We start from the raw sequence: 57,671 nt of genomic DNA, 5'->3' as shown, positions 1-57,671 counted from the left end.
TTGTCATCTCGAACAAACGGCATGAAACCTTTTGATTTCGAGGTCGTTGTCGGGCGTATGTCCGAGGCGAGACCCAAATCCGAACCGGCCGATGGCATCAAACCGCGCGGCGCCTTGAAGCCGGGTCGGGGAAAGCCACGACGCCAAAAGCCGCGTGACGACAAGACGCGCGAAGAGAAGCCGCGCGAAAAAGAGCCACGTGACAAGAAGGTGTCTACCGCCGAAGCGGCGTCCGAGGTTGTCGGCGTCGCCGCGCCCCCACCGCCGGATGCCGTCGAACCCGATCCGGAACTGACGCCCGAGGAGGCGGCTCAGGCGCGCAAGAAATACCTGCTAAGGCGTTTCTGGATCAGCGGGCGCGGCTATTGGGGACGGCATGGCGACAGGCTCGCCTGGCCGCTGACGATCGGCCTGCTGGTCCTGATCGGCACCAATGTCGGCTTCCAATACGGGATCAATGTCTGGAACCGCGCCATCTTTGACGCCATCGAGCAGCGCCAGGCCCGTACGGTGTACTTTCTCAGCGCCATTTTCCTGCCGCTCGTGGCCGGCAGCATCGGCCTTGTCGTCGCGCAGGTCTATCTGCGCATGACGATGCAGCGCCGCTGGCGCTCCTGGCTGACCACCTCGGTCATCGCGCGCTGGCTGGATCACGGCCGCTACTACCAGCTCAACCTCGTCAAGGGCGACCACCAGAACCCCGAGGCCCGCCTGTCGGAGGATCTGCGCGTCGCAACCGAGTCGCCCGTCGATTTCGTCGCCGGGGTCACTTCCGCCTTCCTGTCAGCCTCGACCTTCATCGTGGTGCTGTGGACGATCGGCGGGGCGCTGAGCTTTCCGCTTGGCGGCTCGACCATCACCGTGCCCGGCTTCCTCGTCATCACCGCCGTGGTTTACGCAGCGATCACCTCCACCTCGATGTTCATCATCGGCCGCAATTTCGTGCGGCTTTCGGAGGACAAGAATCAGGCCGAAGCCGAATTCCGCTATGTGCTGACGCGTGTGCGCGAGAACGGCGAGAGCATCGCCTTGCTGGGAGGCGAGGAAGAGGAGAACAGCGGCATAGACAAGACCTTCGCCGGCGTGCTGAAGCGATGGGCGCGGCTGACCGGTCAGCATATGCGCACCGCACTGGTCTCGCAGGGCTCGAGCCTGTTCGCCCCTGTCGTGCCGGTGCTGCTGTGCGCGCCAAAATTCCTCGAAGGCTCAATGTCGCTCGGGCAGGTGATGCAGGCGGCTTCCGCCTTCGCCATCGTGCAGGGCGCCTTCGGATGGCTGGTCGACAACTACCCGCGGCTTGCCGACTGGAATGCCTCGGCCCACCGCATCGCCTCGCTGATGATGTCGCTCGACGGGCTCGAGCGCGCCGAGCAGAACGATAAACTGGGGCGCATCAAGCACGGCAACACCAAGGGCGATGCGATGCTCAGCCTCGACAATCTCTGCGTGACGCTCGACGATGGCACCTCGGTGGTCAAGGAAACCGAAGTGGTGGTCGAACCGGGCGAGCGGGTGCTGGTGTCCGGCGAATCCGGCTCGGGCAAGTCGACGCTGGTGCGGGCGATCGCCGGCCTGTGGCCATGGGGCAGCGGCAGCGTCAATTTCCACCCCGACCGGCGGCTGTTCATGCTGCCGCAGCGCCCCTACATCCCGACCGGTACGCTGCGCCGCGCGGTCGCCTATCCCGCCGCCGCCGACAACTGGGCGGCAAAGCAGATCAAGGCCGCCCTCGACAAGGTTGGCCTGGGCTACCTTGCCGAACGGCTCGAAGAAGAAGCCCCATGGGACCAGACCCTGTCTGGCGGTGAAAGGCAGCGGGTCGCCTTCGCGCGCCTCTTGCTGCACAGGCCCGATATCGTCGTGCTGGACGAGGCGACCTCGGCGCTGGACGAAAAGAGCCAGGACCAGATGATGAAGACGGTGATCCACGAATTGCCCGATGTCACCATCATCAGCGTGGCGCACCGCGCCGAGCTCGAAGCTTTCCACACCCGCAAGATCACCCTGGAACGGCGAAAGGATGGCGCAAAACTGGTCAGCGACATCGACCTTGCGCCGCGCAATCGCAAACGCAGCCTGTTCCAGCGTGCCTTGTGGGGTTCCGGTGCTCGGAACCACAAGCCACAGAAGTAGGTGGCGCCGTCGGAGAGCAATTCCAGGAAAGTGTGAGGCGGGTTCCGTCCAGAATTGCGTCAACCGCTCCCTAGCATGCGTAGAGATCCCTATAGGCGTCGCGTAAAAGATTCTTTTGTACCTTGCCCATCGTATTGCGCGGCAATTCGTCGACGAAGATCACCCGCTTCGGGTGCTTGTATTTTGCCAGGCGCCCGGCGATGGCGCCAAGGATTTCGGCCCCGGTGATCCGCGACCCCGGCGTCCGGACCACGACTGCGGTGACGCCTTCGCCGAAGTCGGGATGGGCAACGCCGATGACCGCGCTTTCCGCGACCCCGTCGAGCGCGTCGATCTCGCTCTCGAGCTCCTTCGGGTAGATGTTGTAGCCGCCCGAAATGATCAGGTCCTTGCCGCGGCCGACAATGTGGACATAGCCGTCGGCATCGACCATGCCGAGATCGCCGGTGATGAAGAAACCGTCGGCGCGGAATTCCGCCTTGGTCTTCTCCGGCATGCGCCAGTAGCCGGAAAACACGTTCGGACCCTTCACCTCGATCATGCCGACCTCGCCCTGGGCAAGCGGCCTGGCGGTGTCGGGATCGGCTATACGAAGCGCGGTGCCAGGCAAGGGGAAGCCGACCGTGCCGGCGCGCCGTTCGCCGTCGTAAGGGTTGGAGGTGTTCATGTTGGTCTCGGTCATGCCGTAACGCTCGAGGATGGCGTGGCCGGTGCGCTCGCGCCAGGCCCTGTGCGTCTCGGCAAGCAGCGGCGCCGAGCCGGACACGAACAGGCGGATATTCTTCGCTGCCTGGCGGTCCAGCCGGTCCTGCTGCAGCAGCCTGGTGTAGAAGGTCGGCACGCCCATCAGCGCCGTGGCGCGCGGCAGCAGCGAGACGATGCGGGCCGGATCGAATTTCTGTTCGAACAGCATCGAGGCGCCGGCCATCAGGATGACGTTGGTGGCGACGAACAGGCCGTGGGTATGGAAGATCGGCAGCGCGTGGATCAGCACATCGCCTGATGTGAACCGCCATTGCTCGACCAGCACCCGTGCGTTCGAGGCGAGATTCCCGTGGCTGAGCATGGCGCCTTTCGAACGGCCGGTCGTTCCGGATGTGTAGAGGATCGCCGCGAGATCGTCCTTGCCGCGCTCGACGTCATGGAAATCGGTCGATTGCCGCGATGCCTGGTCCGTCAGCGATCCCTGGCCGTTGCGGTTGAGCGTGACGACGACGGCACCGGATGGCTCGACCATGCGCGCGATGTCAGCCGATTTCGCCGGATCGCAGACAATGACCCGCGGCGCGGCATCCTCGAAGAAATAGCCGAGCTCGGTCAGCGTGTAGGCGGTGTTGAGCGGCAGGAAGACCGCTCCGGCGCGCACACAGGCGAGATAAAGCAGCACCGCCTCCGGGCTCTTCTCGACCTGCACGGCGACGCGGTCGCCGGGCTCGACATCCAGTTGCAGGAGCGCATGCGCGAGCTGTGCCGACCGCGCCAGCATGTCGCCATAGGTCAGCGATCGCCCATCGTCGGTTTCCATCAACAAACGATCGGGCGTCGGCATCCGGGACCGGAACGCGTCGAACAGATGATTGCTCATGACGTCTTCCTGCAGCGAGGGCAATGGCGCCTGGCATCCCCATGGGAAGGCATGCGCCGACGGCAAAGAGTTCGCGTTTCCCGGCCACGCCGTCAAGACCGCAAACGCGGGTCCAGCAAACTGGATCGCGGCAAAGGTCGCGGGCGGTGAGCAGTGAGACGCCGAAAGAACCCGGCCGCTACCGTCGGGTGCTTTGGGTCGGGGTGGCGGCCTTTGAATCCCCGGCTTGCTTGAAGCGTTCCATGCACAGGGCCGTGGTCAGCTGGTAGTGATCGATCAGGGCCTGAACGGCACCGTCGGCATTGCCGTCCAGTGCGCATTCGGCGATCAGCCGGTGTTTGGCGAAGTCGTCGCGCTGAACGCCCTCGCCACCATTGGCCATTTGCCGATAGCGGTAGGCGTGATCGGAAAGCTGATCGCAGAAGCTCAACAGCCAGTGCGACCGGCAGGCCGAGATCAGCACCCGGTGGAAGGTTCGGTGCAACTTCTCCCAATCCGGATCGAGCGAGGAGAGATTTTGCGGCGAAAGACGCGACGCCCGCCCCAGGCGATGCAGCGCCAGCACCAGCTGTTCTTCCCATTCGGCGGTGCGATGGGCAATGGATTCACGAAGCGCCCGTTCCTCGAGCCAGCAGCGGGTGCGCGTCAGCTCCTCGAGCTCCGCTGCGCTGATCGGCATGATGAAGAAACCGCGCTGGTCATGGCGGCCGAGCAGCCCCTCGGAGGCAAGGCGATTTAGGGCCTCACGGACCGGAGAGGCACCGGCACCATATTTGGAAACAACCCACTCGACCCGTAGCTTGCTTTCGGTATCCAGGTTGCCGGCGAGAAGATCGTCACGAAGTTGATGATAGACCGTGCTGGCAAGCGTGCTCTTGGATCCTGTGCTGTCGTCGTGCAGATTGGCAGCGCCGTATGTCAAAAGCGACTCCCTGTCCCCCAACTCTTGTCTTGGGCAATTCGAGTCCGAAAAACATTTCCCCTTCCGTACATGTACCACATAGCGCCGGCCTCTGGGCGCTCAAGCAGAGGATGGCGCCATTGTACTTAAGAACGAAGAAATATGCCCCCGACCGCTGCTGATCACGCGAATTTGTGCGGCTCTGCAACCAGTATGCATGCGGAATCATCTGTTGCTTGTGTGCCCATGCGATCATCTTTTCTGCCGCGCGCAAAGGACATCGACAATGTAGCCGAATCCGGCCTCCCGTCCGGCCCAGCGATTCGGCAGCAGGCCCTCGACCCATCGTGCCCCGCGCGCGAGCCCTTGGCGCCGGTTCCGCGTCTGATGGAACGCGTCAACCCGTTCGAAGCCTTGTTGCCGCGCAATTCCGGACGGAAAACCGCCATGCATTTTTCCTGGAATTGCCTTCGCCGGCCTGCCGGAATGGAAACGGCGCAACCCGTGACGTGTCAGCCGGCGGCTTTGTCGGCCGCTGTCCTGATCGCCTCGATGTTGGCGCGATAGGCTTCGACGCTGCCGCCCTTGAAGACGGCGGCGCCAGCCACCAGCACATCGGCGCCGGCGGCGGTGACCAAGGGAGCCGTTTCGGCTGAAACGCCGCCGTCGATCTCGATGCGGATCGGCCGATCGCCGATCAGCGCCTTGACCCGTCTCACCTTGTCGACGATCCCCGGGATGAAAGCCTGGCCACCGAAACCCGGATTGACGGTCATGATCAGGATCAGGTCGAGCCGGTCGAGTACATATTCGACGGCACTTTCCGGCGTTGCCGGATTGAGCGACACACCGGCCTTCTTGCCGAGGTTCCTGATGGTCTGCAGGGAGCGGTCGAGATGCGGCCCGGCCTCGGCATGCACCGTCATCCCGTCACAGCCGGCCTCGGCGAAGGCGGCGAGATAAGGATCGGCCGGCGCGATCATCAGGTGGCAGTCGAAGAAGGCCTTGGTGCGGTTGCGGATCGCCTTGATCACCGGCGGGCCGAAGGTGATGTTGGGGACAAAATGGCCGTCCATGACATCGAGATGGATCCAGTCGGCGCCGGCCGCCGCCACGGCCTCGACCTCGTCACCGAGCTTGGAGAAATCCGATGCCAGCACCGAGGGTGCGATCAGGGTTTTTTTGCTCATCTCGCGGCCTTTCCGGGCGCCCTTTTCATCCGGTCGCTCCGAAACGACTGCCTAAAGCGCTCCAGGTGACTTGTCGAGGGCGCAAGCACAGCAGGCCACAGGCCAGAGGGCGGTCTTGCAGCCATTTTTCGCCCCATGGGTCATAAAGAAAGAAACCCGCCAGATTGCTCGGGCGGGTTTCTGGTCTGTGCCGCGCAGCGGTTACTGCTGCTGGAGTTTCAGGATCCTGTTTGGAGCAGGATCCTGTTGCTGGTCGGTCTGCAGGCCGCGCCTCGGCAGGACCTGCTGCAGCAGGAGGCCCGGGTTGAGCTCCAGGGGAGCCTGCTCACGTATGGGCCGGCAGTTCGGATACCGCCCGATAGTGCCTTCCGGGCAACGCCGCCTGATGATCGGCTGGCACTGGCCATTGATCATCTGCGAGCCCGGGGCGCATTCCACCTGCTGCCTGCGGCATGCGCCATTGATCACCTCGCTCCCGCGCGGGCAGACACACTCGCCGCGCTTGTTGTGGACCTGGCCGCGTATATCGCACTGCTCCAGTTGCGGCTGCTTGCGCCGGCAGGCATTGCCTTGCACCTCGGTACCCCGCGGGCAGACGCAATTGCCGTCGGCGTCGTGGACCTGACCACGGATCGTGCACTGGTCGGGCTCCGGCCGAACGGGGCGGCAGGCTCCGTTGCGCAGCTCGGTCCCTTGCGGACAAACGCAATCGCCATCGGCATTGCGTGTCTGGCCGGGGATGCGGCACTGCTGCGGCTTCGGCCGAACCGGACGGCAGGCGCCGCTACGCACCTCGGTTCCTTGCGGACAGATGCAATCGCCATCGGCGTCGTGGATCTGGCCACGGATGGTGCATTGCTCAGGCCTCGGCCTGTCGCGGACGCAGGCATTTGCCTTCCTGTCGAGATGCGTGCCATCGGGGCAGGAGCAGCCATTGCCGTCCGAGGCCGGCACGGAACCGGGTATCGTGCAGTCCGGCCTGCTTGTCTTGACGCAGACGGCATTCTCCAGCTCCGTGCCGCGCGGACAGACGCAGCGTCCGTCCCCGGTGCGGATCTGGCCTTCGAGCAGCACGCAGCGTGGCGGCGGAGGCACGGGAAGCGGCAGGAGCTTGGTGCCGCCGCCGGCGCACTGGCCGTTGCGGAAGGTGGTGCCTTCGGGGCAGACGCACCTGCCGGCATTGTTCATGACAAAGCCTGGCGAGCACTGGTTCTTCACCTCATGGGCGATGGTGAAGGGGTGGCACGCATAGGCTTTGCCGCGATCGCCTTGCAGGTTGGCCTGGTCGCCGGACAGCACGTCACCGCCGCCCTGCACCCGTGTGTCGGGGGAGAGAACGCCGACGCAGTTCTGGCCGTTGACGTTACCCTGCAGAGTGGCCAGACGCCCATCATCGGGAATGATCACGGTGACATGATGCGACTGGCTTTCGCCGGCGCCGAGCGTCAGGTTCGTTATGCAGGACGCGGGCAAGGTTGCCGGTTCGGGCGAGCAGCCGAAGGGCGGGTCGATCGAAGTGATCGCAACGCCTTCCAGCCGGCCAAGCCCTTCCACGCCGATCGCATCGCCGATGCGGACCGGACCCGAGAAGGGGCTCGTCCCATCGTTCGATATGGTGATGTCGAACGAGCAGGGCTGGCCGGGCCGGCACTCGCGGTCGCCGGTCTTTTCGACACGGATGGTCGAAGCGCCGCCGCCCTTGGCGCAGGCCTGGCCGATCGGATAGACGACGTCGTCGCCCTGCGCCGGACCGTAGGAGCCGCGCGCGCAGTTCTCGAATTCGCCATTGGCCGAAACCGTCACGTCGAAGTGCCTGGAGGTTCCGGGCGTCATGACGGCACCGGGAAGCTGGCACGACAGCGTGTTGGCCGGCACCGGACCGCACGCCCATTCCGCGCCGTCTGATGTGACGGTCTGGATTTGGACCGGCGCTCCGCCGGATACCAATGTAGCGGCGTCGTTGACCCGCACCGGACCGGTGGGGGCAGCCGTGCCGGCATTGGTGACGGTGATGCGGCAGGAGACGACTGCTGCGCCGGCCAACGAGCCGCTGCACACCTTGGTGATGCGCAGGCCAGGCTGGCCAGCGTTGGGATGGCGGGTGCGTTCCTTGGCGCAAGCCTTGTTGTTGGTGAGATCGGCCTCGCCGGGGATAGGCTTAACTTCGGCGCAGTTCTCGACCATGTCCGACCGGTAGCTGGCCGGCACCACCGCCTTGACGACGATCGGCGTCGAGGCGCCTGGAGGCAGCGAGATGCCGGGATTGTCGCAGCGGAACTGGCCAGGACCATTCGGACCGCAAGTCCAGGGCGGGCTCGGGCCGAAGGTCGAGGATGTAGGCGCGCCGTCGGGGTAATTGTCGATCACCGTCAGCGGCCCGTTATAGGTAGCGGAGCCATTGTTGATGATGTCGATGACGAAGCTGCAGACGCCATCGGCGGTGCAGATTTCGGAGCGGGCACGCTTCTTCAGGATCAGGTCGACCTTCTTCTCGACCGGCGGCTGGCAATCGCGGTCACGATCGCCACGGCGGCAGATCGGGATAGAAGCGCAGCCGCGGTCGTTGGCCTGGCTGCCGAACAGCGGCTTGCCGCTGGCCGCGTAGTTGTAGGCCGCGCAGTTGCGCAGGACGCTGCCTTGCCAGCCCGCGGCCGGCTTGAAGCCGAGCGTGAGGTCGACAAAAGCGCCCGGATTGAGCGTGGTCACCGGATAGGTGCACGTCATCGGAGTGGCGCCGGGCACGCAGACCCAGGGCGGATTGGGCCCTGAACTCAGCGTCGAGCCGGCCGGCAGCGTCACCTCGTCGAGCACGATCTTGCCGTTATAGGGCGCGGTGCCGACATTGGTGACCCGGATGGTGAAATCGCAGCCGCCGGCCATCGTGCAGCGCGGAACATCGGCATGTTTTTCCACCTTGAGGTCCGGCTCCTTGTCCCGTGGCGGGCATTTGAGATCGGGCGGAATGACGATGTCGATCGTTTGCGTGCAGCAGAGCCCCCAGCCCTCCTTCGGCCCGGCATAGGTGTTGATGCCGGTGACGATGATGTGGATGGTCTCGCCGGGTAAGGCGCCGACGATCTTCCAGTTAAGCACGCCGCCGCCCGCCGGCACCTGCTGGGTGTCGGGGATGATGGCGATGCCTGGCGTCGTCGTCGAAAGCTGTATCCACTTGCCGCCCATCTCGGAGCCGACCGGCATGTGGTAGATGAAGGCGCCGCCGCCGGGCACGCAGTCGACCGTGCCGCGCTCGACCTTGAGGCATTCATGATCGGTCGGGGGTGGAGGCGGCGGTTCGCATTTGGTGACGTCGATGCGGACAGAGGTCTTTTCGCCGGTCAGCAGGTTGCCGTCATCCGGCTTTCCCGGATCCTGCGACGGGATGGTGGTGCCCGGGCCGGTTCCGTTCGTGACCTTGATCAGGCCCTGATTGTCGACCACGGTTGGCGCGGGGAACGCCGCATGGTCGATCTTGGCCGTGATCCTGAAGGTGATGACGCGTTCGTTCAGCGCGCCCGAGCCATCGAGATCGGAAGCCGAAATCCGGAAATCGGAAACCGTTGCCGTATCGTTGGGACCGGCCGAATTGCTGATGACGGCACCCGGCAAGGGCCCGCCGGAGGCGTCCGTGCCATCGCCGGCGACCTGCACGTCGACGATCGAGAGGCCATGCGGAAGCTGGTCCTTGAATTCGAGTTTTGCCGCCTTCAACGCGGCCGCGAGGCGCGGGTTGGCAAAGCTCTGGGGATCGCCGCGCAGACCGAAGGTCAAGGTGTAGAAGACGTAGTCGCAGCTGCGTTGACCGCCCGTCTTGGTGAAGAAGGGCACCACGCGTCCGGGTTCAGGATTGATGATGCGCGGGTTGTCGAACTGCAGCGGCTGGACATCCGGGCTGGCGGCCTGGACGCCCTGGGCGGCGACAGCCGGCAGTGCGGGCGCGAGAGCGACCGCGATACCGGCCGCCATCAGCCAGCGCGCACCGCGCCTGGCATATGACAGGGGTTTCATGATCGTCTCCATGACAGTGTTTTGAGGATTCGCCGCGAGCGGGGAAGGAGCAAGAATGGTCATCTTTCCCTCCTCAACGTTCGCAGCTGATGGCTGGCGTGCGCAGCGGCAAGGTCATCTTGCAGCAAGGGTAGTAGCCACCCTTGTCCTTGTCGGACTTCCTGTAGAAACACAGCCCGACATCGACCCTGTCGCCCGGACTGTGGCCGGTGATGTCGATCGTGTACGGCCTGCCTGGCGCATGCGATATGGGTGTGGTCACCCCGACGCCTGGCGTCCTGGATTGGACCTTGATCGAATCGCCGCCGAAGCCGGCGTGGTCATGGAGATAGAGATCGGCCTCAAGGCCTGAAGGCGTGCAGAAATACTGCACATCGTCGACATCGAGACAGGGAGGCAGATTGCCGGGCGGTGGGAAGTCCGGCGGGTAGAAGGGGGGCAGATAGCCGCCCGGGATTTCTTCATAATAGCCGGCGCGGCCCTCGCAGGGATGCCAGATGGCGACGTCGCCGACATGGCCTTCCATTTCGGGATCCTCGAAATAGCCGTCGAAGTCGACGAACCAGGAGCCGAAGGGCGGCACATTCGCCGGCTTGACCAGGTCCTTGGGCGTGATCTGCACGCCATGCACAGGAAGCGGCCCGCCGGCGGCGAGTTGCCCGGCGAGTGCTGGATTGTCACGCAATCTGTCGCCGGTGTTGACCAGCGTCTGCGTGCAGACCGAGGTGTCGAGATTGCCGTCGGCGTCATAGCCATACTGCAGGTCGAGCCCGCCAGCCGATTGCCGATTGGCCTGCGGGAAGCCGACGGCATATTCCTGCGGCATGTGCACCCAGGCCGATTCCGTCGCCGGATCGTCGGGATTTTCGCGCCAGTAGCGGATCGCCTCGCCCTTGCCGGAATCGGCGAAGCGGCTGTAATCATAACGGTTTTCGACCGGGCCGCGCTGAGCGAGATACATGAAGCCGCTGTTGTCGAAGGCGATGTCGGTGACGGCATAGTCCTTGTCGGCCTTGACCGTCAGTTCCCAGCGCGGGTCGCCGGCGAAGGTGCCGTCGCGGGCAATGCCCACCGACCAGATCTCGGCCTTTTCGCCGACCGAATAGTAGAGCCGGCCGCCATGATAGGAGACGGCCCAGACGCGGCGCCCGTCCTGTGTGTAGCCCCAGGTCTCGGGGTCTTCGGTGTCAAAGGCCGCGCCCTGTATGTCCATCACCGCGCCATCGTCGGCGACCGGAGCCAGACCATGCGCCGGGCGACCGGCGACGCCATGGTCGAACGTGTCGATCAGCTTGCCATTGGCGTCGATGCGATGGATCAGGCCGGTATCGAGGTCCGAAGCGAAGAACTGACGGTGATTGGGATCGAAGGTGAGGTTGCCGATACCGGGACCGCTGTTGGTGTCGATCTCGGCGAATTTGGAGACCTGGCCGGTGATGCCGTCGATCTTCCAGATGGTGCCCGGTCCGCCACCGTTTTCGGTGCCGAACTGGCCGTCCATGAAAGTGGCGCCGGCCTTGCCGCGGCGCTGCCGCTCCGGCCTGCCGTCCTTGTCGGCGTCCGGCGTGACGATCGCGACGCCTTGCAGCGAGGTGGCGGCGGCGTAGAGGTTGGGAATGCCCGACGGAACGCCATCGCGCATACCGTCGTCGTAGGTGAGGCCGAACACCTGGCCGATCTGGCCCGCTGTCACCTCGAAAGGCGGCGGCGTGAAGACGAGCTGACCGGAAGCCGGCCCGCCAAGATGGGAGACGTCGAACACGCGCAAGGTGGCTTGGGTGGTGTCGATGAAGGTTTCATCCACGGGATCGACGCCGGGCGGCAAGCCCCCGCTTTCGGAATCGGGAGAGTCGAGATTGGGGATGATGGTGCCGGAAAATCCGGTGACCGCCATCGAGCCGGGATAAATGATCCGGGTCTGGCTGTCCTGCGCCTGGGCGCCGCCAAGCCACAGGCTGGCGGTGAATGCCAGCGCCAGCAATCCGCCGCCAACACGCGCCGCACCGCGCACGCCGCTGTTCAGAGAGGACACGAGCGTGCCGCGGACGCGAGACATGGCGCTACCCCCGTTAGCCACGGGAGAACCATGCGGATTGGCCGCGCAAACCAGGGCAAGGCGCGGCGTTCCGGCACGTTCTTCCCTGATCGAATTGTCTGCTTTCCTCATTTCCACGATACGCCTGCTCCTGGGCAGGGTCAACGGAATCAGCCGAAAGCCCAGCGCATCGACCCCGTCCCGAAGGCGGTGGCCGCGCCGAGTTCCTATTGTTCCCGGAGACCTTGGAGCCTCTGGATTGCTGGTCATTTGGCTTCCTTTCCGGGCCGCGCCATGCGGCACCTGGACGTCAGTCGCAGGCCGGAGTGGAAAGGTTCATGGGAGCCTTGCGCAGAATGCTTGCGCCCGATGCTGGCTGTTCTTATATACGCGCCAAGCCGTCCGGCGCCGGAACACCGGTTGCCGAACGGGATTTCTTTTGAACAGGGGCTTTCGTCGGAACGCCTTACGGGTCCTGAAAGCCTGCTTAGCGGAGAGACTAGAAAAATGGCAAAAGTAATCGGTATCGATCTCGGCACCACCAACTCGTGCATCGCCATCATGGACGGCAAGGAGCCGAAAGTGATCGAGAATGCTGAAGGCGCGCGCACGACGCCTTCCATCGTCGCCATTTCCAGCGACGGCGAACGTCTCGTCGGCCAGCCGGCCAAGCGCCAGGCGGTCACCAATCCTGAAAACACCATCTTCGCGGTCAAGCGCCTGATCGGCCGCCGCTATGACGATCCGGTGACGGAGAAGGACAAGAAACTTGTCCCCTACAAGATCGTCAAGGGCGACAATGGCGATGCCTGGGTCGAGGCCGGCGGCAAGAAGCAGTCGCCCTCGCAGATCTCGGCCATGATCCTGCAGAAGATGAAGGAAACGGCGGAAGCCTATCTCGGCGAGAAGGTCGAAAAGGCGGTCATCACCGTTCCGGCCTATTTCAACGACGCCCAGCGCCAGGCGACCAAGGATGCCGGCAAGATCGCCGGCCTTGAAGTGCTGCGCATCATCAACGAGCCGACCGCGGCAGCGCTCGCCTACGGCCTCGACAAGAAGGATGGCAAGACCATTGCCGTCTATGACCTTGGCGGCGGCACGTTCGACATTTCGGTGCTCGAAATCGGCGACGGCGTGTTCGAGGTGAAGTCGACCAATGGTGACACCTTCCTCGGCGGCGAAGACTTCGACATGCGCCTGGTCGAGTATCTGGCGGCCGAATTCAAGAAGGAACAGGGCATCGACCTGAGGGCCGACAAGCTCGCCCTGCAGCGCCTCAAGGAAGCGGCTGAAAAGGCCAAGATCGAGTTGTCGTCGACGACGCAGACCGAAATCAACCTGCCCTTCATCACCGCCGACGCGACCGGGCCGAAGCACCTGACGCTGAAGCTGACGCGCGCCAAGTTCGAAAGCCTGGTCGAAGACCTCGTTCAGCGCACCATCGACCCCTGCAAGGCGGCGCTCAAGGATGCCGGCCTCAAGGCTGGCGAGATCGACGAGGTGGTCCTGGTCGGCGGCATGACCCGCATGCCCAAGATCCAGGAGATCGTGAAGCAGTTCTTCGGCAAGGAGCCGCACAAGGGCGTCAACCCCGATGAGGTCGTCGCTCTGGGTGCCGCCATCCAGGCCGGCGTGCTGCAGGGCGACGTCAAGGACGTTCTGCTGCTCGACGTGACGCCGCTTTCGCTCGGCATCGAGACGCTGGGTGGCGTGTTCACCCGCCTGATCGAGCGCAACACGACGATCCCGACCAAGAAGAGCCAAGTGTTCTCGACCGCCGAGGATTCTCAGTCGGCCGTGACCATTCGCGTCTTCCAGGGTGAGCGTGAAATGGCCGCCGACAACAAGGCGCTTGGCCAGTTCGACCTGGTCGGCATTCCGCCGGCGCCGCGCGGGGTACCGCAGATCGAGGTCACCTTCGACATCGACGCCAACGGCATCGTCAACGTCTCGGCCAAGGACAAGGGCACCGGCAAGGAGCACCAGATCCGCATCCAGGCTTCGGGTGGTCTGTCGGACGCCGACATCGAGAAGATGGTCAAGGACGCCGAGGCCAATGCCGAGACCGACAAGAAGCGTCGCGCCGTGGTCGAGGCCCGCAACCAGGCCGAGGCGCTGGTGCACTCGTCCGAGAAGTCGCTGAAGGAATATGGCGACAAGGTTTCGGAGGCCGAGCGCACGGCGATTGCCGATGCGATCGCGGCCTTGAAGACCGCCGCCGAAGGCGACGACCCGGCCGACATCGAGGCCAAGAGCCAGACCCTTGCCGAAGCTTCGATGAAGCTTGGCCAGGCCATGTACGAGGCCTCGCAGAAGGAAGCGGCGGAAGCCGATGCCAAGGCGGACGCCGCCAAGGATTCCGACGTGGTCGATGCCGATTTCGAGGAAATCGACGAAGACGACGACAAGAAGAAGTCGGCCTGAACGGCCTGACGGCAAGATGATGCGCATGACCCCAAAATCGATATCGATTCTGGAAAGGGTCATGCGCTCATTCAAAGGTGCTACAGCGTCCTTTGCGCGTCCGAGAGGACTCGCGGCGCTGTAGGGAGCCCGGCGCAAAGCCGGGCTTTTTTGCAACCCCTTGCAGAAAAATCACAGAAAAATACCGACGGAATCGCGCCGGCTCTAGCATCCGGGCAGCACCGCTCCTAAATCGAGGCAACGTGCCGGCAAACGACGCAACATGCATCAAGACGTTGAGCATCCGGACTGCGGGAAAAAATGAAAGCTGATTTCTACGAAACGCTGGGCGTGCAAAAGGGCGCCGACGAGAAGGAGCTGAAGAGCGCTTTTCGCAAACTCGCCATGCAGTTCCATCCCGACCGCAATCCCGGCGATCATGCCTGCGAGCACAAGTTCAAGGAAATCAACGAAGCCTACGAGACGCTGAAGGACCCGCAGAAGCGCGCGGCCTACGACCGGTTCGGCCACGCCGCCTTCGAGCAGGGCGGCATGAACGGTGGCGCGCATGGCTTTGGCGCCGGCGGCTTCGCCGACATCTTCGAGGATATTTTCGGCGACATGATGGGCGGGCGTCAGCGCCGCTCTTCGGGCGGCCGCGAGCGCGGCGCCGACCTGCGCTACAACATGGAAATCACCCTGGAAGAAGCGTTTTCCGGCAAGACCGCGCAAATCCGCGTGCCGGCCTCGATCTCCTGCTCGGAATGCTCGGGCAGCGGCGCCAAGCCAGGCACCCAGCCTGTCACCTGCTCGATGTGCAATGGCCACGGCAAGGTACGTGCCACGCAAGGCTTCTTCTCGATCGAGCGGACCTGCCCGCAATGCCAGGGCCGCGGCCAAACCATCAAGGATCCGTGCCCGAAATGCGCCGGCCAAGGCCGCGTCACCGAGGAGCGGTCGCTGTCGGTCAACATTCCGGCCGGCATCGAGGACGGAACCCGCATCCGGCTTGCCAATGAGGGCGAGGCCGGCCTGCGCGGCGGCCCGTCCGGCGATCTCTACATCTTCCTGGCGGTGAAGCCGCACGAATTCTTCCAGCGCGACGGCGCCGACCTCTACTGCAAGGTGCCGATCTCGATGACCACCGCGGCCCTTGGCGGCTCCTTCGAGGTCACCACGCTTGATGGCACGCAGACCAAGGTGAAGGTTACGGAAGGCACGCAGAACGGACGCCAGTTCCGGCTCAAGGGCAAAGGCATGCCGGTGCTGCGCCAGCCCAATGTCGGCGACCTCTACATCCAGACCGCGGTCGAGACGCCACAGAACCTTACCCGTCGCCAACGTGAACTGCTGGAGGAGTTCGAGCAACTCTCATCGAAGGACAATTCGCCTCAATCGAGCGGGTTCTTCGCCCGCATGAAGGATTTCTTCGAATCCTTTGGCGAGCATTGAGCACCGCCCAGCTTCTGCATTGGGCGGAAGCGCGAGGATGCCGCTAGAAACCGCGCATTTTGAGGCGCGACAAAATCTATCTTATCCACGACATCGGCATGGCCGCACCTTGCCTTGCGTCAACCAGGTGTTAAGTAGCTTCAAGGGGAGCGCTGAGGAGAGCTTGCATGACGCGTAGTCACGGACTGCGGAAGGCGCTTGCCGAAAAGTTCGACGACGAACTCAAATTCTTCAAGGGCTGGATCGACAAGCCGAAGACGGTCGGCTCGATCGTTCCGACCAGCTCGATCACCGCCCGCAAGATGGCCTCTATCGTCAATCCCAGGTCCGGCCTGCCGGTGCTCGAGGTCGGCCCCGGCACAGGCGTCATCACCCGCGCCATCCTGGCGCAGGGGGTGCGGCCCGAAAACCTTTACGCGGTCGAATATTCCGCCGATTTCGTCCGTCATCTGCGCCGGCTCTATCCCGGCGTCAACGTCATCGAGGGCGATGCCTTCAACCTCAACACCACGCTCGGCGAGAAAAGCGGGATGGTCTTCGATTCCGTCGTTTCGGGCGTGCCGCTGCTCAACTTCCCGGTCGCCCAGCGCATCGCCTATATAGAGAGCCTGCTCGACCGCATCCCGGCCGGACGGCCGATCGTGCAACTGACCTATGGTCCGATGTCGCCGATCCCGGCCGGCCGCGGCGACTACACGGTCAAGCATTTCGACTTCATCTTCCGTAACATCCCGCCGACGCAGCTGTGGATCTACCGCCGCGAGGCGCATTAGCGACGGCGCAGAGCTGTTTGCGGATCGCATAACTGCGATTGGCTTAAACGTCCGTCACTTCGTCATCCACGGGCGGAGCAAGGAGCATAGCGCCGCAGCGCAGACCCGAGGATCCACGCCGTGACTTCCGTGCGCTGCTGCGGGGCAGAATTCTGCTCCGCCGCACTCCACGGCCAAGGTCGCGGAATGGATCCCAGGGTCTCCGCGACGGAGCTTCGCTCCTGCTTCGCCCAGGGATGACGAGTTGGAAAGGCCTCGGCCAATCGCGAATGTTTTATGGCTCTGGCGCGTTGATTTGCGCGGCCTCTGGCTGTACCAGTCCCGGAACAAGGGTGGCCAATGGCAGTGATCCCGAAAATCCTCGTCTTCGCCGGCTCGGTGCGCAGCGGCGCCTATAGCGGCAGGACCGCCGACTTGGCGCAGAAGGAACTTGCGGTGCAGGGCGCCGAGGTCACCCGCATTTCGCTCGCCGATTATCCCTTGCCAATCCTCGACGAGGATCTGGAAAAGGAGAACGGCGTCCCGGAAAACGCTCAGAAGCTTGCGCGGCTGATCACCGCCCATGACGGATTGCTGATCGCCACGCCGGAATATAACGGCTCGATCCCGCCGCTGCTCAAGAACACGATCGACTGGGTGAGCCGCGTGCGCCGGGATGGCGGCCGATCGGTCAGGCCGCTTGCCGGCAAGGTCGCCGGCCTCTGCTCGTCCTCCAACGGCCATTTTGCCGGCATCCGCTGCATCAACCACCTGCGCGCCGTGCTGGTGCGCTGCCAGATGGAAGTGGTGACACCGGAATGCTCGGTGCCCGACGGCGGCGACGCCTTCGGCGAGGACGGCCATTTCCGTGACGAAAGACTGCACAAATCGATGGAGCATTTATGCCGCACGCTGATCGAAACCTCGCGCATGCTGGCCACGCGGATCGAGGCGTGACTGCCGTAACCATGCAGGCCCAATCCATGCAGGAAAGATTGATCGTCGGCCTCGACATGCCGACCGTGAAAGAAGCCGAGCAGGCGGTGCGCGAGCTCGACGGCATCGTCTCCTTCTACAAGATCGGCTATCAGCTGGCCTTCGCCGGCGGCCTCGACTTCGCAAGGGAACTGGCCAGTGGCGGAACGAAAGTCTTCCTCGACATGAAGCTGCTCGACATCGACCATACGGTGGCCAAGGGCGTCGAGAACATCGTCAGGATAGGCATGACCATGCTGACCATCCATGCCTATCCAAAGGCGATGCAGGCGGCGGTGGAAGCGGCCAGGGGCAGCGACCTCTGCCTGCTCGCCGTCAGCGTGCTGACCTCGATGGACGAGCAGGACATGGTCGACGCCGGCTATGAGTATGATCCGCACACGCTGGTGCTCAGGCGCTCGGAACAGGCGCTGCATGCCGGCATGGGCGGCATCGTCTGCTCGGCCGCTGAGGCCGAAGCGGTGCGCCGCATCGTCGGCCCCGACATGGCAGTGGTAACGCCCGGCATCCGGCCTGTGGGCAGCGACCATGGCGACCAGAAGCGCGTGGTAACGCCGGGACAAGCGATCCGGAACGGGTCCAGCCACCTCGTTGTCGGCCGGCCGATCGTCGCCGCGGTGAACAAACGCGAAGCGGCCGAAGCCATCCTCAATGAAATGCGCTCGGCCTGACGCCCCCGATACAAACCCGGAGAAAAAGCATGCCCAAGGGATACTGGATCGCTCGTGTCGATGTGCGCGACGCCGAAGGCTACAAGGATTACGTCGCCGCCTCGAAGCTGGCCTTCGACCGCTTCGGCGCGAAATTCCTGGCGCGCGGCGGCGCGCATGAACAGGCCGAAGGGCCCGGCCGTGCACGCAACGTCATCATCGAATTCGAATCGCTTGCGGCCGCGCATGACTGCTATCACTCGCCTGAATATCAGCGCGCCGTCGCCATCCGCCAGAAGGTCGCCGACGGCGAGATCGTGCTGGTCGAAGGCATCTGAGGCGTTGGAGCGGTTGGTCGTTCACGGAAACGTCGAACTGCTCCATCTCTTTGTCCTGACGCAATTCGCGCTTTCGTCGAGGGCTCTGCCCCGACAGTAAAGGCACGCCCGAAAGCGTCAGGCAGGCGAAGCCAGCCGAAGCGCGTCAAAAAGCCCGGCGTTTTTTCACCGAGCCGTCAGCCCGTTGCGACGCGATCTTCCCTGCCGGCCAGCCTGTTCGCCGCGGTCTCGGCCATGGCGTCGGCCAGGCTCAACCCCCATTGCGAGCGGCAGTAGGCGCGGAAATCGAAGCAAGGCAGGCCGGGGCAGACCTCGAATTCGATGAGATGAACGGTGTCGTCCGCCTCGACACGCAGATCGACGGAGAACACGTCGCGCAGGCCGAGCCTGCTGATCAGTTGGTTGGCGATCGCCCTGATGCTGGCGTCGGCGGCCGGCTGGGCATCGGCAACCGCAACGAGTTCCGGTTCGACATAATTTCCGGCCGCCTTCGCCGCCTCGCCGGTTTCACCATAGAGCGCCAGGCTGTCCGCCATGGTCTGGAAATCCGCGCCTGAATCGACAAAAGCGATGCCGAGCGCTTCGATGCCGGTTTCGGGTGCCAGCCCGAGGAAGCTGGCGCGCACGTTACGGCCGGCGACATAGGGCTGGACGACGACGTCGTCGCGATAGGCGGCGAAGACGCGCCGGCTGAGCTCCAGCGCGTGGCCGAGATCGGCCGCACGCGAATCCGGCCAGATGCCGATCTTGGCGCCGAGCCGGTTGGGCTTGACGAACCAGCCGGCGGCGGAAGCCGGCGGCTCGACCAGCCATTTGCCATCCCGGGCAAGACCGGCTTGCGGCACCGGCAGGCCGAGCGCGCCAAGCACGGCACCGGAGCGGAACTTGTCCTGGCAAAGCGCGAACAGCGAATCATCGGCACCGATCGTCCGCAACCCCTTGAGCCGGGCCAGCGCGGGCGCGGCGCCGCCGCGAAAATAGGCGATGCCGTCGGAGAGCGTCCAGACCAGCGTGTTCCGCGCATCCTCACCGTCAAGCGCCTGGGCCGCATCGTCGAGCACAACCGGCGCAAAGGACAGACCGCGCGCCCCGCAGGCGGCGGCCAGCGCCTCGAATTCGAGGGCGAGATCGGTCGACTGCGCCAGATAGGACGAGATTTCGGTGGCGCGCTGCGGTGCGAAACCGTCGGCGATCAGGCGGTCGAAGCAAGCCTTTTCCGGTTCGTAGACAAGGATCAGCTTTGGCTTGTGGCTCGACATGAGGTGAATGATTCCCGGCGCTGTGATCGCCTACCATCGCACGGCCGACGCAAACAGCTTTCGCGAAACCGACCCAAGTCGGACGCCTGCGTGACAGCACCGCCAGGAGGGCATGAGTGGCGCGGATCGATGGGCCTGTTCAGGCGATCAGCACGCGCGGCTCGAACCGACCGCTAACGGAAATGTCGAGCAGGAAGGTCATGCCCGCCTGCGGATCGAGCTGCCGCTGTTTCTCATCCTTGCCCGACCAGGCGGAAGTGACCGCCAGCCGATCGGCGTTCTTGCCGACAAAGGCCGGGCAGGAGGGCTGCGTCACCGGCATTGCCACCTCGCGCAGCAGCGTGCCGTCGGGTGAATAGGCCTTGACCGCCTTGCCGCCCCAGACGGCGTTCCACAGCACGCCGTCGCGGTCGACCACCGATCCGTCGACATAGCCCTTGGCCGAGCGATGATCGACAAACACTTTCGGCTCGCCGGCGGGCAGGCCGGTCGCCGGATCGCAGGCGATACGCATCAACAGGCCGGTCGAGGTATCGGTGTAATAGGCGAGCGCACCGTCCGGCGAAAAACAGATCGAGTTCGACACGGTGATGTCCGAAAACAGGCGGCGCAGCTCGCCCTTGAAGAACCAGTAGATCGAACCAGCGCCCTTTTCCTCCTTCTTGCCCATCGTTCCGGTCCACAGCGCACCGCAGGGATGGACACGGGAATCGTTGGAACGGGTGAGCGGATTGTCGGCCTCGATCGGCGTATGCAGCGTCATCCCGCCGGTCGCGACCTCGCGGACATGGAGGCCGGTTTCGGTGGCGATCAGCTGCCGCTTGTCGTCGATGATGGCGATGGCGCTCGCCATCTGGCCGAGCTCATGGATCTTCAGCGCGCCGCCGGACACCGGTTTTTCCAGAAGACGGCCGTTGACGATGTCGAACCAGAACAGCGCGTTGGTGGCGGGATCGTAGCTCGGCCCTTCGCCGAGTTGGCATATATGATCGGAGAAAACCGAAACTTCGCTCATCCTGCGTCTCTGAACACCGCATCCCAGGCCGATACGGCGGCGTGCGCGCGTATCGCCACCTCATCGACACTCATGCCCGGCTTGAACAGGCTGGAGCCGAGGCCGAAGACCGTGACGCCGACCGCCTTGTAGCCGGCAAAATCCTTTTCCGAAACGCCGCCGACGGCGCCGACCAGGGTCTGCGCCGGCAGCACGGCCCGGATCGCGGAAATGCCTGATGCCCCGAGCACGCTGGCGGGGAAGAATTTCAGGGCCGAGGCCCCAAGACGGATCGCCTGGAAGGCCTCGGTGGGCGTGAACACGCCAGGCATGGTCACCATGCCATGATGCATCGCGCGCGCCATCACCTCGGCATCGATGTTGGGGCTGACCAGGAGCCGCCCGCCGGCCTTGTGCAGGCCGTCGACATCGGCCGCAGTCAGCACGGTACCAGCGCCGACCAGCGCCGTTTTCGGCAGCACTTCGACAATCCTGGCGATCGACGAGAAGGGCTCGGGTGAGTTCAGCGGCACTTCGATCGCCTCGATGCCGGCGTCGAACAGCGCCTGCCCCATGGCGATCGCCTCGGTGGGCCTTAAGCCGCGCAGGATCGCGACAAGGCCTCGCTTCAGCTTCGGGAAAGGTGCGGTCTGTGTCATTGGGCGCCTCCGATCATGCCGTTCTCGCGCGCGGCTTCGATGAGCCCTGCACGCACCGCCTCGTCGGCGTCGACGGTGCGAAGATCAAGTCCGGCCAGGCCTAGCGCGGCCTGGTAGAGCCTCGCCAGTGCGCCGGAAGCGATCAGCACGACCGGCGCATCGCCGGCGCCATAGCGGCGTCTGGCCGAGGCGATCTCGCCGCCGATCAAAAGTCCGGACAGACAGGCCGCCGCATCCTGCGACTTCAAGTCCTGCAGGAGCCCGGCGGCACGGATAGCAAACAGCTTCGAAGTGACGTCGCCGCCCTCGCCAAGCGCCTGATCGCACCATCGCCGGAAGAATGGATTGTCCGCCGCGACCCGGGCCGGATGCTCGCCCAGCGAATGCTTGAGGATTGAATGAGCGGCCAGCACCGAAAACAATTCGCCCGTCGGCCATGTGCCGAAGCCGGCAACCGCGCCATCCTCAACCACGACCCATTTCGAGTGCGTGCCGGGCATGCAGGCGAGATGCCGCCCCTTTGCCGGCAAACCGGCGCCGGCAAGCTGTGTTTCCTCACCGCGCATGACATCCGGCGCGTCGGCCAGACGCTGGGCAAGGCCAGGGACGATGCGGATGTCGCGTTTCCGATCAGGCACCTTGGCCGCGCCGCCCAGGATCGCGCCGAGCGGCGCCGGCACGGCGACATAGGGCGCCTCGAGCCAACCTTGCCGGGAGCCGGCCATGCCACAGATGATAACCGGCAGCGTTTCCGGTGCCCCCATGGCGCCAAGATGGCCCTCGAGCACGTTGGAAAACCCCTTTTCGCGCGCGGTGAGGAGGCCATCATCGCCGCGCCGCTCCGCAATCACCTTGCCGCTGCCGTCGATCAGCCATGCCCGAAGCCTGGTCGTGCCCCAATCGAGCACCGCTACCGCCGGAATCGCGCTCACAGGAAGCCTCCGTCGACGATCAACATTTGCGCCGTCAGCATGCGCGAAGCGTCCGACGCCAGGAACAGCACCGTGCCGATCATGTCGTCCGGCCGCATGACGTCCTTGATGCACTGCTTGGCGAGGTGGGCGGCAAGCGCTTCTTCCGTCACCCAGCGTTCCCGCTGCCGTTCGGTGATCACCCAGCCGGGCGCAACGGCGTTGACGCGGATGCGGTCGGGCCCGAGCTTGCCGGCCAGGCCCTTGGTGAGGCCGAGGATACCCGCCTTGGCGGCGGTGTAGGCCGGCATGTCGGGGTGGTTGATGAGGTAGGATGTCGAGGTGAAGTTGATGATCGAACCGCCACCGGCCCGCTTCATCCCCGGCGCCACCGCTTGCGCGGTAAAGAAATGCGGCCGCAGATTGATCGCGAGATTGTTGTCCCAGAACTCGACGGTGACGTTCGCGATATCGTGGCGCTCGTCCCATGCGGCATTGTTGATCAACACGGTGACATCGCCATGCGCCTCAGCGGCCGTCGCCGCGGCAGCGCGCAGCGCTGCGATATCGCGCAGATCGGTCTTGAGATAGAGCGGCCGCCGGCCGAGTTCCTTCTCGATGCGGTCGGCAAGCGCGGTGCTGGGCTTGTCGGCGATGTCGATGAAGGCGACGTTGGCGCCCTGGCGCACAAACCCCTCGGTCAGGGCGGCGCCTATCCCGGACCCGCCGCCGGTGATCAGCACCGAGGCTCCTTCGAGGTCGGGAAAATGCGCCGATGGCATCATATCTCTCTCTCCGCGCGCATGACCCCCGAAAATCAGATCGATTTTCGGAAAGGATCATGCGCAAATAAAATTCTACAGCGTCCTTTGCGCGTCCTGAAAGATGCGCGGCGCTGTAGCCAGAATGGCGCGCATCCTAGCCACGCAAGTCGCGCGGGCAAGGGCGAAACGTCGGATTTCCGTGCTTATGTCAGACAAAACGACAATGCGCCGCGCCGGACGCAAAGCCGTGACGGTGGACAGCACCGGGATCGCCGATCAGATCGCCTTGGCGCGCAGGGCGCCGCGGAAGGAATCGCGGAGATAGCCGAGCGTGGCGTCGGCATCGGCCGGTTTACCGAACAGATAACCCTGCCCGCCAGCGCAGCCGAACTGGACCAGGCGGTCGGCCTGCGCTTCCTCTTCGATGCCTTCGGCAACCACATCCATGCCAAGCCCTTCGCACATGGCCAGAATGGCGCGGATTATGTGTTCGGACGGGCGGTCTTCGAGAATGGAAGAGACGAAGGCGCGGTCGATCTTGAGTTTGTCGAAATGGAATTCGCGCAGGCGCCCGAGCGAGGACTGGCCGGTGCCGAAATCATCCAGCGAGACGCGGATGCCGACGCGACGCAGATCGTCGACGATCTTCTCGGCCGAGGCCGGGTCGTTCATCAGGCCGGTCTCGGTGATCTCGATCTCCAGCCGGCGCGGATCGAAGCCGGTGCGGTCGAGGATCGCCAATATATGCAGGCCGGTGTTCTGGTCGACGAGCTGCGAGGGCGACAGGTTGAACGACAGGAAGAGGTCGTTCGGCCAGCTTCTCGCCGCCTCGGTCGCCTTGCGCAGCACCAGCTGCGACAGCGGGCCGATGATGCCGCGCTCTTCGGCGATCGGAATGAACACCGTCGGCGGCACCGTGCCGAGATCGCGATCGGTCCAGCGCGCCAGCGTCTCGAAGCCGATGGTGCGGCGCGTGTTGAGATCGACGATCGGCTGAAAGTGCGGTTCCACCTCGCCGGCCGAGACGGCGCGGCGCAGCGCCTGCTCGATGCGGGTGACGCGCTTGGCCGCCTCTTCCATCTCGCGCGTATAGACGACGACGCGGCCACGACCGGAACGCTTGGCGTGGTAGAGCGCCGTTTCGGCCTTGTTGATGAGGATCTCTGTGGTCTCGTCGCCGGAATAGAACAGCGAGCAGCCGACCGAGGCCGAGAGCCTGGCGGTGCGTTCGCCGACATCATAGGGCGCCGACAGGATCTCGATCAGCATCCGGGATTTTTCCGCCGCCGCTTCCTCGCTGAACACCAGCGGATAGAGGAAGGCGAATTCGTCGGCGCCGATACGGCAGACTGTCGAATGGCCATCCATCGAGGCGCGCAGCCGCATGGCGACCTGGATCAGGATATCGTCACCGGCCTTGTGGCCGAACAGATCGTTGATCGGCTTGAAGCCGTCGAGGTCGAGGATGCCGACGGTGAAGGGTGCGGGATCGTCGGCACGGTCGCTGATCAGGCGATCGACCTTGTCGAAGAAGCGGCGATGGTTGCCAAGCCCGGTCAACGGATCGGTGAAGGCCAGATCCGTGCTCTCCCTGTTTGCCTGACCGGTGCCAAACGGAGTTTGCATCGGTGTCCCTGTTTTTTGACGTCGGATTTGTTTCCGAGACTGGCAGCAAACCCTTTAGGAAACGTATCCTGAAAACGATTTTTTGTAGCCGGAGCATGATCCCGAAAAATGAGTTCCGGTCTTCGCCGGAGACGATGCCCGAACACGAGGCCGGATGCCTTCGCGAAACCGGCGCGGCCGCGCATCAAGCCTTTGTTTGTGCAGAAATTTTCAGCCTTTGGACCTGACGCGGTAGAGTTCGAGCGGGGCGCCATGGGCCTCAGCCACCGGTTCCAGCCATTCCGGCACGCTGCCGCGCATCACTCCGGCCAGGAAGCTGTCCGGCGCGCTGGCCGTCAACAGCCGGCTTTCCGGGTTGCCGCGGCAGAGCGCGACGAGGCCGACATGGTGGCTTTCGATGATGGCCTTCGCATCGGCGGCGGAGCCCAGCAGGGCGTCGAGCGCGAGCAGATTTCCGGCGACATTGCGATGGTAGGGCCCGGCGAAGACGCGATGTCCGGTGAAGGCGAGGATCGGCGAGCCAAGATTGGAGATGGCAAGAACCGTGGTGGGGGCCATCCGTCCAAGTACGGCGAACGAACCCCTGCTGTTGCAGGGCGAATCGATACTGGCGTCCCTGGGAGGCGCGCCGATTGCGAAGGCGCTCGATGCAGCCTCGGCGGCGCCCGACCAGATGGCATTCACCGAGATCAGCCAGGCCGCGGCCATCCTCAGCACCGAGCCGCCGGACGGGCTGGCCTCGGCCCGCTGCCGCCATTTGGCGATCCATGCCGAAAGCGGGATCACCGCGAAGGCGATGGAGAAGGTCGAGCCGCGCACTTCCCAGGCGCTGACCAGGAACGCCACCACCAACAGCGCGCCGACGAGGCTGTCCTGCCGCCGCCATCCGCCATGGCTGAAGTGAAGCGCCATCACGATGATCGCCACCAGCGGCGTGGCGAAACGCGCCACGGCCCTGACCGGATCATCGAAGACAAGCTGGAAGATCGACTGCGCCTCCTCGATATGGCCGAGCCACATCTGCTGGAGGCGCGGATCGAGCCTGGCATAGGGGGCGGCCAGGCATTGCGGGAACAGGAACACCACGACAAGAGCGAGGACGGCGGCAAGCAGGCCCAGCGAGATCAGGCGCCGGGCGAGCGTGGCGTTGGCGGCCTTCCATGACGCGACGACCGTCAGACCGGCGCCGGCAAGCGCGGCGAGAGCGAACTGCACGATCGAGAACGTATCGCACTGGGCCTGACCCCAGGACGATACGGGGACGGTGATGGCGAAGACCAAAGCCGCGGCGGCGGCGACACCGAGACCGAAATCCCTGGCGATCAGCCTTTCGCCGGAGCCGTTGCCGAGGAACAGCAGGGCGACGACGGCGCCGAGGGTTCCGGCATAGGGAGCGCTTTCCATGCCGATGGCCAGGGTCAGCGTGGCGCAGATGCCCGCGACCAGGGCAGCCGGCCGGTGCGTGGGCGCCTCGAGCAGCAAAGCGAGGCTCGCCAGGGTCAGCGCAAGCTGGACATTGTGATGATCGAGCGAACCGGGGGAGAATATGCCGATATAGTACAGGGCGGCCCCGCCGACGACGACGGCGGGCAGCACCGCATGAGTGCCGGCGAAAGCGCGCGCGGCGCGGATGATAAAGAACACAGCAAGCCAGAACTGCAGGGCAGGCCAGGCGATCTGCACGATTTGTTCGGCCAAAGCGGGGCTGCCCGTCAGGGCCGATACGGCGAGGATGGCAAGCGCCAGCGGCGCGTCGAGCAGCCGCGACCAGTGCATGACGAAGCCGCCTTCCAGACCCATCCTGTACTGGTGCAGGTCGAACCAGCCTTGGCCGGCCATGAGGTCGCGGACTTCGACCAATTGCAGCAGGCTGTCATTGTCGCCGGCCGGATCGGCCAGTTGCGGGAACCCGGCATGGGCATTGAGGGCCAGCAGCAGCAGGGCGGCAAGCAGCGCGAACGCGATATCGGACCTCCAGGTGGAAGTTCCCCTTGCTGTGCCCATCCCGATGCCCCTGGCGGGAATGCCGGACCTTTCAAGGCCAATCGACACTCATGAAGTCGGCCTTAAACCTAGCCTTAACGGCTTCAATAAATAGTAAAACCGCCTGGACGAGGCCGGTCCGGCGCGCGACCGTGTGGTCGACCAGGCATCCGGAGACGAAAATGCCGCAAGCCATCAGCCATGAACCGGTCATCGCCGTGCTCCTGCCTTGCTACAATGAGGAGCTGACCGTCGCCGAGGTGGTGCAGCGATTCCGCGAGACGCTGCCGGACGCCACCATCTATGTCTACGACAACAATTCACGCGACCTGACGGCGCTCAGGGCCCGTGCGGCCGGTGCCACCGTGGTCCGCGAACCGCGCCAGGGCAAAGGCAATGTGGTGCGGCGCATGTTCGCCGACATCGACGCCGACATCTATCTGATGGCCGACGGCGACGGCACCTATGCGCCCGAGGACGCGCCGCAGCTGATCAACACGCTTCTGACCGAGCGTTGCGACATGGTGGTGGGCACCAGGCGCGGCGTGATCGACGACGCCGGCAGGACCGGCCATGCTTTCGGCAACCGTGTCTTCAACAGCCTCTACAAATGGCTCTTCGGCAGCGATTTCACCGACATCTTCTCGGGCTACCGCGTCTTCACCAGGCGCTTCGTCAAGAGCTTTCCGGCCGTCTCCGGCGGCTTCGAGATCGAGACCGAGATGTCGGTGCACGCCTCGCAGCTCAAACTGCCGGTCGCCGAAATCGCTCTCGACTACGGCCGCCGGCCGGTCGGGTCTTCCTCGAAACTATCGACCTTCCGCGATGGCGCCAGGATCCTGTGGATGTTCGCCATGCTGATGAAGGAGACGCAGCCGCTGCGCTTCTTCGGCGCCTTTTCGCTCTTCTTCCTGGCGTCCAGCTTGTTCCTGATGGCGCCGGTGCTGGTCGAGTTCGCTGAAACGGGCCTCGTCCCGCGCATGCCGACCTGGGTGCTGTCGGTCGGCTTGCTGCTGCTGTCGATGCTCGCCGCCGTGACAGGGCTGATCCTGGATTCGGTGTCGCGTGGCCGGGCCGAGCAGAAGCGCATCTTCTATCTCTCCATGCCGTCGGGCCGTTCCGAGCGCCGCGCCGGCGCGGTGGCGCAGAAGCCGGAAACGGGCAAGACCCCGCGCGCGGCCTGAAAGATGCAACGTGTCGCAAGGTTTGTCTTCGCCGGCGGCATCGGCTTCGTCGCCGATGCCGCCGCACTGTGGCTGCTGCTGGCCATCACCCCGCTTGGGCCTTTCGGCGCCCGCATCCTGTCGATCGGCTTCGCGCTCTGCGTCACCTGGCAGATCAACCGCCACCTGACCTTCTCGCCATCGAGCCGCGGCCTTGCGCAGGAAGGCGCCCGCTATGGCGGCGTCGGCATCGCCACCAGCGTCGCCAACTATCTCGTCTACTGCGCCCTGCTGTTTGCCGTCCCAGCCATGCCGCCGCTGGCGGCGCTCGCCGCGGCCTCGCTGGCCGCCATGGCGCTCTCCTTCCTCGGCTATTCCAGGCTGGTCTTCGACCGTTAGGGCGCTGGCCGGATTGGCAAAGAGCCCGCCCCGGACCGGGCCGAGGCCCCCGCAATTCAGGGGATCGCGAAGCTCGGGCCTCGGCTCGGACATGCCGTGCGAGGGCGGACTCGCGGTCCCTGGATTCTTTCAAGGTGATCGCTTGAAAGCTGTTTGCATGGATGACGACGCGGCCAGCCGCGTCTTGGGCAAATCAGCCGGCTTGGCTGAATTCAGACCGCGCGAACGGCCTCGAGGATGAGACGGGTGGCCAGGTCGGGATGGGACAGCATCGCCACGTGGCTCGAAGCGACTTCCGTGACCTTGGCCATTATCCGGCTCGACATGATGTGCTGGAGTTTGGGCGCGATGGCATGATCCTCGGTTGCCAACAGATACCAGCTTGGGCGCGATTGCCACGCGGGTTCCGTGATCTTTCCTGTTAAGGACGCAACGGCGGTAGGCGCCTGGGCGGCGAACAGAACCGTCTTCTCGCTATCGGAAAGATCCTGGGCGAAGTGATCGCGGATCCCGCTCTCGGTCAGTTTCAGGAATCCCGCTGAGTCGGGCCGAACCTCGGCGGCCATGGGAGGGGGATCCACGGTCTCCCCGAGCGAGGCCGCGGATTCGTCGCTGTCCGGCGCAAAGGCGGCTATGAATACAAGCGCGGCCACCTTCTTGTCATTGCCTCCCTCGGTAATGACCGAACCACCGTATGAATGTCCGACAAGAATGACTGGGCCTTCGACGAGCGCAAGGGCGCGGCGCAGGGTCGCGACATCATCGCCGAAGCTCGTAAGCGGCATCTGAATTGCCGTCACTGACAACCCCTCGGCTGCGAGCTCGAGAATAACCTTGCTCCAACTCGATCCGTCCGCCCATGCCCCGTGTACCAGGATAACAGATTTCGCAGTCATGGAAGAAACTCCACATTCGCGTTGATGGGACTGCAGCAATTGCAGGTCAGGCCGAGCGGCATCTGCGGTTCGCCGCGTACTGAAACCGCGGGCACCTCGGGATGCCGCTCAGCTGAGGATTAGTGGGTGGCCTGCTCGATCACCGCAGCCACCGCGGACGCCTTCGAGAGCATGATCAGGTGACTGCCTTCGACCGTCGTGGTCTTCGCCTTGATCGCCTTGGCCATTTCCGCCTCCAGCGCCGGCTGGATCGCCCGGTCATGGGAAGCCACGATGTACCAGGAGGGCTTGTTGTGCCAGGCGGCGTCGGTGATGCTGCCTCCCAGGGATTTCACGCTGGTTGGCGACTCCGTCACGTAGAGAAGCTGCTTCTCGGCCGGCGTCACATCCTGGGCAAAATCGTCGTAGACGCCCGTCTTCGTCAGCTTGATGAAGCCCTCCGCATCGGGTTTGGCTTCCGCCGCCAGCGGCGTGGGGGCTACGGTCGCGTTCAACGATCCCGCGGATTGACCAGCATCGAGCGCGAACGCGGCGACATAGACCAGCGCGGAAACCTTGGGATCGTTTCCGGCCTCGGTGATCACCGCACCTCCATAGGAGTGCCCCGCCAGAACGACCGGCCCGTCCACGAGGCCGATCGCGCGTTTCACCGTCGCTGCATCGTCAGCGAGCGAAGTCAGCGGTAGTTGGACCGCGGTGACGTTCAAACCCTTTGCGGCGAGGATGGGAATGACCTTCGACCAATTCGCTCCATCGCCCCAGGCGCCGTGCACGAGAATGACGTTTTGCGCGGACTGCGCCGAGGCGACCGCCGGTATGATGGAGAGGCTGAAAACGGCGGCCGCAACAATGTGAATCCGCCGGAAGACAACTGATAAAGTGGTCATGTGAGTAGCTCCTTGTAGCCATGTCGAGGCGCCGAGAACTTCGACGACGTCCTGACGATGGACAAAAGCGCCCGCTGCCGCTGGTAGATTCAGGGCGTGTTTTGCACGGGCTTAGCCCAATCCGCCCGAGGATGCCTTTTCGGCCCATATCGTGCTGCCCCTGCCGAGATTGGAAGCGCATGGCAGGGCGCAAGGAAACCTCGGGGGCAATGAAAGCTGGTAGATCGGCATCTTTGACCTGAGCACTGTCCGCTGCTCTTGGCGCGAGCACGATTTCCTAGCCCCAATTTGCATGGACCCTCTGCTCGAGCGCTTGAAACCGCGCTGTTGGCCCTATCCGCTGCGCAGGGTGCGGAGGACCTGCCATCCGCCTGTTATATCCGAACGTCACGTTGACGAATGCGTGGCCGCCGAAGCCCGTCGACTGATCGACCTGAGCCATCGAATGAACGCGCGCAGCGGCGGGCGTTTAACACCGGGAAGCGCGACGATGTGGTAGCCGGCGTCGAGCCGATCTTCGAACAGGATGCGGATCCTGCCTTCCCGGACGTCGTGCTCGATGAAGCGGGGCACCGTCGCTACAATCCCATCCCCTCTACGAAGCCCGTCCAGTAGCAGGTTCCCGGGTATGCGGGTGATCTTGGTGTCCGGGCGTCGTGCGATCCCTTGCTTCTCCATCCAGTCCGAGAATTCTCGGGACCCGAGCTCGTGCAACAGCGGAAAGTTGAGAATGTCCGCGGGGCGGTCGATCCGGCGGTCGCCGACGAGGGACGTCGCCGCGCACACGGCGAAGCTTGCCTTGAAAAGAAGCTCGGACTCGACACCTGGCCAGTCCCCCATACCGTACCGGATTGCCACGTCCACGCCGCCGGGCTCCAGCGCGACTAGTTCCGAGGTCGGGCTGACCACCAGCTCGATCCCGGCGTGGCTATCTCTGAAGGCCGCCAGCTGCGGCATCAGGAAACTGGACGCAAACATCGGTGTCGTTGAGACGTGAAGCGGGCGGATTGACTCACTCTGGGCCAGCCGTTCGGCGGCGGCCGAAATCTCGGCAAAGGCGAATAGCAGCGAGCGAGCCAGCGCCTGGCCTTGAGTGGTCAGCGCGATGCCCCGTCGCTGACGCACCAGAAGCCGTTCGCCGAAATGCGTTTCCAAGATGCGGATCTGCTGGCTGACGGCCGGCCGGGTCACATTCAGCAATTCGGCCGCACGCGTCAGGCTTCGCGTTTCAGCCGTCGCGGCAAAGGCGCGAAGCGCGCCCATCGGGGGTAGCGATGACCATTCCAAACGTAACTTCCTCTTACGGCACCAGCAATTTATTAACTCACGTCTTGGCGAAAACCCAGGTACCAACAAACCTATGCAGGCCGCTCACTGCGGCTTACCGGCCTAGCATAATCCTGATGTCAGTATTGCTGAAGCGATGGCTTGTGCGGGATGGCACAGGTGTACGTGAGGATAATATGAACGCCATTGGCGACATCAACACCGTCGGGGTCATTGGAAACAGCCCGACGGGACAGGGCATTTCCGTGGTCTTCGCTCGATCCGGCAAATCGGTGCGCCTGATCGAGATCTGTCAGGGCCATTCTGGGTCAATCCCGCAGGACGCTAGGTCAGTACAGGCGGTGAACATCGATGAATGAGCCGGCTGCGCAAATCGACCACCATGACGCGCTGATACAGCGTCGATTCCGTGCGGCCTCCACCAGAAGCTGTTTCGCCAAGGGCATATCGAGAGACCCAACGATATTCACGCATGTCGCCGTACCCGAACCTTCCGGCATATGGACGCTAAAGCCGGAACCCGAAGCCGCCTTTTCGGTCCATATCGTCCTGATGCCCTTGCCGAGGCTGGAGGCGCGAATGGAGGGGCGCAAGGAAGCCTTGGGGGCGATGAGAGACGGCGAAATCTGTATCTTTGACCTCGGCACCTCGCCAAGGGTTCTGATCCGAGATCCGATGCAAACCCTGCGCGTGCAGATGTCGCAGCGCAGCTTGGATGATCTTGCTGATGAGTTCGGCCGGCCGCCGATCGGGTCGCTGCGTCCCACTTTCGGCGGGGAGGACTCGGTTCTCTTCGGGCTAGGCATCGCCATGCTGAAGAAGACGCAGATGTTCGGCGATGAGGACGCGCTATTCCTTGACCACGTGGCGCTCGCCTTTCACCTTCACATTGCCCAGACCTACGGCCAACTCCGCAGCATCAAGCCTCTGCGGGGAGGACTGGCGCCCTGGCAATACCGGCGCGCCACCGAGTTGATGTCCGCAAGGATTGCCGAGGGAGTTACACTCGCGGAGTTGGCGGAGGCCTGCGATCTCTCCGTGAACTACTTTGCCCGGGCGTTCAGGCGCACGGCCGAGATCCCCGCTCACAAATGGCTGATGAACGAGCGCATCAGAAGGGCGAAGAACCTTCTTCTGAATATGGAGATGCCCGCGGCGGAGATCGCCGTGGCCTGCGGGTTCGCCGACCAGAGCCATTTCACACGCGTATTCTCGCAGCTTGAGGGAAAGAGCCCTGCGCGGTGGCGGCGGTGGCGCCTCGACGACCCGAGGCAATATCGGCCCGCTGTCCAGGGAACGGCGATGCCCTGAGACTGTCTGGAGTAGGCATCCCATGACTTACGGTTCGCGTTCGTTCAGCCCGGAAGACCTGTCACCGGAGCACGCGCGGCAGCGTCAGACGTTTCTGCGCGGGATGTTCGGCGCAGGCGAAGGCTCTGCATTGCGAAGCGACGCCGACGACGGCGAACCAGTCGACGCCTTGGACGAAGCCTCAGTGCCGCCGCGCCAGAATATGGATCTGGAAGTCTTCAAGTCGTATTTGGCATTTCGGTATAAGGCCCCGGTCCAGAGGGCCTTTTTCTCCAAGACCATTTCGAAGGATCCGATCGCCATCAGCCGCCTCCAGGCTGGGCCATGCCTCACCCGGGCGGTGGGGCCCGAGCCGGGGTTCGCGGTGATCATCTACTTGTCCCCAATAACCAAGATGGAGGGCTGGATCGACGGTCGTCACGTCAACTATCCCGAAGTCAACCCCGGCGATGTGGTTCTCCTGGATCTGGAGGCGTCTCCGATCGCGCATCTCCATCAATCCGTGGACCTTCTGCGCCTGCAAATATCGAGGCGGACCCTGCACGACCTCGCATACGACTCTGGCGAGTGGCCGCCTGATGGTCTGCGAACGATCCTGGGCGGCGTGCACGACCCAATTCTGTTCGGCCTGAGCCGCGCCCTGGAGGCGAAGGCTACCTTCTACGGATCGAGCGACCAGTTGTTCAACGATCAAGTGGCGCTGGCCTTCCATGCCCACCTCGTTAGAGCCTATGCCCGCAGTCGCGGGCCTGGCAGATCCGTCGGCGGTTTGGCGCCATGGCAAATGCAGCGAGCCCGCGAGATGATGCTGGCCAATTTGAGCGGCGACGTCGCCCTTGCCGACATCGCCCAGGCCTGCGGCCTGTCGGTCAGCTACTTCGCCCGCGCCTTTCGTCAGACTATGGGCGTTCCGCCCTATAAATGGCTGATGAGCGAGCGCATCGAGAAGGCAAAGACGTTGCTACGCCAAAGAAGGCTCAGCATTTCCGAAGTGGCCCTCATCTGCGGATTCGTCGATCAAAGCCACCTGACGCGGGTGTTTCGCAGCAGCGTGGGCCGAACGCCGCGCCTATGGAGACAGGGAGCCGACGCCGTGGCGGACTAGGCGGCGGCCGGCTGGCGCCTTCTTTTGATCCCGCGCCGGAGGCCGCCGTTTGCCAGGCCGGCCATGCCGCCGCTGGCTATTCCAGGCTGGTTTTCAACCGTTAGGGCGCTGGCCGGATTGGCAGAAGGCGCGGCGGCCCTTATATCGCTCTCGTCGACTGCGCTGGGGAGCCGCCATGAAGTTGAAAATCGCCGTCCAGATGGATCATGTCTCCAGCGTGTCGATCGCCGGCGACACGTCGTTCGCGCTGTCGCTGGAAGCGCAGCGGCGCGGCCACCAGCTGTTCCACTACACGCCCGACCGGCTGTCGCTGCGCGACGGCAAGGTGTTTGCCCGCATCGAGGAGATGCAGGTGCGGGACGAGAAGGGCAATCATTACTCGCTGGGCGAGAAGGTGCGCACCGACCTGTCCGAGATGGACGTCGTGCTGTTGCGCCAGGACCCGCCCTTCGACATGAACTACATCACCACAACGCATATGCTGGAGCGCATCCATCCGAAGACATTGGTGGTCAATGATCCGGCCTGGGTGCGCAACAGCCCGGAAAAGATCTTCGTCACCGAGTTTTCCGACCTCATGCCGGAGACGCTGATCACCAAGGATCCGCTGGAAGTCGCCGCCTTCCGCAAGGAGTTCGGCGACATCATCATCAAGCCGCTTTACGGCAATGGCGGCGCCGGCATCTTTCATCTGCTCGAAGCCGACCGCAATCTCGCCTCGCTGCTCGAAATGTTCGGCCAGCTGTTCCGCGAGCCCTACATCGTCCAGCGTTACCTGAAGGACGTCCGCAAGGGCGACAAGCGCATCATCCTGATCGACGGCGAGCCCGTCGGCGCCATCAACCGGGTGCCGGCCGAGCACGATTCCCGCTCCAACATGCATGTCGGCGGCCGCGCCGAGAAGACGGAGCTGACGGCGCGCGAACGCGAGATCTGCGCCCGCATCGGGCCGTCGCTCAGGGAACGCGGCTTCATTCTTGTCGGCATCGACGTCATCGGCGACTATATGACGGAGATCAACGTCACCTCGCCCACCGGCGTGCGCGAAGTCGCCCGCTTCGGCGGCGCCGACATCGCCAGCCTGTTCTGGGACGCGGTCGAGGACAAAAGGCGCAAGTAGCCCGTTTTCATTTCGTATTAACCATGTTCCGTTTACGCAATCGGCTACAAGTCCGTTGCAACTTCCACGGTGGCTTGTTCCTGTAATGTTCTTGATTTGATCAAGAAATTGTGATTGTTTGCCGAAGAGGCCATTTCGGGCCTGATCGCACGGGCTGAGGTCAGCCTGCATCCGGGGGCAACACGATGGTGGCGCGGGTTCGCACGGTCGCTTTCCAGGGCATCGAGGCCGTGCCGGTTGACGTGCAGGTGATGGTCGCGCCGGGCAAGGTCGGCATGCAGATCGTCGGCTTGCCCGACAAGGCGGTAGCCGAGAGCCGCGAGAGGGTGCAGGCGGCGCTTCATGCGTCGGGCCTGTCGATGCCGTCGAAGAAGGTGACGGTCAATCTCGCGCCCGCCGACCTGCCGAAGGAGGGCAGCCATTACGACCTGCCGATCGCACTCGGCCTGATGGCGGCGCTCGGCGCCATTCCGGGCGACATGCTGGCCGGCTATGTCGTTCTCGGCGAATTGTCGCTCGACGGCACGATTGCCGCCGTCGCCGGCGCCCTGCCGGCGGCGATCGGCGCCAATGCCGAAGGCAAGGGCCTGATCTGTCCGTTCGCCTGCGGACCGGAGGCCGCCTGGGCCGGCAGCGATTTCGACATATTGGCGCCGCGCAGCCTGATCGCGATCGCCAACCATTTCCGCGGCACGCAGGTGCTGTCGCGGCCCGAAGCCGGCATCCACGCCTCGGCGCGCGACCTGCCCGACCTCGCCGACATCAAGGGCCAGGAGACGGCCAAGCGCGCGCTCGAAGTGGCGGCGGCCGGCGGCCACAATCTCTTGACATTGTGCTACATTAATTAGCGAGCAATGGCGGCGTGTTTGATCGCCTGTTGAATGGGCGAGCATCTGGCAGGGAACGATCCTTGCGGACATTCGACCTGCCATGGCAATTTACGCTCGAAGCGGCAATCCAAGTGCGGCCTGGCGGAAACCTTCATGCCGCGTGACATAGCTCCAGCTGGGCACATAGTTGCAAGACGAGGAGATCATCGCCCGGCTTGCCGCTGATTTGCACACCGACCGAGAGCCCTGAACTATTTTTGAAATACGGACACGACGCGGACGGCTGTCCTGAGATGTTCGATGGGATGGAGTAGGGAGCGAACCTGTAACCCGCCGCGTTCCAGGCCTCGACATCTCCAAATGCCCTGAAGCTCAAGGATCCGACATTCGGAGGGTCGGTCGCCAGCGTCGGCGTCAAACAGACATGGATCGATTCCATCGAACCCAGGTAGCGTGAGGTATAGATCTCGCGGGCGGAGCGTGCCCGCTCATGTGCGCCATTTCCCCCCGCCTTGGCCTTTTCCAGAAGATGCCACGTCAACGGCTCAAGCTCCTCGGCTGCCGGGGCTCTGCCGAGTTCGCGTGAGCGTTCCTCGACTAGGCGCACGAAGTCGAAAATCCACAGGTGATCGAACCAATTGGACGCGTCGAGACCCTCTGGATAGCGATATTCAACAATGCGGTGCCCGAATGATTCCAGAACCTGAGCCGCCCGGTTCACTGCCTCCTGCTGGTCCGGACCACAAGGTCTGCCTGCCGGGTCAGTGCAGCAGACCCCGACTGTTATCTGCCGTACAGGTCTATCGAGGCCTTCGAGATAGGAATGGCGCTGTGGAGAGAAATCGGCGGTGATGTCGAGCGATGCCGCGCTGTCGCGCACGGTGCGCGTGATAACGTGATCGGAGTTCAGCCCACCTGCAATCTCATCAAAGTACGGCCCTGTGGGATTGAAACCCCCGGTCGGCTTGAACCCGAACACGCCGCAGCACGCAGCCGGTATTCTGATCGAGCCACCTAGGTCCGTTGCGTGGGCAATCGGCACCATTCCCGCAGCAACCGCAGCGGCCGCCCCCCCGCTGCTTCCGCCCACCGTCAGATTGAGGTCCCGTGGGTTGCGCGTTGTGCCATACGCCCGAGGCTCCGTGACGAACTCGGCAGCAAATTCCGGCGTGTTTGTCTTGCCCAAGATAGCGAGGCCAGCACGGCGCCACCGATCGACCATGATGCTGTCAGGCTTTGCTGGCGCACCCTTGAAGAACGCCGAACCGAAGGTCGTCGGCATGTCTGACGAATAGAGGTTCACGTCCTTCAGAAGGAGGGGCACACCGCGCAATGCACTGGCAGCACCGGTATCGGACCTCGAACAGCTCGGGTCGAAATTACGCATGACCACTGCATTGAGAGCGGCATCCCTGCTTTCAATGACGCTGATCGCAGCCTCGATCACTTCGCGCCGAGAAACCTCTTTTCGTTCGATCAGACGCGCCAAACCGACGCCGTCTTGAGCGACATAGTCCGACACATTCATTCGGCACCCCCACGCGCCAACTGACTGACCAGCTGGACGACGTAGTTCTGGAAAATGGCCAGGGCATTCTCGGTGGTCACTCGGCTGGTTGGTTGAGCCGCTTTGACCCAGAGCCCGTCGATCATTGCCAGGAGACAGTTGACCGCAAAGTCCACCTGCCCTTCTGGAATGAGCGAGCGAAGGCAGTAGGCGATATTGCTCGCCAGACGCTTTTCGTAGATTGCCTGATAGCGCATCATTTCGTGATTGCCGCGCAGAGCGGCCCAAAGTGCGAACCACGCCGTTGCCACCGCCGGCTGAAACTGCTCGGCATCGAATTGCGCTGAGGCGATGGCCAGAAGGCGCTCCATCGGCGTCGAAGCCGTCCGCAGCCTGCCGATCGTGACGCGTGACAACTCACGGTTCAGGTGACGCAGGACAAGCGTGTAGAGCTCGTCCCGGCTGCCGAAATAGTGGGTGATAAGACTAGGCGAGATTCCCGCCTTCATACCGATCTGGCGGATCGAACTCTGCTCGATGCCAAGCTCGTGAATGGTGTCAATGGCAGCCTCAATGATCTGCTTCTGCCGAATAGGTTGCATTCCCACTTTTGGCATCGGTCCCTCCTGGTTAGCGCCATCTTGCATTTTTTTATTGTACACGCCAACAAAAAAGATATGATTGTTGGAGCGTTCAACAAAAACAGGGGAACTCCGATGAAAGCCTTTGCCCTTTATGCAAGCGCCGCGCTGACCATCTTCATGGCCGCCGCACCTGCGCACGCCGATCCCGAGAGCTGCCGGAAGGTGAAATTCTCCGACCTCAGCTGGACGGACCTTTCGCTGACTAATGCGACGGCGTCCGTCATACTGACTTCCTTGGGCTATGAACCGGAACAGACCATTCTGGGTCTGCCGGTGACCTTCGAAAGCTTGAAAAACAAGGATATCGACGTTTTCCTGGGAAATTGGCTTCCCGTCCAGGAACAGGAATTCAAATCATACATCGACAACGGCGATGTCGATGTCCTCACCACCAACCTGACGGGCGCCAAGTTCACGCTGGCCGTGCCGACCTATGTCGCGAAGGCGGGGGTGACCTCGTACGATGATCTTTCGAAATTCTCTGACAAATTCAACTCAACGATCTACGGCATCGAAGCGGGCTCAAACCAGCCGCTGCTCGATATGATTTCCGCCGGAAGGCACGGTCTCAAGGACTGGAATGTCGTCGAGTCCAGCGAGGCGGCTATGTTGACCCAGGTCGACAAGATGACCAAGGGAAAGGAATGGATCGTTTTCCTGGCTTGGGCGCCACATCCCATGAACCTCAAGTTCGATCTGACTTACCTGAGTGGCGGCGACAAGGAATATGGTCCCAACTTTGGTGGGGCGACGGTTCGGACGCTGACGCGCAAGGGCTACCGCCAGGAATGCCCGAACGTGACCAAGTTCCTGGAAAACCTGCACTTCGACATCGACTATGAGAACAATGGCATGAACGAAATCATGACCAACAGCGTCGAGCCGGTAGACGCAGCGCGCAAATTGATAAAGCAGTACCCCGACAAGCTTACCGCATGGTTGGATGGTGTGAAGACGTTCGACGGCAAGGACGGTTATGCTGCAGTCAAGGCAGCTGTGATCACAAACTGACCATCATCGCCTGATCGGTGATCTGCGGGCATTGACGAGCCTCGGGACGATACCTCCCCCGCCCAAGTGCCGACGGGGGAGCTCTGGGAACCTGCTGCCGACCACTACTCCGTCTCTCATCAAAAGTGTTGCCGTTGAGGCAATGAACCGAGATCAGGTTTCCTTTGGGCAACTTGGCTCAATATCGGCAGCCCTACGAGTGCCGGGCCAGGCGGATCGCTCATGCTGACGTTGTGCTACATTAATCGGCACTTGCAGCCAGCGGATTCAGTCGTCCACTGATCCGGTGACATCCGGCCGGGATGACTGGTGCCGACCCTTAGCCGACCTTCGACCGAACCTTGTGAGAATGAAAACTCGAGACGCGTTTGTCGGATCGCCAAGCAGCAAGGAGCCTATCGACGTTGGCGTCCACGCCATCGCCAGTATCAAGCTCAAGGTCGTAGAGCGTGCCGACATGAATGGTTTCAAAGTCGCGCTTTGCGCTGCCTTCTGGCCTGTCGCCGCGACGCTTCTCGCGTTCAATCAACACGTCAAGCGGACAATGCACGGCGACGAAGAAAACATCGTGGCGTTCAAGAAGCTGGCACAGCATGCCCAGCCAGCCCTCCGTATCCAGAATATGCTCCAGAATGAGGTTGTTGCCCGCATCCGCGTAGGCGGCCAAGGAAGCGTGGAAGCCATCGAAAAAGGCTTGTCTCGCATCCACCCAGGCGAACTCACCGCTCCGGAAACGATCCATCGGAAGGACGCCCGTGTCACGAAGGTGATCTATCGAGATATGCCAAAATGGCTTTTCGATACGGGCTTGAAGCGCCTTGGCGATCGTGGATTTTCCGCTGCTTGATGCACCATGAAGAAAAATGACCTGCCCCATCGCAACACTCCGCTTGGTTCGCGCGGTTATCACGCAGGGTGTAGCACGGGTATGACAGCTTTCCACCCATTGCATCACAGACCTTTAGACGACTCTAATGTCTGGCGGATTGTACTCGCTGACGTCGTGCCACATTAATCGACACTTGAAAGTAGCGAATTCAGCCGTCCGATGAGGCGGGCGACTTCCGGCGCGGAATGGCTGGCGCCGACTTGGTCGTCATTCAAATTCGAGTGTCATCGTTGACGGTGACTTCAGCTATTCCCGGCTATGGGCTGCTATTCAACTCGGTGAAAATCGAGATGATGATACTTGGTTGTGAAATCTATCGGCCGCCCCTATGACCAGTTCGCGTCCACCCTCAGTTATTAGACGGTTTATCGACCAGGTATTTATGCACCTGTCGCGTAATATCTGCGTTGACGGTCTTTGGGTCGGTGTCTTCGCTGACGAGAACGACACCGAAGCGCTTTGCAAGCTTGAGAAGGCTCTTCAGCTCATCAAAGCGTATGACATCTATCGGTATTGAAGGATATTGAAAGAGATCGATCGAATTTGGTCGCATCCGCTCCCCGTCAAAACGGCTTGCTTCGTCGAAAGTCTGAGACGGTGCCTGATCGACAACAAGTATGTCCTTACCTCCACTCCGGAAATTATCGCATCCACCCTCGTTCATGAAGCAACCCACGGCAGGCTAATCAGGCATAACATCGGCTACTCAGAGGAGATACGTTCCCGCGTCGAGAGGGTCTGTATCCGCCAAGAAAGGGCGTTCGCGCTGAAGATTCCGCAAAACGGGGATTTGCTACAGAGGATCGAACGCAAGCTAGCAATTGCGCCTGACTACTGGACCGACCACGCGGCTTTGGAGCGTCATCGAGAGGGCATGATTGCCATGGCCGAGGACATAGGGCTTCCTAACTGGCTAGGGCGCGCACTGCTGAATTTTCGAGAGAGAATGGGCCGCGTTAAGTCGTGACCCAGGTCCGCTTTCAACCTGTTGCGGCACCTGCATGGGTAGCATCCGTCCTTTGCCAACGTTAGTATTCCCTCTGGCGGGGCGCACTTGCTGACGTCATGCTACATTAATTAACATCGATCGCCCATTGAGCGGGCTACCTTCAGGTTCGTCCAGGCGATGGCGACCTGCTCCAACACACGCCCCCGACGACAGTGAGATACGAAGCTCCGACGATGGCCCGGGGGCTGACGAAACGGTCAAGGTAAGAGGAGCCTTCGGACCTTGCTGGCGATTGATCGCAGATCCGGCTATTCCAATTCAGCCGCACCCGAGCGGTTCTAACTCAATGGGCTCGCTGGAGAATACACGAAGGCAAGGCGTGTAGGCGCGTAGCGAGAGACCGCCCGGCTTTTTGCCAGTTAACAGACGAAGCTTTCGCCACGTTGTTAAGGTTAAGCGCCTCTTTATTATAAAAAATGGTTTCTAATCGGTAAACGCTAATATAGGGTCCCGGCCACCGATTACGCCTGTTCCCGCAATCGCGGCGGCAAGGGGGGCGTCGCGGTTATCTACAGGAAGTGCGAAAACGCACTTAACAGGACGGAGACGTAAATGACTGATTATACAATGCCCTTAGGCGGGGGTACGCTGGATCTATCGGGTGAAGTCAGTACCGATGGCGTCAGCCACAACACGAACGACATCATTATCGGCAGCGGTGGGAATGATACCATCATTGCTGGTCCTGCTACCGAACAATACTATACCAACAACCACGGTGACGCAAAGCTCGTCCAGGACAACGACACGATCGTAGAGTCCCAAGGCACAAACAACCTTTCGGGCGGATATGGGAACGACAAGTTCGTTTTCAACATCAACTTGCAACAGTCGGAAGCGCAGTTGCACACGGAATATTTCCATGACGGAATTGTTCCGACCCAGACGGCCGGCGCCAACACGAACGGCGTCTGGAACTCGTTCCTGTCCAACCTCGCAGAGTGGAGGGCCGCTGAGGCGGCATCGCATGGCGTCGACGTGAACACGGACACGACCCATGTCGACTACACGTTCGGCGCGAAGAACCAGCAGAGCGGGAGTGCCAACTACGACAATTCGTTCACCTGGCTGGAGAGCGGCGGTGTCACGACGAACACCAGCACGAACTACATCCACGACTTCGGCAACGGCAACGACAGCATCGCGCTCGACGTGACCCACGATGCCTTTGCGGCGGCGGGCGGCACGATCACCATGAACGGTTCGGACACCGTCATCCATATCGGGAGCTTCGACATCGTCGTTCTCGGCGTGGATCAGTCCGCAGTCGAGGGCCACATCGCCTGGGCAGCGCCGGGAGCCTGAGGCATCGTCTCCGGAGCGGCGGCCGTGATGGCCGCCGCTCCGATTGATCAACCCCGCCCGATACACACACCACAGGCTGGTTTCCGCCGGGGCACGCACAGTCGGTCCCCGAACCGACCCATTGCGGGTTCTCGTCCAGTTCAGGGCTACTATGCCAAACGACAACATGCTCACCCAGATGCTTGCCCGCTGCCGTAGCGGCTTTGTCGCGGTGGCGGGGTTCAGCCTCGTCATCAACCTGCTCGTGCTGTCGACCTCCGTTTACATGTTGCAGGTCTATGACCGCGTGCTGCCCGGCCGTAGCGTCGAGACGCTCGTCTATCTCACGCTGATTGCGACTGGCGCGCTCGCGGCGATGGGCGCGCTGGAGCTTTTCCGGTCCCGGCTGCTGGTGCGGCTCGGCGTCTGGATCGACCGCGTCCTCTCGCCGCAAGTGCTGGGGCGCAGCCTCGAGAATGCGCTGCGTGGCATCCCCTACCGGACCGAAGGCCTGCGTGACCTCGCCACCCTGCGTGGCTATCTCGGCGGCGGCGGCATCATGGCACTGTTCGATGCGCCATGGATGCCGATCTACCTTGTCTTTATTTTCCTGCTCCACCCGCTGTTAGGGCTCCTGGCGCTCGGCGGCGCCGTCGTCCTCTTCTGCCTCGCGCTCGCCAACAACGCACTGACGGCCGTCACGCTCAAGCAGGCCAACATGGCTTCGGCGCGCGCCTACCAGGGGGCCGATGCCGCCTTCCGCAACGCCGAGGTGGTCGACGGCATGGGAATGGGCGGCGCACTGATGCAGCGCTGGGACACGGCCAATGCCCATGTGCTTTCGCTGCAGTCGCGCGCCAGCGACCGCGCCGGCCTGATCAGCGCCTTCACAAAGCCGTTCAGGATGTTTCTGCAGGTCGCGGTGCTGGGCCTTGGCGCCTGGCTTTCTCTGCGCCACGAGGTTTCGCCCGGTGCCATGATCGCCGCGTCGATCATCATGTCACGGGCGCTTGCTCCGGTCGAACAGGCGATCGCCACCTGGAAACAGACGACAGGCGCGCGCGAGGCATGGGGGCGGCTCAACCGACTGTTCGAGGCTCCGCAGCTGCGCCCGGCGGGTATGGAATTGCCAAGACCGCAGGGGCAGCTTGCCGTCGAAGCAGTGACCTATTCGCCGACGGGCTCCAGGGGAGCAGTACTAAGGAACGTCACCTTCTCGCTCTCGCCCGGCAATGTGCTTGCGGTGATCGGCCCGTCGGCGGCTGGCAAATCAACGCTCGCCCGGCTCATTGTCGGCATGGCTTCGCCGCAGCACGGCCAGGTTCGCCTCGACGGTGCCGACGTGTTTTCCTGGAATCGGACCGATTTCGGCCGCCACGTCGGCTACCTGCCGCAGGATGTCGAGCTCTTTCCGGGGAGCATTCGCGAGAACATCGCCCGTATGGAGGAAGGCGATCCGGCGGCGGTCGTGATCGCTGCCAAGATGGCCGGGGTGCATGAGATGATTCTCAGGCTCCCCAGGGGATACGACACCGACATCGGAGAGCACGGTTCCATCCTGTCCGGCGGTCAGCGCCAGCGCATCGGCCTCGCGCGGGCGCTTTACGGCCGCCCGGCGCTGGTGGTGCTCGACGAGCCGAATTCCAGTCTGGACGCGGCCGGGGAAGAGGCGCTGAACCAGGCAATCGCAGCGGTGAAGGAGGCCGGCTCGACGGTTGTCATCATTGCCCATCGGCCGTCGCTGATGGCACATGTCGATTCGCTGCTGGTGCTCAACGAGGGCCAGACCCAGATGTTCGGACCGCGCGATGCGGTGCTTGCCCAACTGCGTCGTCCCGAGCCTTCAATCGCCGCGCCGCAGGTCAGGGTGGTGTCTTCAGAAAGGAGTGCGTCGTGAGGAATGCTGCCCTGCCTTCTGCAATACTGGAACTAGCGGCACCGCCGGCATATCCGCCCATTCGCAGCCATGTGGTGGGCGGCCTTGCCGTGATTGGACTGATGTTCTGCGGCTTCGGCGGCTGGGCGGCGACCGCTCCGCTGACGAGCGCCGCAGTTGCTCCAGGCGTCGTCAAGGTCGACAGCAACCGCAAGACCATCCAGCACCTGGAAGGCGGTATCATCCGGGAAATCCTTGTTCGCGAGGGAGATGCAGTCAAAAAAGGGCAGGTGCTGGTTCGGCTCGACGGGCTTGATGCGGGGTCGGACCGTGATACCATACGCGACCAGCTTGATGCACTGTTGGCCAGCGAAGCCCGCCTCTCCGCCCAGCGCGACAGCCTGGCTCAGATCGCGTTCCCGGCGGAACTGCTCGCCCGGCGGGGCGAACCGAATGTCGCCGAGGCGCTCGCCGGACAGGAGCGCATTTTTTCGGACCAGGCCGAAGTGCTGAAGTCACAGGTCGAGGTCTGGCAACAGCGGAGTGCCCAGTACGAAGCTCAGATCTCGGCGCTTGTTTCGCAGATCGACGCGACCGAGCGCCAGATACCCTCGCTTCGGGAGGAGCTGGACGGTGCCCAGATATTGTTGAAGAAGGGCTTCGGCGTGAAGTCCCGTGCGCTCGGCCTGGAGCGGCAGATCGCTGCCAGCGAGGGCGATGCCGGGGCAAACCGGGCGCGCATCGAAAGCCTCAGGCAGCAGATCGCAGAGGCCGACGCGCAGATCGAGAACGTCAAGGCCTCGCAGGTCAAGACTGCCTCCGATGACCTTCGCGACGTTCAGACCAAGCGCTTCGAACTCGAAAAGACGCTTGCGAAGATTGGTGCCCGTGCTGATCGCCGGGACATACACGCCCCAGAGGACGGCGTGGTGATGAACCTTCGTTATTTCACGCCTGGCGGGGTAATTGCGCCGGGCGGCGACATTCTCGACCTGGTGCCTGTCCAGGACAAGATGGTCCTAGAGGTGAAAGTCCAGCCGCTGGATATCGACGTCGTCCGCCCGGGTCTGCCGGCGACTGTGCGCCTTGTCGCCTTCAAGCAGCGAGTGACGCCGACGGTCGAAGGCACCCTCACCCGCGTCTCGGCCGATGCCTTGGTCGAGGAACGCAGTGGAGCAACATATTTCAGCGCCACCGTCGAGGTGAACGCCGATCAGCTGAAGGAGCTGCCGAACGTGAAGCTCTATCCAGGCATGCCCGTCGATGTCTCCATCGTGACGGGACGACGCACGATGCTCGAATATCTCTATCAGCCTTTGGCCGAAAGCTTTGCTCACGCCTTCAGGGAGGACTGAGTCGGAATAATGCGACATGGCGCGTAGGCCACCAGTCCTGGACGGGATCATCACTGACAGACTGATGCCGTCCGCACAGCTTCGAAGCGTCTCGTCTCCTTGACCGAACAGGAGAAACCGCCAGCTCTCGACAGCTGACATTCGGGCTCAGACTGAAATCGGCTGCGCCCATTGCCGCCATCAATATTCTCTAATGTCTGGCGGGTCCTTTGGGTTAACGTTTGGCTACATTAATTGCACCAGCCTAGCCGCTAATTTCCGCGCCGGATAAAATGGCGCGAATCCCTCAGGGCATGGGTTGAATGGGAAATTTCCTCTCGCTTGACGCGGTCTACGTCGCCTTCGTTTTCGTGGTGCCGGGCTACATCATCTCGTCGTTTCGAGCGCACTTCATCACGGGACAAAGGCTAGACGGGCCGGACTATTTCGTTCGTCTCCTGACCCTTAGCGCCCTGAACTTCGCCCTGTCCGGCTGGGTGATCTACCTCGTTATGAATTCAAGCGCCGACGCGCGGGTCCGGGCGCTCGCGTGGGGTTTCGTGCTGCTCGCCGCGCCGGCCCTCATCGGCTTCGCGAGTGGCATCACGTCGAAGGCCGGATGGCTTCGAAAGATCTACGGATGGGCCGGGCTTTCCCCGATCCACGTGATCCCCACGGCCTGGGATTATCAGTTCTCCACGATGTGCGGCTCATGGGTGTTCGTCGTCCTCAAGGACGACACGACGTTCGCCGGCTACTGGAGCGACAGGTCGTTCGCGTCGTCACATCCAGAGGAGCGCGACCTGCTGATCGAACACGTCTTTGACGTGGGCGACAACGGATCATGGACTCCCACAAACAAGAGTGTTCTGATCTGCGCCAGTGAGATTCGGACCATCGAATTCACCCCAGCCGAAAGGAATGGAAAATGACGAACAAAGGCAGCACTTGGCGCCCTTCGACGGCAACGACCTCCTCGGTCAACGGATATCAGCCCCAGGGTGGCAGTGGTTCTCAAGGCACAGGATCGGTTCAAGGAGGGTATCAAGGCCCGACAAGTCACAGCACCCCCTCGAACCCACCGAGCGGTGGGTCGAGCGGCGGCAAGAAGTAAACGTGAGCGCGGATTGGGATCACGACGATCTTGCCAGGCTGCTGGGGCTCGAACATGCGTTCTGCGCGCTTGCTCTGATTTCGGCCAGCAACTTCGCCTATCTTGCCGAGACCACCCCAAGCGCGGCTGTCAAACAGTTTCGGGAAGCGATCGAAGGTTCTGTGTATGATACTGGACAGGCCTCAAAAGAAACCAAGGCCGCGATGAAGCGACATCTCAAGCGCATGTTCGACCACATTGCAGGTATGGCCAAGCATGCCGATCTGGGACCTGTAGGATCGAAATGGGTTAGCGGGCTGACAAAGGAGTCAGGAACCAACCTCCTTCAGCGTTTCCAGGGAAGAAATCCCCATGCGTGACTAGAATATCAGCAAATGGTGCCGCCGCCGCCCTTCGCTCGGCTTGGCCGTCCTTGCATTCCTGACCGCATGTGGGCCTGACGATGCAGCCAAAAGTGAAAAGTTCTCGCTCATCGATGAGGAAATTTACGACGCGCCTATCAAGACCCAGATTTCACAGAACATCGTTGCCTTGGGGGTTCCCACAAAGGAAGAACTGGAAGCGGAAATCTTGAAGCGGTATCGGGCCGCCGAACAACGCACAGCGTTCCGGTATCACAGCTCCCCAACCAACATTTACCTCTATGTGTATGGAAGCGAGGAACAGGCCCGCGCCGGGCAGGGTTTGTGGATTGCGATGCTCGCGAAAAACTATAGCGACACAGGAGATCCGAAGGTAGTCATCGAGGAAGGCCGTCTCGCCGCGCTCTCCGCTGCTCCGGAGGACCGCTTTGGCTTATCCGAGGAAATGCGGAGAGCGATCTTTAAGGAAAGCGGCGAGGCGGAAGCCAGGGCGACTCGTGAAGCCATGGAGCGCGTCCCGAACACCGAACCGATGGCGCAGGCCAAGCTCGAAGTGGATCTGGCCGAGAAGTTCAAAGCCGATCTAGTTGCCAAGCAAGGAATCAGTGAGCAGCAGCTGCTCGAAATACAGGCTGAAGGTGTGACCAAGGGATGGCCGATGTGATGAAATATGCCTCGCGCATGAGGTTGCGCTACGCAGGGGAGTATGCCGCGACGATGGACTGGCCGTCTAGCATCTAGCCAATCGGCTACAAGTCCGTTGCAACTCCGCGGCGGCTTGTTCCTGTAATGTTCTTGATTTGATCAAGAAACTGTGATTGTCTGCCGAAGAGGCCATTTCGGGCCTGATCGCACGGGCTGAGGCCAGCCCGTATCCGGGGGCAACACGATGGTGGCGCGGGTTCGCACGGTCGCTTTCCAGGGCATCGAGGCCGTGCCGGTCGACGTGCAGGTGATGGTCGCGCCGGGCAAGGTCGGCATGCAGATCGTCGGCTTGCCCGACAAGGCGGTTGCCGAAAGCCGCGAGCGGGTGCAGGCGGCGCTTCATGCGTCGGGCCTGTCGATGCCGTCGAAGAAGGTGACGGTCAATCTCGCGCCCGCCGACCTGCCCAAGGAGGGCAGCCATTACGACCTGCCGATCGCACTCGGCCTGATGGCGGCGCTCGGCGCCATTCCGGGCGACATGCTGGCCGGCTATGTCGTTCTCGGCGAATTGTCGCTCGACGGCACGATTGCCGCCGTCGCCGGCGCCCTGCCGGCGGCGATCGGCGCCAATGCCGAAGGCAAGGGCCTGATCTGTCCGTTCGCCTGCGGACCGGAGGCCGCCTGGGCCGGCAGCGATTTCGACATATTGGCGCCGCGCAGCCTAATCGCGATCGCCAACCATTTCCGCGGCACGCAGGTGCTGTCGCGGCCCGAAGCCGGCATCCACGCCTCGGCGCGCGACCTGCCCGACCTCGCCGACATCAAGGGCCAGGAGACGGCCAAGCGCGTGCTCGAAGTGGCGGCGGCCGGCGGCCACAATCTCTTGATGGTCGGCCCGCCGGGCTCGGGCAAATCGATGCTGGCGCAGCGGCTGCCGTCGATTCTGCCGCCGCTGGCGCCGAAGGAACTTTTGGAAGTCTCGATGATCGCCTCGGTGGCGGGCGAACTCGGCGAAGGCAAGCTGACCGACCGGCGGCCGTTCCGCGCCCCGCATCATTCAGCCTCGATGGCGGCGATGGTCGGCGGCGGGTTGCGGGCGCGGCCCGGCGAAGTGTCGCTCGCGCATCACGGCGTGCTGTTCCTCGACGAATTTCCCGAATTCACGCCGCAGACGCTCGACGCGCTGCGCCAGCCGCTGGAGACCGGCGACTGCATGATCGCGCGCGCCAACCATCGCGTCACCTATCCGGCGCGCATCCAGCTGGTGGCGGCGATGAACCCGTGCCGCTGCGGCATGGCCGGCGAACCCGGCTATCGCTGCCTGCGCGGCGAACGCTGCCGCACCGACTACCAGGCGCGCATTTCCGGTCCGCTGCTCGACCGCATCGATCTCAGGATCGAAGTGCCGGCCGTTTCGGCCAGCGACCTGATCCGGCCGGACCGCGCTGAGAAGAGTGCCGATGTGGCGCTGCGCGTGGCGCGTGCCCGCACACTGCAGCGCGAACGCTTCGAGCGGCTCGGCGCCACCCGCGCCACCACCAACGCGCATTGCGCGCCGGCGATGATCGAGGAGATCGCCATGCCGGATGCCGCGGGCTTGTCGCTGCTCAAGGATGCCAGCGAAAAACTCGCCTTTTCCGCGCGGGCCTATCACCGCGTGCTGAAAGTGGCGCGGACATTGGCCGATCTCGACGCCAGCGAAACCGTCGGCCGCATCCATCTGGCCGAGGCGATTTCCTATCGCATGAGTTCGGAGCGGATGGCGCAGGCGGCGTAGCAAGCGGCCGTTGCAACACAGATCCGTCCACATTGAAGGAATTGAAGGGCGGATTTGCCTTCCGGGCTTCAACCGTCAAGAAGTCCCGCTGGCGGCGTGGGAGAAGCCGTCTCAGAAGATACCTGGGGTAGTTGCGAACGCCAGCCCATATAGCGGCCCCCACCAGCGCCGTGAGGACGGAGTATCCTGCCAGAGTCCGAATAGAAGGCCGGCTCAACGTTACGAACAAAATCCAAGAAGCAGAGGGGCGGGAAGGAGGTCGGCGGCGAGGTCGGCCACGATCTTGACAGGTTGAGCCAGCAACCGTCCCGATTCTGCATCTTGTTTCTGCAATTCGTGGCGATCTGCCCACCCTATGAAGCCGTTGAATTGTGCCGCTCTCAAGCGCCTTTGAGACCTTATACGCGATATCGTCGGCGATTATAGGATCGTCGGAAAAATGATTCGATATATTCCGTTTGGAACCCATCTCCACCCACGCGCGCGTGTCGGAAAACAACGCTTCCCTGGCATTGGCAGCCTGTTGTGTGGTCCCCCGCGCCAAAGTGTCTGTGCGGTCTCGGACCCCTGTTCACTCCCATCCGTCGCGAAACGGTTTCTGTCGCTCGGATGGGTGCGATTTCCTTTGGGCCGTGGCGGTGTCGATCTCGACGATGACCCGAGCGGTAATCTTGACTGTCACCTTACCTGCCTCATCATCAACGCGCGTCACGTACCCCGTTATCGCCACCTTTTCGCCGGGCTTCGCTTTCCTCGGAGGCTCAATGGCAATTGGGAGGGTGTAGCTTGGAATGCTCACACATGCTCGACCACTCCGACGCACCATCAAGATAGTCGCCGTCAGCGTCACCTCATCGCCGATGTCTATGCTCCGCCCCATACCTGGATTCCGGCACCGATGATGGGCTCATCAAGACATTGCTAATATCTAATATAGCGGTGGCGCAGTGACGCAAAGATGACAGTTGTCGCCCACCTCGCAAGGCAGAAGTTGCGGGCTCGAATCCAGTCGGGTGGTCATTCCAGGTCAACCACTGAACCCTGTTCCGCGTCAGGCGAGCGGGCGTCGAGTAACTCCGGACTGGAATTGATCCTCATGTTGAGGCCGGGGCGGATCCGCGGAACAAGTCCATTCCGATAGCGGACGCTTATATCCATCTGCTTATACGCGTGCCCACCTCCAGGAACTCACGGACAATTTCGCGTTCCATGGCAGCAGTCCTTCGTCCTTCCGAGTTCCTCATGTAGGTGGAATGGAACTCGACATAAGCGGCATGGAGATCACGATGCAGCCCCGAACGGATCATGTCGTCCAGAATCTCATACTCCGCCCCTTCGACATCGAGTTTGAGAACGATCACTTCGTAAAGGCTGCGCTTGGCTTGGATCATCCGTGACAGCGAAAACGTTTCGACGAGCTCCGGCGCAAATCGCTGCGACTGGTACAAGCCTCCGTTGTGGCCGGGAATTATAGAGCAGCCTTCGTAGGTAGGGTCCGAGTGCTCTGGCGGGGGACCGAGCAGTTCGGCATAGCCATCTTTCACGCTCGCAGCCTTGGCCACGATCTCCATGGCTCCGTTTTCCGAGCGCAAACCCTGAAGATACTCCAGGCAATTCTTGTTTGGCTCGACAAGAACGTAATCAAAGTGGTCGGGCGTGTAGTACCGGGAAAAGAACCTATACCCCTGGCCGATGTTAGATCCGCAATCGATAAACAATCCGCGACTTCGCGTTGCCGCCTTGAGCTTGGACAATGCCTGCCTTGCATCGCTCGCGACGCGATGCCGGAGCCTTTGCGACCGAATCGGCTCACTTAGCGCTAGCGCCGACAACTGGAGGAACCGACCGAGCCTCCTGGTTCTCAGCACATCTGCTATCTGGTTGATCTTGCTGATCGCCTTACCGGAGCCGTATGCCGTGCGCTCCAATGGCGGACAGGGCAGCCCGAGGCGCATGCGTTGGGTGTGTGCGAAGGCAATTGCATCGCGCTCGCGCCTGAATTCATGGAACGTTTCCTGGCCGCCCTCGCATACGCGGGCAAACCAGCCCTCAAAGCCCTCCGACAGTTCCACGGAGGTTTTGGAGCAACCGGCATCATATTCGGGGGAAACAGGCATGGCGCTTCCTGCATAGCGGTCGAAACCCGACGTTCCGTTAGGTTACGCTGATACAATGAATGTGCTGTGACAGGCGCAACGGCCCGTCAACTTCACGACTGACGGTGAAGTCCATGCGATCGGCGAGTGCGCCCTTCTCGGCGCCGAGCGCGTGGCCGGCAAACCGGGCCCGAGGGCAAATCCGAGGCGCAAAAACACCTGATCCTGCGTCGCTTTCCAGGGCGCGTGGTTGGAATGGGAGTCGGCGCACTTCACGCCTGACCCCACCCCCGGGCCTCCCCTCAAGGGGCGCCGGAGCTCCCGACCGCCCGATCCTTTCAGGCCCGCTCTTTCGCCTTCAGTTCCAGCCGGCGCGCGTGCAGAACCGGTTCGGTGTAGCCGTTGGGCTGGCTGGTGCCCTTGAACACGAGATCGCAGGCGGCCTGGAAGGCGATGGAATCGTCGAAATCGGGCGCCATTGGCTGGTAGAATGGATCGCCGACATTCTGGCGGTCGACGATGGCCGCCATGCGCTGCAGGGAATCCATCACCTGGATTTGCGAGCACACTTTGTGGCGCAGCCAGTTGGCGATGTGCTGCGAAGAGATGCGCAGCGTGGCACGGTCCTCCATCAGGCCGACATCGTTGATGTCGGGCACCTTGGAGCAGCCGACGCCCTGGTCGATCCAGCGCACGACATAGCCCAGAATGCCTTGCGCGTTGTTGTCGAGCTCGCGCTGGATCTCGTCGGGCGTCCAGTTGGGCCGCACCGCCACCGGCACCGACAGGATGTCGTCGAGCTTGGCCTTCGGCCGGTTTTTCAGCGCCGCCTGCACGGCGTGCACATCGACCTTGTGGTAGTGCGTGGCATGCAGCGTGGCCGCCGTCGGCGACGGCACCCAGGCGGTGTTGGCGCCGGCCTTGGGATGCGCGATCTTCTCGACCAGCATCGCCGCCATCAGATCCGGCATCGCCCACATGCCCTTGCCGATCTGGGCGTGGCCGGCGAGCCCGCATTCCAAGCCCGTATCGACATTCCAGGCTTCGTAGGCGGAGATCCAGGCGGCCTGCTTCATGTCGCCCTTGCGGATCATCGGGCCGGCTTCCATCGAGGTGTGGATCTCGTCGCCGGTGCGGTCGAGGAAACCGGTGTTGATGAAGACGACACGGTCTTTTGCCGCCCGGATCGCCTCCTTGAGGTTGACGGTGGTGCGCCGTTCCTCGTCCATGATGCCCATCTTGATGGTGTTTTTGGCCATGCCGAGCAGGGCCTCGATCCGATCAAAAATCCCGACGGCGAAGGCGACTTCCTCCGGCCCGTGCATCTTCGGCTTCACCACATACATCGAGCCGGCGCGGGAATTGGCGCGGCGGCCCTTCGGCCCGACATCGTGCAGAGCGATCAGCGCCGTGACGGCCGCGTCCATGATGCCTTCCGGCACCTCCTTGCCGTCGCGGTCGAGGATCGCCGGATTGGTCATCAGGTGGCCAACATTCCTGATCAGCATCAGCGAGCGGCCCGGAACGGTCAGCGTGCCGCCGGCAGGCGCGGTGTAGGCACGGTCGGGATTGAGTTTGCGGGTAAAGGTCTTGCCGCCCTTGGTGATCTCTTCGGCCAGGTCGCCCTTCATCAGGCCAAGCCAGTTACGGTAGGCGACGACCTTGTCCTGCGCATCCACCGCCGCGACCGAATCCTCGCAGTCCTGGATGGTGGTCAGCGCCGATTCCAGGATGACGTCGGCGATGCCGGCCGGATCGGTGCGGCCAATCTGGTTGTCGCGGTCGATCACGATCTCGATATGCAGTCCATTTTTCACCAGCAGCAAGGCTTGCGGATTGGCGGCGTCGCCGCGATAGCCAACGAATTGTTTCGGGTCGGCGAGCGTGGTGGAGCCGGCGCCTTCGCCGAGCTTCAGCGCGCCGTTCGCCACCGACAATCCGTTGACGCCGGCCCATTTGCCTGAGGTCAGCGGCACGGACTGGTCGAGGAAATCCTTGGCCCAGGCAATGACCCTGGCGCCCCGCGCCGGGTTGAAGCCTTTGCCCTTCTGCGCGCCATCCGTTTCGGGGATGGCGTCGGTGCCATAGAGCGCGTCGTAGAGCGAGCCCCAGCGCGCATTGGCGGCGTTCAGCGCATAGCGCGCGTTCATCACCGGCACGACGAGCTGCGGCCCGGCGATATCAGCAATCTCAGGGTCGACATTCTCGGTCGACACGCTGAAGGCCGGCCCTTCGGGAACGAGATAGCCGATCTCCTTCAGGAAAGCCTTGTAGGCCTCCATGTCGATGGGCGCGCCATTGTCGCGATACCAGCCGTCAAGCTTCTCCTGCATGGCGTCGCGCTTGGCCAGCAGCGCGCGGTTCTTCGGCGCGAGGTCGTGGACGATGGCCGAGAAGCCGTTCCAGAATGTGTCCGCATTGATGCCGGTTCCCGGCTGTGCTTCGTTGGCGACAAAGTCGTGAAGCTCGCGGGCAATCCGCAATCCGGCGATTTCGACGCGATCAGTCATCAGGGCTTTCTCCAGGCGAAAGGCTTGGGCGGGCCTTTGGCATGTCAGGGCGCAAGGGTCAATTCGGCTAAGGGTGAAGGTGCCGCATTTTGCCGCCGCGCCCCTTGAGGGCGAGATGGCCGGCAGGCCACAGGGGGTCGCCGCGCCTGGGGCGCCAACCTTCATCTGCCGCAGGACGTCGCGTCCGGTCGAACCGACCCCCTCTGGCCGCTTCGCGGCCATCTCCCCCCGCAAGGGCATAAGCGCTAAGATAGGGTATTGCGGCGCGGAATCGGTTGTGATTCTACGCTGGGGATGACACACGAATCGCTTGTTGATGACGGCTGGGCCGAGACGATTGAGCTTCTCGGCGGCGAAGAGTTGATCGCAGGAAGTGCGCGCGAGACGAAGGCGTTCCTGCGACCGCGCGGCATCAGGTCGGCGAGCGATCTGTTGCGCCTGACACTGGCTTACTGCCTTGGCAAGGTGGGCATGCGGGGCATCGTGGCCTGGGCGGCGGCGAGCGGGATCGCCGACATCTCGGACGTGGCGTTGCTCGGCCGGTTGCGCAATGCAGGGCTGTGGCTGCAGCATTTGATCGGGCATCTTTTGAAGCGCGAGGAGGCAGGTTTGGCCAAAGGCCGGCTGATCCGCATCCTCGATGCGACGGCGGTTGCCAAGGCCGGTGTGCATGAGAAGAAGAACAATGGCCTTTGGCGTATGCACTGCGCCTTCGAGCTTGAGCGCGAGCAGTTCGATTTCATCGAGATCACCGACCAGAGCGAGGCCGAGCTGATCGACCGCGTGCCGGTGATAGCGGGCGAGATCCGCATCGGCGACCGCGCCTATCTGCAGGCCGACCGGATCGCAAAGGTCATGGCGCAAGGCGGCGACGTTGTCGTGCGCGCGCCGTGGAAGAATGTGCGATGGCTCGACGCCAACGGCGAGGCGTTCGATCTCATCGGCCACCTGGAGAGCTGCCGCGAGGAGGTCTTCGAAATGCCTGTCCGGCTGGGCCTCAAAAAGGGTGAGCCTGTGAAGATGCGCCTGATCGCCTTGCGCAAATCCGAAGCCGCGGCGCAAGAAGCGCGGCGCAAAATCAACAAGGAAGCCAAGGCCAAGGGCAATCAGGTTCGACCGGAGACGCTGATTGCTGCTGGCTTCGTGATCCTTGTGACCTCGCTTGGCCAGGAGGAGTTCCCCGCCGGCACGGTTCTCAAGCTCTATCGTATGCGCTGGCGTATCGAGCTCGCCTTCAAGCGCCTGAAGAGCTTGATCGGGCTGCGCGCGCCCCCCGCCAAAGACCCAAGGATCGCAAAGCCCTGGATTCTTGCCCACTTCCTCATCGCGCTTGTGACCGAACCCCTCTCGCAGGAGTTTGGTGTCTCTCCCCCTTGAGCGACGGGCGCCCGCTACTGTGGCGCGCCACCCGCCAGATCGTCGCCTCCCTGATCGCAGCGATTTTTTTTCACAACCGCCCTTGGCAATCCTGCGCCAGAATCTCCATGCCTTGCGATATCGTTGGCGCGAGCCACCACGAAAACGTAAGTTTCAAGCCATGCCAAAGCTATCTTAGCGCATATGCCCGCAAGGGGGGAGATTACCCTCTCGACCGTCGCACTATACCGCGATCCTTGGCCTGCCCGAGGCCACCGCCACCACATGCGCCTCGATGAACATGCGCTGGGCTTCGACGGTCGAGACGCGGAACTCGGTCGCGACGTCGATCTCGGCGCTGTCGGTGCCGGCTTCCCGGGCCCGCTGGGCGACTATCGCCCGCACATCGGCTTCGGCCGCCGCGATCGCCGCAGCCTCGTCGAGGAAGTCGCGCACGGTTTCTCCGGAGGCAAGGCGGAACAGTCCTTCCTTGGGCTGGCTGACCCGCGCCTCCGCCGAAACCCTGACCTGGCCGACAACGGCGCCAAGCGCGTTGGCGACATCGGTGTCCTCAGGCACCACGCAGTCATTACCGACCAATGGCGCCAGGCCGGCATAGTGCAGCGGCGCGGAAGCGCCCAGCCCGATGACTGGGCGGTCGAGCGCGACGGTGAGGCGGGCGATGCCGGGGTGCGCGTCGACGGCGCGCTGGACCAGCGCATGCGCCACGGTCGCGGCGCCGTCGAGCCCGTCCTCGGCAAAGGCGGTTTCGAGGATGTATTCGGCCGACCAGCGCGTCAGCGTCACCAGCACCCGCTCCGAGATGGCTTCCGGCGAGGCTGCGATAGGCTGGCCACGGCCGTCGCGCCTGCGGGCGAACAGCTCGGCGCCGAGGCGGCCGGTGGCGGCATCCCAGTTCGCCTGCTTGCCAAGCACATGTGCCGCGTCCGACGGGGTGAAGCCGCAAATGTGCACCAGCCCGCGCGAGACCAGCCGGTTCAAGGTGGCGTTCTGGGCATTCGACGTCAGCAGCCGGTCGAGGGCAAGCGGGGTCGGGCCGATCGCCTCGTAGAGCCGTGCTTCCGGGGCGGTCAGGCCCGCGGCAAGCCTGTCCGGCACGCCGGTGCGGACAGCGAAGCGGCCATCCATGCGACCGGTGTTGGGCGCGCGCAGCTGGCGTTCGAGCTCCGATTTGACCGCTTCACCATGCGCCATGCCGGCAAGCGCCAGCGGCACCAGGCGTCGCGGCCCGAGCAGGACCCTCGGGTTGAGCGCGCCGTCCTCCAGCGTCACTTCGGAATCGCCGCCGAGCCCGAAGGTGCGCATGGCGACGGCTTCGACCATGGTGCGGAAGCCGCCAACCGTGGCGCCTTCCGGATCAAGCCTGGGCCGGCCTTCGTCGAGTACCGCCACGTCGGTGGTGGTGCCGCCAATGTCGGACACCATGGCATTGTCGAGCCCGGTCATGTGGCGGGCGCCGACCAGGCTGGCCGCGGGGCCGGAGAGTATGGTCTCGATCGGCCGTTGGCGGGCAAACGCCGCCGAGACCAGCGCGCCATCGCCGCGCACCACCATCAAAGGGGCGGCGATGCCGCGTTGATCGAGAAAGCCCTCGGTCGCCGCCACCAGCCGGTCGATCATCGAGATTAGCCTGGCGTTGAGCAGCGTCGTCAGCGCCCGGCGCGGGCCGCCGAGCTTGGCCGACAATTCATGGCTTGATGTGACCGGCAGACCGGTCTTCTCGCGGATCAGCTCGCGGGCGGCGACCTCGTGCGCTGGATTGCGGGTGGCGAAATAGGCGCAGATCGCAAAGCCGGACACGGAGGCGCCCAGTTCCGGCAAGGCGGCCTCAAGCCCGGACAGGTCGAGCCTGGCGGCATTGCCATGCACGTCGTGGCCGCCTGGACAAAACACCACCGGATCGGTGCCGAGCGCCGTCTTCAGCCCATCGCGGGCGAGGTCGGCCTCGGAAAAGCCGATCATGACCAGCGCGACGCGGCCGCCCTGGCCCTCGACCAGCGCATTGGTGGCGAGCGTCGTCGACATCGAGACCAGCTTGATGGCGGTCGGATCGGTGCCGGCCTTCTGCAGCACCGCGTCGACGGCGCCGGAAATACCGACGGCCAGATCATGCCGCGTGGTCAGCGCCTTGGCCTTGGCCAGCACCTTGCCCTTGTTGGGTCCGTGTTGCGGGCCTTCGGTTTCAGACCACAGCACGGCATCGGTATAGGTGCCGCCGGTGTCGATCCCGAGGAAGAGAGGTTTGGGTTTGGATTTTGCGGTCATTTCTGGTGGCGGCCCGGACACGAGGAATTCTGCTGCGAAGCCCTTAGCCGATACGGCCCGGAGGATAAAGGCGGGAGCGATGGGCCAGTCGGTGGATAGCGTATTCTCCCCCTCGAGGGGGAGAATGGCCGGCAGGCCAGAGGGGGTCGGTCCGACCGGACGCGACGCCCTCTTTGCGGCGAAACAACAGGTTAGCGCTTCACGCGCGGCGACCCCCTCTGTCGCCTTCGGCGACATCTCCCCCTCAGGGGGGAGAGCGCCTGCTTCAGCCGATAAATCCCACCTTCTTGTGACTGCCATCGCAAAACGGCTTATTGGCGGAATGGCCGCAGCGGCA

General features: G+C 63.1%; 45 protein-coding genes and 1 pseudogene (1 of these 46 cut by a window edge). 23 read left to right on the top strand and 23 right to left on the bottom strand.

The window, feature by feature from the left end; genetic code table 11:
• Nucleotides 1–57 precede the first annotated feature (57 nt).
• Nucleotides 58–2,133: an ABC transporter ATP-binding protein/permease gene (locus tag FJW03_RS24865; RefSeq protein WP_140766357.1), complete on the top strand. Its 2,076-nt coding sequence runs from the start codon at nt 58–60 to the stop codon at nt 2,131–2,133.
• Between the two features lie 70 nt (nt 2,134–2,203).
• Here the strand turns inward: FJW03_RS24865 and FJW03_RS24860 are convergent, their stop codons facing one another.
• The 5 genes from FJW03_RS24860 to FJW03_RS24840 all read right to left on the bottom strand — a co-directional run bounded on the left by FJW03_RS24860 (nt 2,204) and on the right by FJW03_RS24840 (nt 11,870).
• Nucleotides 2,204–3,718 carry a malonate--CoA ligase gene (locus tag FJW03_RS24860; RefSeq protein WP_140766325.1) on the bottom strand — a complete coding sequence of 505 codons (1,515 nt, stop codon included), beginning with the start codon at nt 3,716–3,718 and terminating at the stop codon, nt 2,204–2,206.
• Nucleotides 3,719–3,896: 178 nt separating this feature from the next.
• Complete coding sequence (locus FJW03_RS24855; protein ID WP_140766326.1) at nt 3,897–4,640, bottom strand: GntR family transcriptional regulator; 744 nt, start codon at nt 4,638–4,640, stop codon at nt 3,897–3,899.
• A gap of 491 nt (nt 4,641–5,131) precedes the next feature.
• A complete protein-coding gene (rpe, locus tag FJW03_RS24850; RefSeq protein WP_140766327.1) occupies nt 5,132–5,809 on the bottom strand; it encodes a ribulose-phosphate 3-epimerase in 678 nt (225 codons plus the stop codon).
• 201 nt (nt 5,810–6,010) lie between these two features.
• Nucleotides 6,011–9,877, bottom strand: a complete 3,867-nt coding sequence (locus FJW03_RS24845; RefSeq protein ID WP_140766328.1) for a hypothetical protein — start codon at nt 9,875–9,877, stop codon at nt 6,011–6,013.
• Between the two features lie 10 nt (nt 9,878–9,887).
• Nucleotides 9,888–11,870, bottom strand: a complete 1,983-nt coding sequence (locus FJW03_RS24840; protein WP_140766329.1) for a hypothetical protein — start codon at nt 11,868–11,870, stop codon at nt 9,888–9,890.
• A gap of 486 nt (nt 11,871–12,356) precedes the next feature.
• Here FJW03_RS24840 and dnaK point away from each other — a divergent pair, with 486 nt between their 5' ends.
• The 6 genes from dnaK (at nt 12,357) to FJW03_RS24810 (ending at nt 18,440) form a co-directional block, all read left to right on the top strand.
• A complete protein-coding gene (gene dnaK, locus FJW03_RS24835) occupies nt 12,357–14,273 on the top strand; it encodes a molecular chaperone DnaK (RefSeq protein WP_140766330.1) in 1,917 nt (638 codons plus the stop codon).
• 300 nt (nt 14,274–14,573) lie between these two features.
• On the top strand, nt 14,574–15,704 hold the full coding sequence (gene dnaJ / locus FJW03_RS24830) for a molecular chaperone DnaJ (protein ID WP_140612585.1): 1,131 nt from the start codon (nt 14,574–14,576) through the stop codon (nt 15,702–15,704).
• Nucleotides 15,705–15,871: 167 nt separating this feature from the next.
• Nucleotides 15,872–16,477, top strand: a complete 606-nt coding sequence (gene pmtA, locus FJW03_RS24825; RefSeq protein ID WP_140766331.1) for a phospholipid N-methyltransferase PmtA — start codon at nt 15,872–15,874, stop codon at nt 16,475–16,477.
• Nucleotides 16,478–16,816: 339 nt separating this feature from the next.
• Nucleotides 16,817–17,413, top strand: coding sequence for an NADPH-dependent FMN reductase (locus tag FJW03_RS24820; RefSeq protein WP_140766332.1), 597 nt, complete (start codon nt 16,817–16,819; stop codon nt 17,411–17,413).
• Nucleotides 17,414–17,424: 11 nt separating this feature from the next.
• Entirely contained in the window at nt 17,425–18,123 is a 699-nt protein-coding gene (gene pyrF / locus FJW03_RS24815) for an orotidine-5'-phosphate decarboxylase (RefSeq protein WP_140766358.1), read from the top strand.
• Nucleotides 18,124–18,152: 29 nt separating this feature from the next.
• Complete coding sequence (locus tag FJW03_RS24810) at nt 18,153–18,440, top strand: DUF1330 domain-containing protein (protein WP_140766333.1); 288 nt, start codon at nt 18,153–18,155, stop codon at nt 18,438–18,440.
• A gap of 176 nt (nt 18,441–18,616) precedes the next feature.
• Here the strand turns inward: FJW03_RS24810 and FJW03_RS24805 are convergent, their stop codons facing one another.
• The 7 genes from FJW03_RS24805 to FJW03_RS24775 all read right to left on the bottom strand — a co-directional run bounded on the left by FJW03_RS24805 (nt 18,617) and on the right by FJW03_RS24775 (nt 26,657).
• Nucleotides 18,617–19,699, bottom strand: coding sequence for a D-alanine:D-lactate ligase-like protein (locus FJW03_RS24805; protein WP_140766334.1), 1,083 nt, complete (start codon nt 19,697–19,699; stop codon nt 18,617–18,619).
• A 139-nt stretch (nt 19,700–19,838) separates the two neighbouring features.
• On the bottom strand, nt 19,839–20,714 hold the full coding sequence (locus FJW03_RS24800) for an SMP-30/gluconolactonase/LRE family protein (RefSeq protein WP_140766335.1): 876 nt from the start codon (nt 20,712–20,714) through the stop codon (nt 19,839–19,841).
• Nucleotides 20,711–21,352, bottom strand: coding sequence for a 2-dehydro-3-deoxy-6-phosphogalactonate aldolase (locus tag FJW03_RS24795; protein ID WP_140766336.1), 642 nt, complete (start codon nt 21,350–21,352; stop codon nt 20,711–20,713). The genes FJW03_RS24800 and FJW03_RS24795 overlap by 4 nt, the downstream gene beginning before the upstream one ends.
• Nucleotides 21,349–22,284, bottom strand: coding sequence for a 2-dehydro-3-deoxygalactonokinase (locus tag FJW03_RS24790; protein WP_140766337.1), 936 nt, complete (start codon nt 22,282–22,284; stop codon nt 21,349–21,351). Before FJW03_RS24790 ends, FJW03_RS24795 begins: the two co-directional genes overlap by 4 nt.
• On the bottom strand, nt 22,281–23,048 hold the full coding sequence (locus tag FJW03_RS24785) for an SDR family NAD(P)-dependent oxidoreductase (protein ID WP_140766338.1): 768 nt from the start codon (nt 23,046–23,048) through the stop codon (nt 22,281–22,283). Before FJW03_RS24785 ends, FJW03_RS24790 begins: the two co-directional genes overlap by 4 nt.
• 255 nt (nt 23,049–23,303) lie before the next feature.
• Nucleotides 23,304–24,653 (bottom strand): putative bifunctional diguanylate cyclase/phosphodiesterase, encoded by a 1,350-nt coding sequence (locus FJW03_RS24780; RefSeq protein ID WP_140612604.1) that lies wholly within the window; start codon nt 24,651–24,653, stop codon nt 23,304–23,306.
• Between the two features lie 210 nt (nt 24,654–24,863).
• Nucleotides 24,864–26,657 carry a GtrA family protein gene (locus FJW03_RS24775; protein ID WP_140766339.1) on the bottom strand — a complete coding sequence of 598 codons (1,794 nt, stop codon included), beginning with the start codon at nt 26,655–26,657 and terminating at the stop codon, nt 24,864–24,866.
• 161 nt (nt 26,658–26,818) lie between these two features.
• Between FJW03_RS24775 and FJW03_RS24770 the strand changes: the two genes are divergently transcribed.
• Both FJW03_RS24770 and FJW03_RS24765 read left to right on the top strand, forming a co-directional pair.
• On the top strand, nt 26,819–27,820 hold the full coding sequence (locus FJW03_RS24770; protein ID WP_140691983.1) for a glycosyltransferase: 1,002 nt from the start codon (nt 26,819–26,821) through the stop codon (nt 27,818–27,820).
• A gap of 3 nt (nt 27,821–27,823) precedes the next feature.
• Complete coding sequence (locus tag FJW03_RS24765) at nt 27,824–28,198, top strand: GtrA family protein (RefSeq protein WP_140766340.1); 375 nt, start codon at nt 27,824–27,826, stop codon at nt 28,196–28,198.
• Between the two features lie 212 nt (nt 28,199–28,410).
• On the opposite strand, the gene FJW03_RS24760 is transcribed toward FJW03_RS24765, so the two are convergent.
• The 3 genes from FJW03_RS24760 to FJW03_RS24750 form a co-directional block, all read right to left on the bottom strand.
• Nucleotides 28,411–29,094: an alpha/beta hydrolase gene (locus FJW03_RS24760; protein ID WP_140766341.1), complete on the bottom strand. Its 684-nt coding sequence runs from the start codon at nt 29,092–29,094 to the stop codon at nt 28,411–28,413.
• A gap of 119 nt (nt 29,095–29,213) precedes the next feature.
• The gene (locus tag FJW03_RS24755; RefSeq protein WP_140766342.1) at nt 29,214–29,981 is read right to left on the bottom strand and encodes an alpha/beta fold hydrolase; all 768 of its coding nucleotides are present in this window, start codon (nt 29,979–29,981) and stop codon (nt 29,214–29,216) included.
• A gap of 387 nt (nt 29,982–30,368) precedes the next feature.
• Nucleotides 30,369–31,268: a LysR family transcriptional regulator gene (locus tag FJW03_RS24750; RefSeq protein WP_210240611.1), complete on the bottom strand. Its 900-nt coding sequence runs from the start codon at nt 31,266–31,268 to the stop codon at nt 30,369–30,371.
• Between the two features lie 176 nt (nt 31,269–31,444).
• On the opposite strand from FJW03_RS24750, the gene FJW03_RS24745 reads away from it, so the two are divergent.
• The 5 genes and pseudogenes from FJW03_RS24745 to FJW03_RS24725 form a co-directional block, all read left to right on the top strand.
• Complete coding sequence (locus FJW03_RS24745; RefSeq protein WP_140766343.1) at nt 31,445–31,627, top strand: hypothetical protein; 183 nt, start codon at nt 31,445–31,447, stop codon at nt 31,625–31,627.
• Nucleotides 31,628–31,847: 220 nt separating this feature from the next.
• Nucleotides 31,848–32,579, top strand: coding sequence for a helix-turn-helix domain-containing protein (locus tag FJW03_RS24740; RefSeq protein WP_181173322.1), 732 nt, complete (start codon nt 31,848–31,850; stop codon nt 32,577–32,579).
• Between the two features lie 22 nt (nt 32,580–32,601).
• The gene (locus tag FJW03_RS24735; protein WP_140766345.1) at nt 32,602–33,684 is read left to right on the top strand and encodes a helix-turn-helix transcriptional regulator; all 1,083 of its coding nucleotides are present in this window, start codon (nt 32,602–32,604) and stop codon (nt 33,682–33,684) included.
• A 175-nt stretch (nt 33,685–33,859) separates the two neighbouring features.
• On the top strand, nt 33,860–34,804 hold the full coding sequence (gene gshB / locus FJW03_RS24730; protein WP_140612624.1) for a glutathione synthase: 945 nt from the start codon (nt 33,860–33,862) through the stop codon (nt 34,802–34,804).
• A 185-nt stretch (nt 34,805–34,989) separates the two neighbouring features.
• Nucleotides 34,990–35,631: pseudogene (locus FJW03_RS24725) on the top strand (magnesium chelatase domain-containing protein); the annotation flags it as partial.
• Nucleotides 35,632–35,785: 154 nt separating this feature from the next.
• On the opposite strand, the gene FJW03_RS24720 reads toward FJW03_RS24725, so the two are convergent.
• Both FJW03_RS24720 and betI read right to left on the bottom strand, forming a co-directional pair.
• Nucleotides 35,786–37,162: an amidase gene (locus FJW03_RS24720; protein ID WP_140766346.1), complete on the bottom strand. Its 1,377-nt coding sequence runs from the start codon at nt 37,160–37,162 to the stop codon at nt 35,786–35,788.
• Nucleotides 37,159–37,758, bottom strand: a complete 600-nt coding sequence (gene betI, locus FJW03_RS24715) for a transcriptional regulator BetI (protein WP_181173323.1) — start codon at nt 37,756–37,758, stop codon at nt 37,159–37,161. The genes FJW03_RS24720 and betI overlap by 4 nt, the downstream gene beginning before the upstream one ends.
• Nucleotides 37,759–37,857: 99 nt before the next feature.
• Between betI and choX the strand changes: the two genes are divergently transcribed.
• On the top strand, nt 37,858–38,796 hold the full coding sequence (choX, locus tag FJW03_RS24710; protein ID WP_140613573.1) for a choline ABC transporter substrate-binding protein: 939 nt from the start codon (nt 37,858–37,860) through the stop codon (nt 38,794–38,796).
• 319 nt (nt 38,797–39,115) lie between these two features.
• Here choX and FJW03_RS24705 read toward each other — a convergent pair whose 3' ends face one another.
• On the bottom strand, nt 39,116–39,673 hold the full coding sequence (locus FJW03_RS24705; protein ID WP_140766348.1) for a chloramphenicol phosphotransferase CPT family protein: 558 nt from the start codon (nt 39,671–39,673) through the stop codon (nt 39,116–39,118).
• A gap of 361 nt (nt 39,674–40,034) precedes the next feature.
• Nucleotides 40,035–40,349 (bottom strand): hypothetical protein, encoded by a 315-nt coding sequence (locus FJW03_RS24700; protein WP_140766349.1) that lies wholly within the window; start codon nt 40,347–40,349, stop codon nt 40,035–40,037.
• 897 nt (nt 40,350–41,246) lie between these two features.
• Here FJW03_RS24700 and FJW03_RS24695 point away from each other — a divergent pair.
• The 7 genes from FJW03_RS24695 to FJW03_RS24665 all read left to right on the top strand — a co-directional run bounded on the left by FJW03_RS24695 (nt 41,247) and on the right by FJW03_RS24665 (nt 49,086).
• A complete protein-coding gene (locus FJW03_RS24695; RefSeq protein ID WP_140691964.1) occupies nt 41,247–41,999 on the top strand; it encodes a hypothetical protein in 753 nt (250 codons plus the stop codon).
• Between the two features lie 151 nt (nt 42,000–42,150).
• The gene (locus FJW03_RS24690) at nt 42,151–43,875 is read left to right on the top strand and encodes a type I secretion system permease/ATPase (protein WP_140766350.1); all 1,725 of its coding nucleotides are present in this window, start codon (nt 42,151–42,153) and stop codon (nt 43,873–43,875) included.
• 74 nt (nt 43,876–43,949) lie between these two features.
• Nucleotides 43,950–45,209, top strand: coding sequence for an HlyD family type I secretion periplasmic adaptor subunit (locus FJW03_RS24685; protein WP_264296493.1), 1,260 nt, complete (start codon nt 43,950–43,952; stop codon nt 45,207–45,209).
• Between the two features lie 302 nt (nt 45,210–45,511).
• Nucleotides 45,512–46,120, top strand: a complete 609-nt coding sequence (locus FJW03_RS24680; RefSeq protein ID WP_140766352.1) for a DUF6338 family protein — start codon at nt 45,512–45,514, stop codon at nt 46,118–46,120.
• A gap of 184 nt (nt 46,121–46,304) precedes the next feature.
• Nucleotides 46,305–46,661: a hypothetical protein gene (locus FJW03_RS24675; RefSeq protein ID WP_140766353.1), complete on the top strand. Its 357-nt coding sequence runs from the start codon at nt 46,305–46,307 to the stop codon at nt 46,659–46,661.
• Nucleotides 46,662–46,704: 43 nt separating this feature from the next.
• Nucleotides 46,705–47,328: a hypothetical protein gene (locus tag FJW03_RS24670; protein WP_140766354.1), complete on the top strand. Its 624-nt coding sequence runs from the start codon at nt 46,705–46,707 to the stop codon at nt 47,326–47,328.
• Between the two features lie 225 nt (nt 47,329–47,553).
• Nucleotides 47,554–49,086, top strand: a complete 1,533-nt coding sequence (locus FJW03_RS24665) for a YifB family Mg chelatase-like AAA ATPase (RefSeq protein WP_140766355.1) — start codon at nt 47,554–47,556, stop codon at nt 49,084–49,086.
• A 1,148-nt stretch (nt 49,087–50,234) separates the two neighbouring features.
• Here FJW03_RS24665 and FJW03_RS24660 read toward each other — a convergent pair.
• The gene (locus FJW03_RS24660) at nt 50,235–51,203 is read right to left on the bottom strand and encodes an FkbM family methyltransferase (protein ID WP_226890459.1); all 969 of its coding nucleotides are present in this window, start codon (nt 51,201–51,203) and stop codon (nt 50,235–50,237) included.
• Between the two features lie 317 nt (nt 51,204–51,520).
• Nucleotides 51,521–53,692: a malate synthase G gene (locus tag FJW03_RS24655; RefSeq protein WP_140766356.1), complete on the bottom strand. Its 2,172-nt coding sequence runs from the start codon at nt 53,690–53,692 to the stop codon at nt 51,521–51,523.
• 294 nt (nt 53,693–53,986) lie between these two features.
• On the opposite strand from FJW03_RS24655, the gene FJW03_RS24650 reads away from it, so the two are divergent.
• Nucleotides 53,987–55,069 (top strand): transposase, encoded by a 1,083-nt coding sequence (locus tag FJW03_RS24650; protein WP_226890458.1) that lies wholly within the window; start codon nt 53,987–53,989, stop codon nt 55,067–55,069.
• Nucleotides 55,070–55,291: 222 nt separating this feature from the next.
• Here FJW03_RS24650 and FJW03_RS24645 read toward each other — a convergent pair whose 3' ends face one another.
• Together FJW03_RS24645 and FJW03_RS24640 are read right to left on the bottom strand one after the other, a co-directional pair.
• Nucleotides 55,292–57,334: a hydantoinase/oxoprolinase family protein gene (locus FJW03_RS24645; RefSeq protein ID WP_140765782.1), complete on the bottom strand. Its 2,043-nt coding sequence runs from the start codon at nt 57,332–57,334 to the stop codon at nt 55,292–55,294.
• 265 nt (nt 57,335–57,599) lie between these two features.
• Nucleotides 57,600–57,671: the final stretch of a CDGSH iron-sulfur domain-containing protein gene (locus FJW03_RS24640; protein ID WP_140765780.1), read on the bottom strand. Its footprint extends 555 nt past the window's final position; the window shows 72 of its 627 coding nt (coding positions 556–627); its start codon lies off the right edge, out of view; the stop codon is at nt 57,600–57,602.

This window comes from Mesorhizobium sp. B4-1-4, from assembly GCF_006439395.2.
In the GTDB taxonomy this organism is placed as follows: Bacteria; Pseudomonadota; Alphaproteobacteria; order Rhizobiales; family Rhizobiaceae; genus Mesorhizobium.
Note: the sequence above shows the minus strand (reverse complement) of the source record. Positions and strands in the feature narration are given on the sequence as shown.

Coding starts and splice junctions, on each gene's coding strand:
- betI (WP_181173323.1), bottom strand. CDS start 37,758: ATGCCAAAAGTGGGAATGCAACCTATTCGGCAGAAGCAGATCATTGAG.
- FJW03_RS24820 (WP_140766332.1), top strand. CDS start 16,817: ATGGCAGTGATCCCGAAAATCCTCGTCTTCGCCGGCTCGGTGCGCAGC.
- FJW03_RS24695 (WP_140691964.1), top strand. CDS start 41,247: ATGACTGATTATACAATGCCCTTAGGCGGGGGTACGCTGGATCTATCG.
- FJW03_RS24785 (WP_140766338.1), bottom strand. CDS start 23,048: ATGATGCCATCGGCGCATTTTCCCGACCTCGAAGGAGCCTCGGTGCTG.
- FJW03_RS24745 (WP_140766343.1), top strand. CDS start 31,445: ATGAACGCCATTGGCGACATCAACACCGTCGGGGTCATTGGAAACAGC.
- FJW03_RS24805 (WP_140766334.1), bottom strand. CDS start 19,699: ATGTCGAGCCACAAGCCAAAGCTGATCCTTGTCTACGAACCGGAAAAG.
- FJW03_RS24770 (WP_140691983.1), top strand. CDS start 26,819: ATGCCGCAAGCCATCAGCCATGAACCGGTCATCGCCGTGCTCCTGCCT.
- pyrF (WP_140766358.1), top strand. CDS start 17,425: ATGCAGGCCCAATCCATGCAGGAAAGATTGATCGTCGGCCTCGACATG.
- FJW03_RS24650 (WP_226890458.1), top strand. CDS start 53,987: ATGACACACGAATCGCTTGTTGATGACGGCTGGGCCGAGACGATTGAG.
- FJW03_RS24705 (WP_140766348.1), bottom strand. CDS start 39,673: ATGGGGCAGGTCATTTTTCTTCATGGTGCATCAAGCAGCGGAAAATCC.
- FJW03_RS24740 (WP_181173322.1), top strand. CDS start 31,848: ATGGAGGGGCGCAAGGAAGCCTTGGGGGCGATGAGAGACGGCGAAATC.
- FJW03_RS24645 (WP_140765782.1), bottom strand. CDS start 57,334: ATGACCGCAAAATCCAAACCCAAACCTCTCTTCCTCGGGATCGACACC.
- FJW03_RS24775 (WP_140766339.1), bottom strand. CDS start 26,657: ATGGGCACAGCAAGGGGAACTTCCACCTGGAGGTCCGATATCGCGTTC.
- FJW03_RS24655 (WP_140766356.1), bottom strand. CDS start 53,692: ATGACTGATCGCGTCGAAATCGCCGGATTGCGGATTGCCCGCGAGCTT.
- FJW03_RS24780 (WP_140612604.1), bottom strand. CDS start 24,653: ATGCAAACTCCGTTTGGCACCGGTCAGGCAAACAGGGAGAGCACGGAT.
- FJW03_RS24665 (WP_140766355.1), top strand. CDS start 47,554: ATGGTGGCGCGGGTTCGCACGGTCGCTTTCCAGGGCATCGAGGCCGTG.
- FJW03_RS24845 (WP_140766328.1), bottom strand. CDS start 9,877: ATGACCATTCTTGCTCCTTCCCCGCTCGCGGCGAATCCTCAAAACACT.
- FJW03_RS24720 (WP_140766346.1), bottom strand. CDS start 37,162: ATGAATGTGTCGGACTATGTCGCTCAAGACGGCGTCGGTTTGGCGCGT.
- FJW03_RS24690 (WP_140766350.1), top strand. CDS start 42,151: ATGCCAAACGACAACATGCTCACCCAGATGCTTGCCCGCTGCCGTAGC.
- FJW03_RS24800 (WP_140766335.1), bottom strand. CDS start 20,714: ATGAGCGAAGTTTCGGTTTTCTCCGATCATATATGCCAACTCGGCGAA.
- FJW03_RS24810 (WP_140766333.1), top strand. CDS start 18,153: ATGCCCAAGGGATACTGGATCGCTCGTGTCGATGTGCGCGACGCCGAA.
- FJW03_RS24660 (WP_226890459.1), bottom strand. CDS start 51,203: ATGCCTGTTTCCCCCGAATATGATGCCGGTTGCTCCAAAACCTCCGTG.
- FJW03_RS24680 (WP_140766352.1), top strand. CDS start 45,512: ATGGGAAATTTCCTCTCGCTTGACGCGGTCTACGTCGCCTTCGTTTTC.
- rpe (WP_140766327.1), bottom strand. CDS start 5,809: ATGAGCAAAAAAACCCTGATCGCACCCTCGGTGCTGGCATCGGATTTC.
- pmtA (WP_140766331.1), top strand. CDS start 15,872: ATGACGCGTAGTCACGGACTGCGGAAGGCGCTTGCCGAAAAGTTCGAC.
- FJW03_RS24735 (WP_140766345.1), top strand. CDS start 32,602: ATGACTTACGGTTCGCGTTCGTTCAGCCCGGAAGACCTGTCACCGGAG.
- FJW03_RS24865 (WP_140766357.1), top strand. CDS start 58: ATGTCCGAGGCGAGACCCAAATCCGAACCGGCCGATGGCATCAAACCG.
- dnaJ (WP_140612585.1), top strand. CDS start 14,574: ATGAAAGCTGATTTCTACGAAACGCTGGGCGTGCAAAAGGGCGCCGAC.
- gshB (WP_140612624.1), top strand. CDS start 33,860: ATGAAGTTGAAAATCGCCGTCCAGATGGATCATGTCTCCAGCGTGTCG.
- FJW03_RS24860 (WP_140766325.1), bottom strand. CDS start 3,718: ATGAGCAATCATCTGTTCGACGCGTTCCGGTCCCGGATGCCGACGCCC.
- FJW03_RS24765 (WP_140766340.1), top strand. CDS start 27,824: ATGCAACGTGTCGCAAGGTTTGTCTTCGCCGGCGGCATCGGCTTCGTC.
- dnaK (WP_140766330.1), top strand. CDS start 12,357: ATGGCAAAAGTAATCGGTATCGATCTCGGCACCACCAACTCGTGCATC.
- FJW03_RS24760 (WP_140766341.1), bottom strand. CDS start 29,094: ATGACTGCGAAATCTGTTATCCTGGTACACGGGGCATGGGCGGACGGA.
- FJW03_RS24700 (WP_140766349.1), bottom strand. CDS start 40,349: ATGAACGAGGGTGGATGCGATAATTTCCGGAGTGGAGGTAAGGACATA.
- FJW03_RS24840 (WP_140766329.1), bottom strand. CDS start 11,870: ATGTCTCGCGTCCGCGGCACGCTCGTGTCCTCTCTGAACAGCGGCGTG.
- FJW03_RS24795 (WP_140766336.1), bottom strand. CDS start 21,352: ATGACACAGACCGCACCTTTCCCGAAGCTGAAGCGAGGCCTTGTCGCG.
- FJW03_RS24755 (WP_140766342.1), bottom strand. CDS start 29,981: ATGACCACTTTATCAGTTGTCTTCCGGCGGATTCACATTGTTGCGGCC.
- choX (WP_140613573.1), top strand. CDS start 37,858: ATGAAAGCCTTTGCCCTTTATGCAAGCGCCGCGCTGACCATCTTCATG.